45 protein-coding genes, 1 other RNA gene and 1 pseudogene (1 of these 47 running past the window's edge) are annotated in these 57,671 nt (G+C 64.0%); 28 read left to right on the forward strand and 19 right to left on the reverse strand.

The annotated features are described in order from the left end of the window. Together BEK68_RS03165 and BEK68_RS03170 are read left to right on the forward strand one after the other, a co-directional pair. Positions 1-2,721, forward strand: a pseudogene (locus BEK68_RS03165) (DUF2339 domain-containing protein); the annotation flags it as partial. Beyond that, complete coding sequence (locus BEK68_RS03170; protein WP_012435104.1) at positions 2,718-4,040, forward strand: DUF3999 domain-containing protein; 1,323 nt, start codon at positions 2,718-2,720, stop codon at positions 4,038-4,040. The pseudogene BEK68_RS03165 and the gene BEK68_RS03170, both read left to right, overlap by 4 nt. Positions 4,041-4,102: 62 nt before the next feature. Here the strand turns inward: BEK68_RS03170 and BEK68_RS03175 are convergent, their stop codons facing one another. The 10 genes from BEK68_RS03175 to BEK68_RS03220 all read right to left on the reverse strand — a co-directional run bounded on the left by BEK68_RS03175 (position 4,103) and on the right by BEK68_RS03220 (position 13,455). Then, positions 4,103-4,486 carry an MAPEG family protein gene (locus BEK68_RS03175; RefSeq protein ID WP_012435105.1) on the reverse strand — a complete coding sequence of 128 codons (384 nt, stop codon included), beginning with the start codon at positions 4,484-4,486 and terminating at the stop codon, positions 4,103-4,105. A gap of 87 nt (positions 4,487-4,573) precedes the next feature. Beyond that, positions 4,574-4,795, reverse strand: a complete 222-nt coding sequence (locus tag BEK68_RS03180; protein ID WP_012435106.1) for an RNA-binding S4 domain-containing protein — start codon at positions 4,793-4,795, stop codon at positions 4,574-4,576. Between the two features lie 26 nt (positions 4,796-4,821). Then, the gene (locus BEK68_RS03185) at positions 4,822-5,385 is read right to left on the reverse strand and encodes a YceI family protein (RefSeq protein ID WP_012435107.1); all 564 of its coding nucleotides are present in this window, start codon (positions 5,383-5,385) and stop codon (positions 4,822-4,824) included. Positions 5,386-5,429: 44 nt separating this feature from the next. Next, positions 5,430-7,160: a glutamine--tRNA ligase/YqeY domain fusion protein gene (locus tag BEK68_RS03190; RefSeq protein ID WP_012435108.1), complete on the reverse strand. Its 1,731-nt coding sequence runs from the start codon at positions 7,158-7,160 to the stop codon at positions 5,430-5,432. A 62-nt stretch (positions 7,161-7,222) separates the two neighbouring features. After that, entirely contained in the window at positions 7,223-8,245 is a 1,023-nt protein-coding gene (locus tag BEK68_RS03195; RefSeq protein ID WP_249262890.1) for a lipase secretion chaperone, read from the reverse strand. A gap of 60 nt (positions 8,246-8,305) precedes the next feature. After that, entirely contained in the window at positions 8,306-9,304 is a 999-nt protein-coding gene (locus tag BEK68_RS03200) for a lipase family alpha/beta hydrolase (protein ID WP_012435110.1), read from the reverse strand. A 190-nt stretch (positions 9,305-9,494) separates the two neighbouring features. Continuing rightward, positions 9,495-10,997 (reverse strand): tripartite tricarboxylate transporter permease, encoded by a 1,503-nt coding sequence (locus BEK68_RS03205; RefSeq protein ID WP_004629402.1) that lies wholly within the window; start codon positions 10,995-10,997, stop codon positions 9,495-9,497. A gap of 19 nt (positions 10,998-11,016) precedes the next feature. After that, positions 11,017-11,439 carry a tripartite tricarboxylate transporter TctB family protein gene (locus BEK68_RS03210; RefSeq protein ID WP_249262895.1) on the reverse strand — a complete coding sequence of 141 codons (423 nt, stop codon included), beginning with the start codon at positions 11,437-11,439 and terminating at the stop codon, positions 11,017-11,019. 297 nt (positions 11,440-11,736) lie between these two features. Next, a complete protein-coding gene (locus BEK68_RS03215) occupies positions 11,737-12,189 on the reverse strand; it encodes a DUF2214 family protein (protein ID WP_012435112.1) in 453 nt (150 codons plus the stop codon). A gap of 45 nt (positions 12,190-12,234) precedes the next feature. Then, on the reverse strand, positions 12,235-13,455 hold the full coding sequence (locus BEK68_RS03220) for a CaiB/BaiF CoA transferase family protein (RefSeq protein ID WP_012435113.1): 1,221 nt from the start codon (positions 13,453-13,455) through the stop codon (positions 12,235-12,237). Between the two features lie 182 nt (positions 13,456-13,637). On the opposite strand from BEK68_RS03220, the gene alaS reads away from it, so the two are divergent. The 4 genes from alaS to BEK68_RS03240 all read left to right on the forward strand — a co-directional run bounded on the left by alaS (position 13,638) and on the right by BEK68_RS03240 (position 21,235). Further along, entirely contained in the window at positions 13,638-16,280 is a 2,643-nt protein-coding gene (alaS, locus tag BEK68_RS03225) for an alanine--tRNA ligase (RefSeq protein ID WP_024541755.1), read from the forward strand. Positions 16,281-16,733: 453 nt separating this feature from the next. After that, positions 16,734-17,849: a purine-nucleoside phosphorylase gene (locus BEK68_RS03230; RefSeq protein ID WP_012435115.1), complete on the forward strand. Its 1,116-nt coding sequence runs from the start codon at positions 16,734-16,736 to the stop codon at positions 17,847-17,849. After that, positions 17,846-18,895 (forward strand): purine-nucleoside phosphorylase, encoded by a 1,050-nt coding sequence (locus tag BEK68_RS03235; protein WP_012435116.1) that lies wholly within the window; start codon positions 17,846-17,848, stop codon positions 18,893-18,895. Before BEK68_RS03230 ends, BEK68_RS03235 begins: the two co-directional genes overlap by 4 nt. Before the next feature lie 231 nt (positions 18,896-19,126). Next, a complete protein-coding gene (locus BEK68_RS03240; RefSeq protein WP_012435117.1) occupies positions 19,127-21,235 on the forward strand; it encodes a TonB-dependent siderophore receptor in 2,109 nt (702 codons plus the stop codon). Between the two features lie 6 nt (positions 21,236-21,241). On the opposite strand, the gene BEK68_RS03245 is transcribed toward BEK68_RS03240, so the two are convergent. The 3 genes from BEK68_RS03245 to BEK68_RS03255 all read right to left on the reverse strand — a co-directional run bounded on the left by BEK68_RS03245 (position 21,242) and on the right by BEK68_RS03255 (position 24,389). Next, positions 21,242-22,000, reverse strand: coding sequence for a slipin family protein (locus BEK68_RS03245; RefSeq protein WP_004629386.1), 759 nt, complete (start codon positions 21,998-22,000; stop codon positions 21,242-21,244). An 11-nt stretch (positions 22,001-22,011) separates the two neighbouring features. After that, positions 22,012-23,406 (reverse strand): NfeD family protein, encoded by a 1,395-nt coding sequence (locus tag BEK68_RS03250; protein WP_012435118.1) that lies wholly within the window; start codon positions 23,404-23,406, stop codon positions 22,012-22,014. A gap of 74 nt (positions 23,407-23,480) precedes the next feature. Continuing rightward, positions 23,481-24,389 carry a LysR family transcriptional regulator gene (locus BEK68_RS03255; RefSeq protein ID WP_012435119.1) on the reverse strand — a complete coding sequence of 303 codons (909 nt, stop codon included), beginning with the start codon at positions 24,387-24,389 and terminating at the stop codon, positions 23,481-23,483. A 102-nt stretch (positions 24,390-24,491) separates the two neighbouring features. Between BEK68_RS03255 and BEK68_RS03260 the strand changes: the two genes are divergently transcribed. The 6 genes from BEK68_RS03260 to BEK68_RS03285 all read left to right on the forward strand — a co-directional run bounded on the left by BEK68_RS03260 (position 24,492) and on the right by BEK68_RS03285 (position 28,763). Continuing rightward, positions 24,492-25,706 carry a YbfB/YjiJ family MFS transporter gene (locus BEK68_RS03260; RefSeq protein ID WP_012435120.1) on the forward strand — a complete coding sequence of 405 codons (1,215 nt, stop codon included), beginning with the start codon at positions 24,492-24,494 and terminating at the stop codon, positions 25,704-25,706. A gap of 75 nt (positions 25,707-25,781) precedes the next feature. Continuing rightward, entirely contained in the window at positions 25,782-26,567 is a 786-nt protein-coding gene (locus BEK68_RS03265; protein ID WP_012435121.1) for a class II aldolase/adducin family protein, read from the forward strand. A gap of 55 nt (positions 26,568-26,622) precedes the next feature. After that, positions 26,623-26,811, forward strand: a complete 189-nt coding sequence (locus BEK68_RS03270; protein ID WP_004629375.1) for a 4-oxalocrotonate tautomerase — start codon at positions 26,623-26,625, stop codon at positions 26,809-26,811. 34 nt (positions 26,812-26,845) lie between these two features. Further along, on the forward strand, positions 26,846-27,892 hold the full coding sequence (locus BEK68_RS03275) for a threonine aldolase family protein (protein WP_012435122.1): 1,047 nt from the start codon (positions 26,846-26,848) through the stop codon (positions 27,890-27,892). 14 nt (positions 27,893-27,906) lie between these two features. Next, positions 27,907-28,488: an NUDIX hydrolase gene (locus BEK68_RS03280; RefSeq protein ID WP_004629372.1), complete on the forward strand. Its 582-nt coding sequence runs from the start codon at positions 27,907-27,909 to the stop codon at positions 28,486-28,488. A gap of 47 nt (positions 28,489-28,535) precedes the next feature. After that, positions 28,536-28,763, forward strand: coding sequence for a sulfurtransferase TusA family protein (locus BEK68_RS03285; RefSeq protein ID WP_004629370.1), 228 nt, complete (start codon positions 28,536-28,538; stop codon positions 28,761-28,763). A 94-nt stretch (positions 28,764-28,857) separates the two neighbouring features. On the opposite strand, the gene BEK68_RS03290 is transcribed toward BEK68_RS03285, so the two are convergent. After that, positions 28,858-29,490, reverse strand: coding sequence for a LysE family translocator (locus tag BEK68_RS03290; protein WP_012761539.1), 633 nt, complete (start codon positions 29,488-29,490; stop codon positions 28,858-28,860). Between the two features lie 288 nt (positions 29,491-29,778). Here BEK68_RS03290 and BEK68_RS03295 point away from each other — a divergent pair, with 288 nt between their 5' ends. The 7 genes from BEK68_RS03295 (at position 29,779) to BEK68_RS26080 (ending at position 40,405) form a co-directional block, all read left to right on the forward strand. Then, on the forward strand, positions 29,779-32,235 hold the full coding sequence (locus BEK68_RS03295; RefSeq protein WP_012435124.1) for an ExeM/NucH family extracellular endonuclease: 2,457 nt from the start codon (positions 29,779-29,781) through the stop codon (positions 32,233-32,235). 190 nt (positions 32,236-32,425) lie between these two features. Next, positions 32,426-34,882 carry an ATP-binding protein gene (locus tag BEK68_RS03300; protein ID WP_012435125.1) on the forward strand — a complete coding sequence of 819 codons (2,457 nt, stop codon included), beginning with the start codon at positions 32,426-32,428 and terminating at the stop codon, positions 34,880-34,882. 338 nt (positions 34,883-35,220) lie between these two features. Continuing rightward, the gene (locus BEK68_RS03305; protein ID WP_012435127.1) at positions 35,221-35,805 is read left to right on the forward strand and encodes a fimbrial protein; all 585 of its coding nucleotides are present in this window, start codon (positions 35,221-35,223) and stop codon (positions 35,803-35,805) included. A gap of 45 nt (positions 35,806-35,850) precedes the next feature. Continuing rightward, positions 35,851-36,636, forward strand: coding sequence for a fimbrial biogenesis chaperone (locus tag BEK68_RS03310; protein ID WP_249262892.1), 786 nt, complete (start codon positions 35,851-35,853; stop codon positions 36,634-36,636). A gap of 117 nt (positions 36,637-36,753) precedes the next feature. After that, the gene (locus BEK68_RS03315; RefSeq protein WP_012435129.1) at positions 36,754-39,312 is read left to right on the forward strand and encodes a fimbria/pilus outer membrane usher protein; all 2,559 of its coding nucleotides are present in this window, start codon (positions 36,754-36,756) and stop codon (positions 39,310-39,312) included. A gap of 131 nt (positions 39,313-39,443) precedes the next feature. Next, positions 39,444-39,779, forward strand: coding sequence for a hypothetical protein (locus BEK68_RS26075; RefSeq protein ID WP_249262893.1), 336 nt, complete (start codon positions 39,444-39,446; stop codon positions 39,777-39,779). Next, positions 39,776-40,405 (forward strand): fimbrial protein, encoded by a 630-nt coding sequence (locus tag BEK68_RS26080; RefSeq protein WP_012435131.1) that lies wholly within the window; start codon positions 39,776-39,778, stop codon positions 40,403-40,405. The genes BEK68_RS26075 and BEK68_RS26080 overlap by 4 nt, the downstream gene beginning before the upstream one ends. A gap of 141 nt (positions 40,406-40,546) precedes the next feature. Here the strand turns inward: BEK68_RS26080 and ssrA are convergent. The 4 genes from ssrA to ubiG all read right to left on the reverse strand — a co-directional run bounded on the left by ssrA (position 40,547) and on the right by ubiG (position 46,240). Further along, positions 40,547-40,904, reverse strand: a transfer-messenger RNA (tmRNA) gene (gene ssrA, locus BEK68_RS03325). Between the two features lie 32 nt (positions 40,905-40,936). Beyond that, a complete protein-coding gene (locus tag BEK68_RS03330; RefSeq protein ID WP_012435132.1) occupies positions 40,937-44,719 on the reverse strand; it encodes a DUF748 domain-containing protein in 3,783 nt (1,260 codons plus the stop codon). A 118-nt stretch (positions 44,720-44,837) separates the two neighbouring features. After that, on the reverse strand, positions 44,838-45,527 hold the full coding sequence (locus BEK68_RS03335; RefSeq protein WP_012435133.1) for an HAD family hydrolase: 690 nt from the start codon (positions 45,525-45,527) through the stop codon (positions 44,838-44,840). Continuing rightward, positions 45,524-46,240, reverse strand: a complete 717-nt coding sequence (gene ubiG, locus BEK68_RS03340) for a bifunctional 2-polyprenyl-6-hydroxyphenol methylase/3-demethylubiquinol 3-O-methyltransferase UbiG (protein WP_024542248.1) — start codon at positions 46,238-46,240, stop codon at positions 45,524-45,526. Before ubiG ends, BEK68_RS03335 begins: the two co-directional genes overlap by 4 nt. Positions 46,241-46,400: 160 nt before the next feature. Here ubiG and BEK68_RS03345 point away from each other — a divergent pair, with 160 nt between their 5' ends. Beyond that, the gene (locus BEK68_RS03345; RefSeq protein ID WP_012435135.1) at positions 46,401-46,892 is read left to right on the forward strand and encodes a glycine zipper 2TM domain-containing protein; all 492 of its coding nucleotides are present in this window, start codon (positions 46,401-46,403) and stop codon (positions 46,890-46,892) included. Positions 46,893-47,075: 183 nt separating this feature from the next. Here the strand turns inward: BEK68_RS03345 and ompA are convergent, their stop codons facing one another. Beyond that, positions 47,076-47,732 carry an outer membrane protein OmpA gene (ompA, locus tag BEK68_RS03350; protein WP_004629211.1) on the reverse strand — a complete coding sequence of 219 codons (657 nt, stop codon included), beginning with the start codon at positions 47,730-47,732 and terminating at the stop codon, positions 47,076-47,078. 431 nt (positions 47,733-48,163) lie between these two features. On the opposite strand from ompA, the gene gyrA reads away from it, so the two are divergent. From gyrA to cmk, 8 genes are all read left to right on the forward strand, one after another. Beyond that, positions 48,164-50,833 carry a DNA gyrase subunit A gene (gyrA, locus tag BEK68_RS03355; RefSeq protein ID WP_012435136.1) on the forward strand — a complete coding sequence of 890 codons (2,670 nt, stop codon included), beginning with the start codon at positions 48,164-48,166 and terminating at the stop codon, positions 50,831-50,833. Between the two features lie 128 nt (positions 50,834-50,961). Further along, positions 50,962-51,522 carry a DUF2059 domain-containing protein gene (locus tag BEK68_RS03360; RefSeq protein WP_004629209.1) on the forward strand — a complete coding sequence of 187 codons (561 nt, stop codon included), beginning with the start codon at positions 50,962-50,964 and terminating at the stop codon, positions 51,520-51,522. 113 nt (positions 51,523-51,635) lie between these two features. Next, positions 51,636-52,772 carry a 3-phosphoserine/phosphohydroxythreonine transaminase gene (gene serC / locus BEK68_RS03365; protein ID WP_012435137.1) on the forward strand — a complete coding sequence of 379 codons (1,137 nt, stop codon included), beginning with the start codon at positions 51,636-51,638 and terminating at the stop codon, positions 52,770-52,772. Between the two features lie 87 nt (positions 52,773-52,859). After that, positions 52,860-53,975, forward strand: coding sequence for a prephenate dehydratase (gene pheA, locus BEK68_RS03370; RefSeq protein ID WP_004629206.1), 1,116 nt, complete (start codon positions 52,860-52,862; stop codon positions 53,973-53,975). Positions 53,976-54,027: 52 nt separating this feature from the next. Continuing rightward, complete coding sequence (gene hisC, locus BEK68_RS03375) at positions 54,028-55,152, forward strand: histidinol-phosphate transaminase (protein ID WP_012435138.1); 1,125 nt, start codon at positions 54,028-54,030, stop codon at positions 55,150-55,152. A 98-nt stretch (positions 55,153-55,250) separates the two neighbouring features. Continuing rightward, positions 55,251-56,159, forward strand: coding sequence for a prephenate dehydrogenase (locus BEK68_RS03380; RefSeq protein ID WP_012435139.1), 909 nt, complete (start codon positions 55,251-55,253; stop codon positions 56,157-56,159). Positions 56,160-56,185: 26 nt separating this feature from the next. Next, positions 56,186-57,490, forward strand: coding sequence for a 3-phosphoshikimate 1-carboxyvinyltransferase (gene aroA / locus BEK68_RS03385; protein WP_012435140.1), 1,305 nt, complete (start codon positions 56,186-56,188; stop codon positions 57,488-57,490). A 27-nt stretch (positions 57,491-57,517) separates the two neighbouring features. Then, positions 57,518-57,671: the beginning of a (d)CMP kinase gene (gene cmk, locus BEK68_RS03390; protein ID WP_004629197.1), read on the forward strand. 542 nt of this gene lie beyond the right edge of the window; only the first 154 of its 696 coding nucleotides appear in the window; its start codon is at positions 57,518-57,520; the stop codon falls past the right edge of the window.

Below are 57,671 nucleotides of genomic sequence, written 5' to 3' on the forward strand. Positions count from 1 at the left end.
CCAATCCGCCCGACGGCACGGGCACAACCGGCGCGGGGCAGGGCCATGCGGCCGCGCAGGCAGCCGTGTCGCCGCCGCCCGCGACGCTGCAGGAGCGTGTGGCGCGGCTTGAGCATGAGGTTTCGCTCCTGCGTCGGCAACTGGCTGAAATCAGGGGTGGAACGTTTGCAGCGCCTGCCGATATGGAGGCTTCTGCCGTTGAATCGCCGCCGACCGCGACAGAGGCGTTGCCAGCGGTGGAGGCACTTGCCGCGCCTGTGCCGGCGCCGCAGGTGGCGGTTACGCAGCCGACGCCTCAACCTGTTCCTCAGCCCGTGCCCGTCTTGGCACCGCACGAGCCCGATTGGGTCGAGCGCGCCGTGGGCGCTGCCCGCGACTGGCTGCTGGGCGGCAACAGCGTGGTGCGGGTCGGCATTCTGGTCCTGTTTTTTCGGCGTGGCGTTCCTGCTCAAGTACGCGGCGGACAATAGCCTGCTGCCGGTTGAGTTCCGGCTGGCGGGTGTGGCGGTCGGGGCGATCGTGCTGCTCGGCATCGGTTGGCGCCTGCGCGAAAAGCGTCCGGGCTATGCGCTCGTGCTGCAGGGCGGCGGGGTCGGCGTGCTTTATCTGACGGTGTTTGCTGCGACGCGCGTGGTGCCGTTGCTCAGCCCTGGGATGGCGTTTCCGCTGCTGGTGCTGATCTGCGCGCTGGCCGCCGGGCTGGCGGTCAAGCAGAACGCGCCGGCGCTTGCCTTTACCGGCAGCGCGGGCGGATTCCTGGCGCCGATTCTGATCTCGACTGGACAGGGCAGCCACGTGGCGCTGTTCAGCTATTACGCACTGCTCAACGCAGGCATCTTCGCCATTGCGTGGTTCCGGGCGTGGCGGGCGCTGAATCTGCTCGGCTTTGTCTTTACGTTCGGCATTGCCACGGCGTGGGGCGTGCTGCGCTATCAGCCATCGTTGCTGGCGAGCACCGAGCCGTTCCTGATCCTCTTCTTCCTGATGTATGTGGGCATTGCGCTGCTGACCGCGCTGCGCCGCCATGTCAGCCTCACCAACTACGTTGACGGCACGCTGGTGTTCGGCACGCCGCTGGTGGCAATGGGTTTGCAGACTGGGCTGGTGCACCACATTCCGTTTGCGATGGCGTGGAGCGCCACCGCGCTGGCCGCGTTCTATCTGGGGATTGCGGGCTGGCTGGCGCGGAGGCGTGCCAGCCTTGGCCTGCTGTACGAGGCGATGTTCGCGCTGGGCGTGATCTTCATCACGCTGGCGATCCCGCTGGCTTTCGATGGGCGCACCACCAGTGCGGTCTGGGCGCTGGAAGGGGCCGCTGTGGTGTGGCTGGGCGTGCGCCAGCAGCGGCGGCTGGCGTTGGCGGCAGGCGTGCTCCTGCAACTTGCGGCGGGCGCCGCCTTCGCCGTGGATGCCGTGTTCGATTGGGCGCCGCAGAGCGGCTGGGCCGTGCTCAACAGCCGCTATATCGGCGGGGTATTGATTGCGCTGGCGGGCGTCTTCAGCGGCTGGCGTCTGCATGGCAAGGCGGAGGTGCGTGCTTGGCTGAAGGCGGCGCCGGTGCTCGGGATTGTCGCGTCGGTGTGGGGCTTGCTGTGGTGGCTCGGCAGCGGCAGCAACGAGATTGATCGCTGGGCCTGGCGCATCGCCAGCAAGACCGTCGACCGGCCGGACATTCCGCTGTATGCCGCCTTTGCCGTGCTGACGGCGTGGGCTGCACACGGCCTGCGCCGCAAGCTCGATTGGGCACTGGCCGAGTGGCCTGCGCTGGCGTTGTCGCCGGTGCTGGCGCTGATTTCGCTGGCTGCGATCGAACACTGGGTGCCCTCTCCGCTGGCCGGGTGGGGCGGGCTGGTGTGGATTGCGGCCGTGGTGCTGGCCTTCGTGCTGCTGCGCCGCCAGGAACGCGACGTGAAAGACCGCATCCTCGCGCCGCTGCATACCGTGCTGTTCTGGCTGATCTGCGGCGTACTGGCGACGGAAGGCTACTGGCGCCTCGATGCCTACGTTCCCGAGGGCACCTGGAGTTTTGCCGCCTGGGCTTATGCCTATGGCGCGTTGCTGGCCCTGCTGGCGGGCGCCGGATGGCGCATTCGCTGGCCGATCGCCCGGTTCGAGCGCGCCTACCTGCTGTGGGGTGCCGCGCCGCTGGCTGCCCTGCTGTGGCTATGGAGCCTGGCGAGCGCCGCCAGCGAAGGCAATGCCGCGCCGCTGTTCTACCTGCCGATTCTCAATCCGCTGGACGTGGCGCAACTGCTGGTTTTCCTTGCCATCGCGCTGTGGATGCGCCGCGTGGCGCTGCGCAAGCTCGTGCCTGAGCCGATGGTCATCGGCTACGCCATCGGCGCGACGCTGTTCATCTGGGCCAACGCGGTGCTGCTGCGCACGCTGCACCACTGGACGCATATTCCGTACACGCTGGACGATCTGGGGGCCTCGATGCTGGTGCAGGCGTCGCTGTCGATGTTCTGGACGGTGCTGGCGTTGGCGGTGATGGTGTTTGCCACGCGGCGCGCCAGCCGGGCGCTGTGGTTCACCGGCGGAGCGCTGCTGGGCGTGACGGTGGTCAAGCTGTTCCTGTTCGACCTGTCACGCGTCACGGGTGTGGAGCGCATCGTGTCGTTTATCGGGATTGGCGTGCTGCTGTTGTTGATCGGCTATCTGTCGCCGTTGCCGCCAAAGCCCAAAACCAGCGCCGGAGCTGAAACCGGGGAGGTTCTGTGAAGAAGGTTGCTCTTGCGATGGCTGCGGCGTCGCTGTTGTCTGCGCCGGCCTGGGCCGAACGCTTTGCGTTGACGGGTACGCCCGGCGCCTCGTACTACGCTGTGACGCTGAGCGAAGACGTCTATGCCCATGCGCGCGAGGCCAATCTGGCCGACCTGCGCATCCTCAATGGCGACGGCGAGCCCGTGCCCTTCACCGTCGACATCCCGCGCGATCCGGCGCCGCAGGCGCGCACGCTGCACGACGTGCACTGGTTTGCCACGCCCATCGACGATGCGCAGAAGCCCGGTGCCGCCGGTGTCGTGCTCGGCACCGACGGCGTGCTGCGTGCGACGGGTGCGCAGCTGTCGCAAGCGTCTGTCCGCGCGTGGGTGGTCGACCTCAGCCAGCTTCGTGACACGGTGACGGCGCTGATCGTTGCGCTGCCCGGCGCCGAATTTCAGAGCGGTGTGAGCGTGCAGGCCAGCGATGACTTGCAGCACTGGAGCCCGGTTGCCCAGGCCACGCTGTTCCGCCTGTCCAATCAGGGCAGCACGCTGGTGCAGGATCGCATCGAGTTCACCGGGCTGCGTGCGAAATATCTGCGCCTGACGTGGCAAGGCAAACCGCCTGTGCCGGATGCCGTGCGTGCAGAGCTGGCTGCCGGTGTGCCGGTGGCACTGGCGGATAGCGCCATTCAGTGGCGCCCGGGTCTGGCGCCGGTGCAAACGCCCGCCGCAGGCGATTACCAGTTCGATACCGGCGGCGTGTTCCCGGTCGAGCGTGTGAAGATCCGTCTGCCGCAAGCCAACACCGTCGCACAGGCAACGTTCTATGCGCGGGCCGATGCCCAGGCGCCCTGGCGGCCGGTCACATCTGCCCGCCTGTTCCGGCTGGCTGGGGCCGACGGGAAGGGCGAGCAGGAGAGCGCGGCCATCACGGTGCCCGCCACGGGTGAGCGCTACTGGCGTTTGCAGGTCGACACGCGCGGCGGTGGCCTGGGCGCTGGTGCGCCGCAACTGGCGATCGGCTGGCGGCCGGCCACGGTCACGTATGCGGCGCGCGGTAACGTGCCGTTCATGCTGGCGGTGGCGGAAGTGGCGCGCGGCAACCCGGTCGCACGCGCGGATCTGCTGGCGGGTGCGTCGCCCGCCATCGCCCAGGCACAGCTTGGCGCGATGAGCGATTCGCCTGCCGACGCGCTGACAGCCGAGCCACCCGGTGGCCGCCAGCGCCAGTGGGTGCTGTGGGGCGCGCTGTTGGCCGCGGTAGCGGTGCTGGGCGGGATGGCTTGGCGGTTGTTCCGCGCGCCGTCGGTGCCACCGGATGCTTCGACGTAATCTGCATTGCCCAAAGAAAACGGCGCCACCTGGGCGCCGTTTCTTCCTGGCGGAGCGGATGTTCAGTGCGCAAAGGCCGGTTGCACGAACAGCGCAACGCACAAGGCAAAGCCCGCAAACCACATCAGCGAACGCAGCGGTGCCCAGTTGGCGAGATAGCACACCGTGTACAGCACGCGCACCACGATAAATGCGATGGCCAGCAGGTTGATGCGGTCGATGACGCCGCCGCCCAGGATGGCCACCAGCACGGCCACCGCAAAGAGCGGAAACGCTTCAAAGTGATTCTGCTGTGCGGCGGCGGCACGGGCCGCTACGCCGGTCTGCTGTGCAAGCCACCCGCGCGGGTTGCGGTTGTCGTACCGCGGGCCTTTGGCTTTGGCGATGCCGACGCACACGATCGGCAACACCGCTGCCACCAGAACGCACCAGAGGGCGATCGGCATGGTCAGTCTCCTGGAAATGGATGGTGTGATGGTGCCGCACCGTAGCACAAGGTGCGTTTTCAAACACCAGAGGCGCTAGTCGATGGGTTAGTCGATTCCCTGCACGGCAATGCGCACGTCACCGAGCATGACGACCTGGCCGGCGCGAATCTTGGCGGTCTTGCGCAGTTCCGGCTGGCCGTCGACCGTGACCGCACCATCGGCGACAACAGCCTTGCCAGCGCCGCCGCTGTCGACCACGCCGGTGAGCTTGAGCAGCTTGTGCAGCTCGATGTATTCGGTGGTCAGGGCGAAATCGATATTGGGCATGAACGGATTGCGGGGTGATTGCGAGTTTATTGAGGCGTGGCTTCCACGCTGATGTCGATGTCGACGCGGTCGCCCACATCGGGCAGGAAACGCGTCATGCCGAAGGCGCTGCGGGCAATGGCGAGGTGGAAATCGCCGCCGCAGACGTGGCGCGTGCTGCCGGGCATCTTTTCGTCGCCGCAACTGAAGCGCCGCGCCTCTAGCCGCACAGGCTGCGTTACACCGTGCAGCGTCAGCTGGGCCTCGACGGCGACAAGCTTGCCGCTTTCCACGACAAAGCGGTCGCTGCGCAGGCGGATGACCGGAAACTTCGCAGCGTCGAGAAACTGCTCCGATTTCAGCACGCCATCCAGCACGCGCAGGCGCGTGTTGATGGAGTCGGCGTCGACGGTGAAATCGAAGCCGCCCTGGTGGGTGGCTTCATCGAAGTTGATGGCGCCGTCGATCTTGTCGAAGCGGCCGCGCATCGTGCTGCGATCGAAATGCGATGCGCCGAAGTAGACCGACGTGTGCGCCAGGTCTGGCGCAAATGACGCGGCGAGGGCGGGGGTGGTGAACAACCCCGCCAGCAATACGATCCATGTACGCATGATGCCTCCGATATCAGAGGCCCATGGCGCGCATGGGCCTGTGCTTACTTGCCCCAGCTGTCCTTCAGGCCGACCACGCGGTTGAACACGGGCTTGCCCGGCTGCGAGTCGATGCGGTCTGCCACGAAGTAGCCATGGCGCTCGAACTGGAAGCGGTCTTCCGCCTTGGCCGTAGCCAGCGTCGGCTCCAGGAAGGCCTTGACGATCTTCTTGGAGTTCGGGTTGAGCGCATCCAGGAAGTTCTTGTCGCCCGAATCCGGCTGCGGGTCGCTGAACAGGCGGTCGTACAGGCGCACTTCAGCTTCCAGCGCATGTGCGGCGCTCACCCAGTGGATGTTGCCCTTCACCTTCACGCTGTCAGCACCCGGCGTGCCACTCTTCGTGTCCGGGATGATGTTGGCGTGCACGGCGGTGATGTTGCCGGCGGCATCCTTGTCGCAGCCGGTGCATTCGATCACATAGCCGTAGCGCAGGCGCACCTTGTTGCCCGGGAAGAGGCGGAAGTAGCCCTTGGGCGGCGTCTCGGTAAAGTCCTCGCGCTCGATCCACAGCTCACGCGTGAGCGGGAATTCGCGGCGGCCGAGTTCGGGTTGCTTCGGGTGCACGGGTGCGGAGCACGGCTCGTTGAAATCGGCCGGCACGTTGTCGAGCACCAGCTTGACCGGGTCCAGCACGGCCACCGAGCGCGGCGCACGCGCGTCGAGGTCGTCACGCACGGCGCCTTCCAGGATGCTCATGTCGATCCAGCTGTCGGCCTTCGACACACCCACGCGTTCGCAGAACAGCTGGATCGATTCGGGCGTGTAGCCACGGCGGCGGATGCCAACGAGCGTCGGCATGCGCGGGTCGTCCCAGCCGTCGACGCGCTTTTCCGTCACCAGTTGCAGCAGCTTGCGCTTGCTGGTGATGGCGTAGGTCAGGTGCAGGCGCGCGAATTCGTATTGATGCGGCAGCGGGGCGGCCAGCACGCCGGCATCACGCAGGTGGTCGAGCACCCAGTCATACAGCGGGCGGTTGTTCTCGAACTCCAGCGTGCAGAGCGAATGCGTGATGTTCTCCAGCGCATCGGAAATGCAATGCGTGAAGTCGTACATCGGGTAGATGCACCACGCGTCGCCGGTGCGGTGGTGATGCGCATGGCGGATGCGGTACAGCACCGGGTCGCGCATCACGATGTTCGGCGCGGCCATGTCGATCTTGGCGCGCAGCACGTGCTCGCCGTCCTTGTACTTGCCGGCGCGCATGTCGCGGAACAGCGCCAGGTTTTCGTCCACCGAGCGGTCACGGAACGGCGACAGTGTGCCCGGGCGGGTGAAATCGCCCCGGTTGGCGGCGATCTGCTCGGCGCTCTGGCTGTCGACGTAGGCCACGCCGCGCTGGATAAGCACCTCGGCAAAGCCGTAGAGCTGCTCGAAGTAGTCGCTGGCGTAGTAGAGGTGTTCGCCGCCGGCATCGCTCCACGAATAGCCGAGCCAGTGCACGGCGTCGATGATGGAATCGACGTATTCGGTGTCTTCCTTGACGGGGTTCGTGTCGTCGAAGCGCAGGTGGCAGCGGCCGTTGTAATCGCGGGCCATGCCGAAGTTCACCCAGATGCTCTTGGCGTGACCGATGTGCAGGTAACCGTTGGGTTCCGGCGGAAAGCGCGTGACCACCGGCGGAATCGGCTGGCCAGTGGCGTCCTTGCGATCGGCGTAGGTGCCTTGCGCGAGGTCGGCGTCAATGATCTGGCGCAGGAAGTTGGACGTCGGGGCGGTGGCGTTGTCTTGGCTCATGGGAGTGCGTGATTCGGCAATCCCGGGATTTTACCGTGCCCGGCGCTCCGCGCCCCGGGACGCTATCTACGCTGGGCCAGGCCATCGAGCGCCTGTGCGCGCAACAGCTCATGCGAGGCGGTGAAGGTCTGTTGGCGCAGTTGTGCGATTTGCGCGGCTCGATCGGCGTCCGACAGGCCGGCAAAGGCGTTGATGCGATCGCGTTCACGGGTGTAGGCGTCGTAGCGGTTGTGCCAGTCGGCTTCCTCGCGGTTGCCCTGGATCAGGCGGTCGGCTACCAAGTTGTCCACCCCCCGGGCCGACAGGCGCTGGCGCATCTCGGCTTCGCTCATGCCCTGCTTTGTCCAGGTTTCCATGTCGGCGGCGAGCTTGAGCGGGGCGGAGGCGTCGCGGCGCGCCTGTTGGACCGAGGCCGGCAGGCTGGCATCGATGGCGGCGATCCTGGCCGCGCGCTGTTCCTGCGTGAGCGACGGGTCGGCCATTACGGCGACGCGGTCGATGGCGGCGGCGTCCATTGCGTCGTCATCGCCGTACCAGGCTTGGGCGACGTCTGCGCCCAGGTATTGGCGGCGCAGCGCGGAGCGGTCGCTCAACTGCTGGCGGAGCGTGGCGATTAACTCCGGGCGCTGCTGGACCTGTTCGAGGCTCGGCTTGTTGCGGCTGGTGGCGCCGCTTTGAGCCGCCGCCTTGCGATAGGCCAGGTAGCGCTGGAGCAGCGATTGCGCCTCCGCCAGCGCCGGCGTGATCAGCTTGGCGCGCAGATGCGCCTCCGCCATCGACACCCGCTGGGCTTCGGGCAGCGACGCGGGCACGTCGAGGAAGTAGTCCAACACCGCGCGATTGGCGGCTTCGACGATGAGGTGGCCGCGCGCATCCACCTGGAGCCCGTCCGGCGCCTGTGTGTCGGCCAGCTCGGGTGCCGGCGCGCCCGTCGTCGACGGTTCGCCGCCCGCACTGCCGATGAATGCCCCCTTGGCTGCCTGCGGCTGCGAAGCCACAGGCGTGTCAGGTGCGTCCGACGTGTGCCACCAGTAGACCCCGCCCGCGACCGATACCGCCACCAGTACGGCAACAACAAACGTCATAGGTTGTATCGATGGCGACAGGGGCTTCATCGTGGCAATCGGCGTTAGGCAATTCGAGGGTCAGAGGCCTGCAGTCTTCAGTCGATTGGCCTGCGTGCGGATCACCGCAACCGGGTCGGCCGCGCTCCAACCGATCAGACCGAGCAGCTGGTTGACCTCATCCAGGTGATTCCACGCGTAATCCGTCGACAAGACCTGGCCGAACTTCGCGCTGCACACGGAGACGAGCCCATCGTTCGTCCCCGAGCCACGCGCCTGCATGACGCCGCCGCTGAAGACCAGCACCGGATCAAACAGGTCGAGGAGGTTGGTGGCGGTGGAGCGGCCTGTCCAGGAATACAGCTTTTGCACGTTACCGTTGCGCTCGTCGGTGGCGCTGCCGGTGTTGCACCCGCTGGCCAGGCCCGCACTCGGGAATGCCTTGTTGAAATCGGCCGCGCCCGACGTCGACAGGATATGCAGCGCCGCAAAGCCGTTCTGCGGATTGCTGTTGCCGTTGAACCAGCCGAGCACCGAGCCGAATACGTCGGCACCGAGGTTCACGAGCGCCTGGAACGGGGCCGGTGTCGATTCCACAAAGTCCGCAAACTCCGACCCTTTGTGGGGCGTGCCAATGGTGGTGACGGAGGCCACGAGGTTCGGCACCACTGCCGCCGCATAGCGCGAGGTCAGGCCGCCCTGGCTGTGACCAATGAGGTTGACCTTGGCGGCGCCCGTGGCGGCAAGCACGCTGCGGATCTGACTGACGAGCTGTTCTCCGCGCACGGTTTCATCGTTGAAGGCGGACACATCGGCCACGTAGACGTTAGCCCCATTGGCGCGCAGGTCTTCGGGGATCTGGTACCAGTAATCGACCACGCCGAGAAACTTGCTGGTGCCCGACAGGCCATGCACCAACACGATCGGATACTTCGTCGCGGCATAGGTGCTGGCGGCCTGCGCCGGCGCGACGGCACCCAAGCTGAGGGCGGATGCGGCCAAGACGGCGGCTGCAGCGTGCGTGCGCAGGAAGCTGCGCGCTGATCCATACACAGCATGGAGCAGGGAAGTCTGTGACATTCGGTTGTCTCCTGGACATTGGATGGGTGGTCGACCTCTTTGGGCCGATCGCCCTCCGTTATCCGAAGCGCCGTGTCCGACGTCAACTGAAGTGGAGGTCTGGCTCTAATGCTGCGCCGCCGCGTGCGCAAATAAAAACCGGAGGGCGGGCCTCCGGCTTCGTAGGGTGCGATGCAGCAACGTCGCTTTCTTACTCTTCTTGAAACGCTTCCTCGCGCTTTCTGTTGATGACGGGCAGCGCCACCAGCAAAACCAGGATGCCCGCTGCAATCAGCAGCCCCATCGACAGCGGCCGCGTAACGAAAGTGGAGAAATCCCCGCGCGAGAGCAGCAGCGCGCGGCGGAAGTTCTCTTCCATCATCGGCCCAAGCACGAAGCCGAGCAGCATGGGCGCCGGTTCGCAGCGCAGCTTGACGAACATGTAGCCGATCAAGCCGAAGAGCGCGGTCTGGAAGATATCGAACGTCGTGTTCGACACCGAATACACGCCGATGCAGCAGAACACCAGGATGGCCGGATACAGAAAGCGATACGGCACTTTCAACAGGCGCACCCACACGCCGATCATTGGCAGGTTCAACACGATCAGCATCAGGTTGCCGATCCACATCGAGGCGATGAGGCCCCAGAACAGCGCCGGGTTGCTCGTCATCACCTGCGGGCCGGGCTGGATGTTGTGGATGGTCATCGCGCCGACCATCAGCGCCATCACGGCGTTGGGCGGAATGCCGAGCGTGAGCAGCGGAATGAACGACGTCTGCGCTGCGGCGTTGTTGGCCGATTCGGGGCCGGCCACGCCCTCGATGGCGCCCTTGCCGAATTCGCTCGAATACTTCGAGGTCTTCTTCTCCAGCGAGTACGACGCGAACGATGCCAGCGTCGCGCCGCCGCCCGGCAGGATGCCCAGGAGCGAGCCCAGCGCCGTGCCGCGCAGTACGGCCGGGATCATGCGCTTGAAATCTTCGCGGCTGGGCCAGAGGTTACGCACGTGCTCGACAAAGGTTTCACGATGCTCCTTCTGTTCGAGGTTGGCGATGATCTCGGCAAAGCCAAACACGCCCATCGCCACCGACACGAAGTTCAGCCCGTCGGCCAGTTCCGGCACGTCGAACGAATAACGCGCGGTGCCCGAGTTAACATCGGTGCCGACCAGGCCCAGCAGCAGGCCCAGGACGATCATCGCAATCGCCTTGATGAGCGAGCCCGACGCCAGCACCACCGCGCCGATCAGCCCCAGCACCATCAGCGAGAAATACTCCGCCGGCCCGAAGTTGAACGCGAATTCCGACAGCGGCGTGGCAAATGCCGCCAGGACCAGCGTGGCCACGCAGCCTGCGAAGAACGAGCCCAAGCCCGCGGTGGCGAGCGCCACGCCCGCGCGCCCGCGCCGCGCCATCTGGTAGCCATCGATGGTGGTCACCACCGAAGATGATTCGCCCGGCAGATTGACGAGGATGGCCGTGGTGGAACCGCCGTACTGCGCACCGTAGTAGATGCCGGCCAGCATGATCAGCGCGGCCACCGGCGGCAGCGCGTACGTGGCCGGCAGCAGCATCGCAATCGTGGCGATGGGGCCCAGGCCCGGCAGCACGCCGATCAGCGTACCGAGCACGCAGCCGATGAACGCGTAGATCAGGTTCTGGATGGAAAGCGCGGTCGAAAAGCCGAGCGCGAGGTTGGCAAAGAGGTCCATGGTGTCGTGTGCCTCGCGCTCAATTGCCGATGAAGGCGGGCCACACCGGGAACTGCAGCTTGAGCCCATAGACAAACGCCGCGAGGCTCATCACCACCATCACGATGGCGGTACCGGCCGCACCCTTGAGCGTGAACTCGTGGCTGGCCATGCTGGAGACCAGCACGAGCACCACAAGCGAGAGCACCAGCCCAAGCGGTTGCAGCAGCAGCCCGAACAGCACCACGGAGCCGAGAACCCACAGCAGCGTTTTGACGTCCCAACGCGGAATGCGGTCGACCACGCCCTTGCTCGACAGCGATTGCACGACCACCACCACGCCCAGCAGCACAAGCACCACGCCCAGCCAGAACGGGAAGTAGCCCGGGCCCATGCTGCTGGCGGTGCCCATGCGGTAGCTGCGCGCCAGAATGGCAAACGCCGCACCGGCGACGATGAACATGACGCCGGATGCAAAGTCCTGGTGACTGCGGATCACCGGACGACCTCGTGGATCGTTCTGCAAGTCTGGTCTCCTCGGGATGGCGTGCCGCGCGGGTTAGGCGGGCCGCCTTATGCCTGGTAAGGCGACCAAGTTTGCACGCTAAGCAGACCGGCTTTCAAGCAGCTTGCGGAGGGGAGGGCATGCCGCTTCATGAGCCGGCGCGGCGCCCCGGGCAAACGGTTCAGGGTTTGTCCCTAGCGTTGCCCTGAGCAACATTGGGGCCGCACCACGCGGGTTGCGCGTCCCCCGGTGCAATTACATGCCGATACCGCGCGCCATCAGCACGGCCGCCAGCGGAATGAAGATGATCAGGTGCGACTCGACCATGACCCAGCGGCGCGTCTTGGCAATCTCCGACGGCGTGGGCACGAAGTCGGGCAGCGTCTTGCCCTGCTTCTTCCAGCGCAGGATGTTGATGGTCGGAACAATCGACATCAGCCCCACGAGAATGAACAGGCCCACCTTGACGTGGAATACCGGGTTGTGGACATAGAACGCGTAGCCCTTGGCGCCGTAGAACACGCGCAGCAACCCCGTGATCAGCACCGCGAGTGCAGCAAAGCCGAACACGGCGTCATAACGTGCCAGGCGCTTGCGGATCTCGGGCGTCATGTCCGGGCGCAGCACCACGGCCTCGGCGGTGAGAAAAACGATCAGCGTGAAGATCGAGATGTAATGCAGGTAAGCCAGCAACGCATCAAGCCACATGTTGACCTCATCAGGGTGGGGAAGGGTTGGCGTGGATTGCAGGGCTCAGATCACGCCGCGCGCGCGCAGCGTTTCGATCTGCTCCCTGTTCAGGTTCAGCACGTCGCGCAGCACAGCCTCGGTGTGTTCGCCCAGCAGCGGCGGGTGGCTCGCGGCCTTGGGCGGCGTGGCGCTCATCTTGACGGGGCTGCCGACAAGCTTGACGGTGCCGGCGCTGGGGTGAGGCAGGTCGACGCGCAGGCCGCGCGCCTGCACCTGCTCGTTGTTGAACACCTCGTCGAGCGAATTGATCGGGCCGCACGGCACACCGGCGGCTTCGAGCTTGTCGATCCATTCGCCTTTGCTCAAGCGCTTGACCATCTCGGCCAGGATCGGCACCAGCACGTCCCGGTTGGCCACGCGCTGCGGGTTGGTGGCAAAGCGCGGGTCGTCGGCCAGCTCGGGCATGCCGCCCGCATCCACAAAGCGCCGGAACTGCCCGTCGTTGCCGACTGCCACGATGATCCAGCCGTTGGCCGCCTGGAACGTCTGATACGGCACGATGTTCGGATGCGCATTGCCCCAGCGCTTGGGCGCCTGGCCGCTGGCGAGGTAGTTGGTGTTCATGTTGGCCAGCATGGCGACCTGCACGTCGAGCAACGCCATGTCGATGTACTGGCCTTCGCCCGTGCGGTCCCGGTGCGCGAGCGCGGCGAGCACGGCCACGGTGGCGTACATGCCGGTCATCAAATCCGAGATGGCCACGCCGGCCTTTTGCGGGCCGCCGCCGGGCAGGTCGTCGCGCTCGCCGGTCAGGCTCATGAAGCCGCCCATGCCTTGCACGATGAAGTCATAGCCGGCGCGGGCGGCGTAAGGACCGGTCTGGCCGAAGCCCGTGATGGAGCAGTAGACGACGTCTGGCTTCACGGCCTTGATCGATGCGTAGTCGAGCCCGTATTTCGCGAGCTGGCCGACCTTGTAGTTCTCGAGCACCACATCGGCGTGCGCGGCGAGCTGGCGGACGATGTCCTGGCCCTCGGGCGTGCTGATGTCGACCGTGATCGAGCGCTTGTTGCGGTTGGCGGCCAGGTAGTAGGCGGCCTCGGCGGTGTCCTGGCCGGCTTCGTCCTTGAGCCACGGCGGGCCCCAGGTGCGCGTGTCGTCGCCGGCGCCCGGACGCTCCACCTTGATGACGTCGGCGCCGAAATCGGCGAGGTTCTGTGCGCACCAGGGGCCGGCAAGTACGCGGGTCAGGTCGAGAACACGGAGATGGCTCAGAGCGCCCATGGATTGACGAATCGACACGATTGGAACGGGTGCACTCTACACCACGCTCCGGGGTACCCCCAGCCCCATGCGACGAATGGGCGCTAACACATTAGCAACCCCGTATAATCAATGGTTTGCACTGATCCAAGATGCGCCGGGCGGTTGCCCCAGGCGCCATGCTGACTCCGGCACCCCGCGACATGAAAGCCTCCGATATCCGCCAAAAATTCCTGACGTTCTTTGAGGGCAAGGGCCACACCGTGGTGCGCTCTTCGCCGCTGGTGCCGGGCAACGACCCGACGCTGCTGTTCACCAACTCCGGCATGGTGCAGTTCAAGGACGTCTTCCTCGGTACCGACAAGCGCCCGTACGTGCGTGCGGCCTCCGTGCAGCGCTGCCTGCGCGCCGGCGGCAAGCACAACGACCTGGAAAACGTCGGCTATACGGCGCGCCACCACACGTTCTTCGAAATGCTTGGCAACTGGTCGTTCGGCGACTACTTCAAGCGCGACGCACTCGTGTGGGCGTGGGAGCTGCTGACGCAGGAATACAAGCTGCCGGCCGAGAAGCTGTGGGCCACGGTCTACCAGACCGACGACGAGGCTTACGACATCTGGACCAAGGTCATCGGCTTGCCGCCCGAGCGCGTCGTGCGCATTGGCGACAACAAGGGCGCGCCATACGCCTCCGACAACTTCTGGCAGATGGCCGAAACCGGCCCGTGCGGCCCGTGCTCGGAAATCTTCTACGACCATGGCCCCGACGTCTGGGGCGGCCCCCCGGGAAGCCCGGAAGCCGACGGCGACCGCTACATCGAAATCTGGAACAACGTGTTCATGCAGTTCGATCGCCAGCTCGATCCGGCGACCGGCGAATACACGCTGACCCCGCTGCCCGCACCGTGCGTCGACACCGGCATGGGCATGGAACGCCTGGCTGCCATCCTGCAGCACGTGCACAGCAACTACGAGATCGACCTGTTCCAGGCGCTCATCGCTGCCGCCGCGCGCGAGACGAACACCAAGGATCTGGCCAACAACTCGCTGCGCGTGATTGCCGACCACATCCGCGCATGCTCGTTCCTGATCGTCGACGGCGTGATCCCGGGCAATGAGGGCCGTGGCTATGTGCTGCGCCGGATCATCCGCCGCGCCATCCGCCACGGTTACAAGCTCGGCTGCCGCGCAGCGTTCTTCCACAAGCTCGTGGACGACCTCGTCGCGCAGATGGGCGAGGCCTATCCGGAGTTGCGCGAGGCGCGCGACCGTGTGGTCGAAGTGCTGCGTACGGAAGAGGCGCGCTTCTTCGAGACCATCGAGCACGGCATGTCGATCCTCGACGCCGCGCTGGGCGAGCTGAAGACCTCGGGTGCCAAGATGCTCGACGGCGAACTGGCCTTCAAGCTGCACGACACCTACGGTTTCCCGCTGGACCTGACGCAAGACGTCTGCCGCGAGAACGACGTGATCGTCGACGAAGCGGCCTTTGACGCCGCCATGAACCGCCAGCGCGAGCAGGCACGCGCGGCCGGCAAGTTCAAGATGGCCGCCGGCACGCTCGACTACACCGGGGACAAGACAACGTTCCACGGCTACGAGCAGCTCGTGCGCGAAACCGCGCGGGTGACGGCGCTGTTTGTGGATGGCGCATCGGTGCAGGAAATGCACCCGGGCCAGACCGGCGTGGTGGTGCTGGACCACACCCCGTTCTATGCGGAATCGGGCGGCCAGGTTGGCGACCAGGGCACGCTCAAGGCTGCGACCGTCTGGTTTGATGTGGTCGACACGCTCAAGGTGCAGCCGGACGTGTTCGGCCACCACGGCGAGCTGCGCACCGGCGTGCTGAAGGTTGGCGATGCCGTGGCGGCGGAGGTGGACGCAGTGCGCCGCGCGCGCACCATGCGCAACCACTCGGCCACCCACCTGATGCACAAGGCCCTGCGCGAAGTGCTGGGCAGCCACGTGCAGCAGAAGGGCTCGCTGGTGGATGCAGAAAAAACCCGCTTCGACTTCTCGCACAACGCACCGATGACGCCGCTGCAGATTCGCGAAGTGGAAGCGCGTGTCAACGCAGAAATTTTTGCCAACGCCGCGACGAACGCCCAGCTCATGGGCTTTGACGACGCAGTCAAGAATGGCGCAATGGCCCTCTTCGGCGAGAAGTACGGCGACGAAGTGCGCGTGCTGTCGATCGGTTCGTCGAAGGAACTGTGTGGCGGCACGCACGTGGCGCGCACGGGCGACATCGGCCTGTTCAAGATCGTGAGCGAGTCGGGCGTGGCGGCGGGGATTCGCCGTGTGGAAGCCATCACTGGCGACAACGTGCTGCATTACCTGCAGACGCTCGATACACGCATCAACGAAGCGGCTGCCGCGCTGCGTGCGCAGCCGTCGGAACTGACGTCGCGCATCGTGCAGGTGCAGGACCAGGTCAAGACGCTCGAGAAGGAACTGGAGCGCCTGAAGTCGAAGCTGGCCGCCAGCCAGGGCGACGAACTTGTGAGCCAGGCCGTGGACGTTGCCGGCATCAAGGTGCTGGCTGCCAAGCTGGACGGCGCCGATGCCAAGACGCTGCGCGAGACCATGGACAAGCTCAAGGACAAACTGCAGACCGCAGCCATCGTGCTGGGCAGCGTGAGCGACGGCAAGGTTGCGCTGATTGCGGGCGTGACGGCTGACGCCACGGCCAAGGTCAAGGCGGGCGAGCTGGTCAACTTTGTCGCCCAGCAAGTCGGCGGCAAGGGCGGCGGCCGCCCGGACATGGCCCAGGCCGGCGGCACGGAGCCGGACAACCTGCCGCAGGCGCTGGCCGGCGTGGCAGCGTGGGTGCAGCAGAAGGTTTGATGTAACGCGTTCGACAAGAATGCGCTAGACGGCGCGCGCTCCCGGCAACGGGGCGCGCGCCGTTTTGTTTGGAGGCGATCAGGGCGGTGGCGTGGTGTCCAGCAGGAAGACGCGCAGGCGCTCATTTCGGTCGCCATGGCGGCGCCCGACCAGAACTGGGTCCACTCGGAGAACCTGAGCGGCGCCTCACAAACCTGAGCAACGGATTTCCGTGGGGCAGGCCGCGCGACTTTCGGGGCACAGCGCGCCCTCCGTTGGGGCTTGTCTGCGCCATGAGAACAAGCGGGGAATGTCGCCCGGCTGGAGACAGGCCCAGCCATGGCCTATACCGGAACACGTTGCCGATTGCGTAGAGATTGTGTGCCCCCTGGCAGGCAATTTGCATCGGTGGCGCGCGCTGTTCCCCACAGCGCGGGTTGATCCCATCCCTATCCCCAAAATCCGAGGAGAACCATGAGCGTCCTATCTGACAAGGTTGACGCCCCGCCACCGCAGCCGCCGCACCGGCTGCTCGGGCGCAAAGGCAAACGATTGGCCCATGCCGTCGCGGTTGGCGCATTGCTGGCGGCGGGCGTTGGCGCGTCGACGCAGCCGGGTGCGCAACTCGCACCGGAGTCGCACGCGCGCAAGGTCAAGGTGCTCATCATCAGCATGTTCGCGCCCGAGGCGCAGCCGTGGATCGACAAGCTTGGCCTCACGCAAGACGTGCCGGTGCCGGGCCTGTCCATCGACTATCCGAACGTGCATTGCAACGCCAGCGACGTCTGCCAGCTCACCACGGGCATGGGCAAGGCGAATGCCGCGTCGTCGGTCTCGGCGCTGATCTACAGCGGCAAGTTCGATCTGCAGCGCACGTACTTCCTTGTGGCTGGCATTGCGGGGATCGATCCTTCGCAGGGCACGCTCGGCAGCGCTGCGTGGGCGCGCTTCCTCGTCGACAGCGACATTGCGTGGGAGATCGATGCGCGCGAGGTGCCCGCCAACTGGCCCGGCGGCTTCATCGGCATCAACACGCAGGGCCCCGGACAGAAGCCGCCGCTGGATTACAAGACCGAAGTCTTTCGCGTGAACGAGGCGCTGCTGCAGAAGGCGCTGGCGCTCTCCAAGGGCGCGGTGTTGGACGACAACGCCACCGCGCGCGCCTATCGCGCCAACTACCCGAGTGCACCGGCCAACCAGCCGCCTTCCGTCGTGCAATGCGACACCGCTGCCGGCAACACATACTGGCACGGCGCCAAGCTGGGCGAGCGCGAAGCAGCCTGGGTCAAGCTGCTGACGGACGGGCAGGGCACGTACTGCACCACGCAGCAGGAAGACAACGCCACGTTCGAGGCGCTCACGCGCGGCTCCAAGGCAGGCCTGCTCGACCTGCAGCGTGTGGCCGTGCTGCGCACCGCGTCCAACTTCGATAGGCCGTATCCGGGGCAGACGCCGTACGACTCGCTGGTCAACAGCAACTCGGGCGGGTTCGTGCCGTCGCTCAACAACCTGTATCTGGCGGGCGGCCCGCTGGTCAACGAGATCGTCACGCGCTGGAGCGTGTGGAAACACGGAGTGCCCTCGCCATGATCGATTCCCGACTCAAGATGCCCATGCCGCGTTTGCGTGCGATCGCGAAGCTCTGCGCCGTCGGTGCCGCAGCGCTGACCTTGAACAGCTGCGCGTATGACGGAGTGAAAGTCATCGTCATCAACATGTTCCAGGGCGAAGCCCAACCCTTTATCGACCGTTACGATCTGAAGGAGAAGGTCTATATCTCCGGCCTGTCGCCCGATGCGCCGAACATGCTGTGCAACTACGACGGCATCTGCCAGGTCACCACGGGCATGGGGTATGCGAATGCGGCGTCGACGATTTCTGCGTTGCTCTATCGCAGCAAGCTGGACCTCTCGCACACCTACTTTGTGATTGCCGGCATTGCGGGCATCGATCCGGGGCAGGGGACGGTGGGCTCGGCGGCGTGGGCGCGGTATGCGGTCGATTACGGTCTCTCGCACGAGATCGATGCGCGCGAGATGCCGGCCGGCTGGCCGTACGGCTACTTCGGCATCGGCACCAAGGGCCCCGGCCAGAAGCCGCCGATGGACTACCGCACCGAGGTGTTCCAGCTCAACGAGACGCTGCTGCAGAAGGCGTACACGCTGTCGAAATCGGCGACGCTGGAAGACAGCCCAGAGGCCATCGCCTTCCGCAAAAACTATGCGTATGCGCCGGCCAACCAGCCACCCGCCGTCATCCAATGCGACGTGGCCTCCGCCGATACCTGGTGGGCCGGCCGCAACTTGGGCCAGCGCGCGCGTGATTGGGTGAAGACGATGACCGACAACAAGGGCACCTACTGCACGACGGCGCAAGAAGACAACGCCACGCTGGAAGTCCTGACGCGCGGCGCCCGTGCCGGCAAGGTCGACTTCAGCCGCGTGGCCCTGCTGCGTGCCGGGTCCGACTTCGACCGGCCGTACGACGGCCAGAGCGCCTCCGACGGGCTCATCAACTTTGCGCAGCAGGGTGGTTTCGTGCCGGCCACGCACAATCTCGTCAATGCGGCCAAGCCGTTGTTGGACGACATCGTGCAACACTGGCCCCAGTGGAAACAGGGGGTGCCGGCGAATTAACACTTGCTGACATCACATTTCAATCTATATAATACGAATCATTCTCATTTGATGGAAGGCTAGGGCGAATGCTCAACCGCTGACCATCGCTCCAGCCGGGCGAGCCAGCGGGTTTCCACCTGCCAGCCAACGGATCGACGCGCCGCGTGATGTTTTGCGGCGCGTTTTCTCTTCTCTCAGCGCATTTCCGCGCGTCCGGTTTCGCCAATCCTGATCGACCCTTTGCCCGCGATGAACCGTCATCTCGCGGCTCGCGCCTTCTCGTGCGCGCTGGCCGCCATTCCTCTTGCCGTTTCCACATTGGCGCATGCCGAAGCCGGCCAGCCGGCCACAGGTGGTGCCACGGTCGACCTGAACGAGACGACCGTCACGGCAGGCAGCCAGCGGGGCTTTGCAGCCAGCACGGCGCAGGTCGGAGCGTTCCGCGGCATGGTGTTGCGCGACATTCCTGCCACCGTGAACGTGGTCACGCGCGAGGCGCTTGATGCGCAGCAGGACACGTCGCTGTACGACGCGCTGCGCAATACGGCGGGCGTGACGCGCCAGCAGCTTTCAGGCGAAACGTTCGACAACCTCGCCATCCGCGGCGTGACGCTGGAGAACCGCACCAATTTCCGCTTCAACGGCTCGATGCCGATGGCTGCACTCACGGCGATCCCGCTGGAAGACAAGGAACGCGTGGAGGTGCTGAAAGGCGTGTCAGCGCTGTATTACGGCTACACGACGCCGGGCGGCGTGGTGAATTTCGTGACCAAGCGGGCGGGCAATACGCCGGTGACCACGCTCGGCATGCAGTTCGACAGCAACGGCACCGCTGTGGGCACGCTCGACGTCGGGCGCCGCTTCGGTGAAGACAATCAGTACGGCATTCGCTTCAACGCCGCGGGTGGCTCGTTGCAGTCGCCTACCAGCGGCATTGACGGCACGCGCCAGCTCGCCGCCGTGGCCTTCGACTGGAAGGTCAACAGCCGCCTGAGCCTGAAAGCCGACGTGGAATATTCGCGCAAGGTCATCACCGAACAGTCGGTGGTGACGCTGCCCGCCGCCAAAAACGGGATCATTACCTTGCCGGCCATGCCCGACCCGAGCAAACGCATTTCGCCGGGCTGGGCCGACTTTGATGGCAACAACACCAACGCGCTGCTGCGTGCCGATTACGCGCTCGCCGATGCGTGGCTGCTGACGGTGGAAGGCGGCATGTCGGAGACGGCACGCACGCGGGCGTTCTCCGAATTCAAGCTGACCAACGCGCTGACGGGCGCCGGCACGCTGTCCGGCCAGCGCCAGAACGGTCGCTGGAATACCAGCCACCTGCGGGCCGACGTTTCCGGTACCGAGAAGACGGGTTGGATCACGCATGACCTGACCTTCGGCGTTGCGCGTTCCGACATGCGCCAGGCGGCGGTGTACTCCGACCGCTTTTCCGGCACGCAGAATCTGTACAACCCGGTCGACCTTGGCTGGCTGCCGACCACCGGCACCGGCTTTACCGCCGAGCAGCGCGCGGTTGATACGGGCGTCTACGCGCTGGATCGCATGACGCTGTCGGAGCACTGGCAAGTCATCTTGGGCCTGCGCTACACGCGCTATACCAGCGAGCAGGCGCCCAACCGCTACGAGGCCAGCAAGACCACGCCGCTGGGGGCCGTCATCTACAAGTTCACGCCGGCGCTGTCGGCGTATGCGTCGTACGCGCAGGGCTTGGAAGCCGGCGCGCGGCCTCCGAACACGGCCGCCAACGCCAACGTGGCCATGCCGCCTGCGCTGTCCGAGCAGAAGGAAGTGGGCGTGCGCTACGAAACGCCGGCCGGCACGCAACTCGCCGCTGCCGTGTACGACATCGACCGCGCTGCGAGTTACACCAACGACGCGAACATCTTCGTGCAGGACGGCCGCGAGCGGATTCGGGGTATCGAGCTGACCGCGCAGGGCCGCGTCACCCAGGATTTGTCGCTGCTGGCCTCGGCCGGCTGGACGGACGCGAAGTTCCGCGGCGTCGGCAACGGCCTCGACGGAAAAACGCCGGAAAACACGCCGCGCAGCACTGCCAGCGTCTTTGCCGAATACACGTTGCCGATGCTGCGTGCTGTCTCGTTCAACGCGGGCGCCTACTACCTTGGCCCACGACCTGTGAACGACGCCAACCAGGCAGAGCTTGGCGGCACGACGCTTTTCAGTGCAGGCGTGCGCTATGTGACGCGGATTTCGGGCAAGCGCGCGACGCTGCAATTCAATGTCGACAACCTGACCGACAAGCGCTACTGGGCGGGCGCCGGCAACAACCGTCTGTCGATGGGGGCGCCGCGGCTGTTCAAGCTCGGCATGAAGATCGATCTGTGATGCGGGTCAGCCGCCGGCGGCTTTCTTTACCGCGCCCAGCACTTCCATCGGCAGCGGGAAGACAATCGTCGAGCTTCTGTCGCCCGCAATCTGCGTGAGCGTCTGGAGATAGCGCAACTGGATCGCCTCGGGCTGCTGGGCCAGCATGCGTGCAGCTTCGAGCAGCTTTTCCGATGCCTGCAGTTCGCCTTCTGCGTGGATGACCTTGGCGCGGCGTTCGCGCTCGGCCTCGGCCTGGCGGGCGATGGCGCGGATCATCGATTCGTTCAGGTCGACGTGTTTGATCTCCACGTTCGCGATCTTGATGCCCCACGGGTCGGTCTGGATGTCGAGCACCTTCTGGATGTCGAGGTTGAGCTTTTCGCGCTCGGCCAGCATCTCGTCCAGCTCGTGTTTGCCCAGGATGGCCCGCAGCGTCGTCTGGGCGAGCTGGCTGGTCGCTTCCAGATAGTTGGCCACCTGGATGATGGCGCGCTCCGGATCGACCACCCGGAAGTACACCACCGCATTGACCTTGACCGACACGTTGTCGTGCGAGATCACATCCTGCGGCGGCACGTCCATCACCACCGTGCGCAGATCCACGCGCACCATTTGCTGGATCGCCGGCACGATCAGCACCAGCCCCGGCCCCTTCACGCGCCAGAAGCGGCCCAGCAGAAACACCACGCCGCGCTCGTATTCGCGCAGCACCCGGAACGACGAGATGACCAGCAGCACGGCCAGGAAGATCAGGCCGCCTGCGCTGAAGAAGCCGTAAAGCATTTTTCTTCTCCTTATGAAGACGCGGCGAGGGGGGCAACGGGTTCCACCATCAGTGTCAGCCCACGCCGGGCGATCACACGCACCTGATCGCCACGCGCGATGCCACCATCGCAGCGCACGCGCCAGCGCTCGCCATGGATGCGCGCCCAGCCGTCGCTGTCGGCATCGGCGTCCGGTGTATCGACGTCCACTACTTCGCCTGTCATGCCGATGAGCGTATCGCCGCCGGTCACGATCGGCCGCCGTCGCGCACGCACCGCCAGGCTGGAGAGCGCTAGAACAACGGTCAGGCTTACGAAGGCCAGTCCGATGATGAGCGGAAGCGGCACGCCAAAGCCCGGCGTTTGCGTATCGATCAGCATCACCGCACCCAGCACGAACGCAACGATGCCGCCCACGCCGAGCGCGCCGAACGTCGGCAGGAATGCTTCAGCCACCATACAGCCGAGGCCAAGTGCAATGAGGGCGAGCCCCGCGTAGTTGATCGGGAGCATCTGCAGCCCGTAGAGCGCCACCACGATGCACACGGCGCCGAGGATGCCGGGCACGACCATGCCAGGGGTCGAGAATTCGAAGATCAGTGCATACACGCCCACCGTCAGCAGTAGCAGCGCCAGGCTTGGGTCGGTAATGACGCCGAGGAAGTGATTGCGCCAGTCGGGCTCCAGCGTGACGATGGTTGCCTCGGCTGTACGCAGCGTGACGTCGCCGGCGGACGTGCGCACCGCGCGGCCGTCGACTTGCTTGAGCAGATCAGGAAGGCTTGCGGCAACAAGGTCGACCACGTGCTGGCTGGCGGCTTCGGTCGCGTCGAGGCTCACGGCCTCACGCACGGCGCGCTCGGCCCATTCCGCGTTGCGACCGCGCAGTTGCGCCAGCCCGCGGATGTACGCCGCCGCGTCGTGCATCTGCTTGCGGGCGAGGGTGTCTTCGTTGCTGGAAGAGGCGCTTGGCGCGCTGGCCGGCTTGGCGCCGTCGCCGGGGCTCGGGGCGTGGCCGCCCATGCCGATTGCCACGGGAGACGCCGCACCCAGGTTCGTGGCGGGCGCCATCGCCGCAACGTGGCAGGCGTAGAGAATGTAGGTGCCAGCGCTCGCTGCCCGCGCGCCGCCGGGCGCCACGTAACCTGCCACCGGCACGGGCGACGCAAGGATGGCCTGAATGATCTGGCGCATCGACGCATCGAGGCCGCCGGGCGTATCCATTTGCAGTACGACAAGCTGCGCACCTCGGTCGCGCGCCTGTTGCAGGCCGCGGATCACGTAGGCCGCGCTGGCTGGCCCGATGGCACCGTTGACCGGCAACACCACGACCGGCGCCGCTGCCACGGCAAGGCTGGTCCAGACTGCGGCGATGACCGCTGCCAACCATCCCGTCCAACGCCGCATCCGCAACGACGGTCGCATTCGCGCCTCCGTCCGTGATTGCCGCGCTTTTGCCCGATCAGACCGGCGGCACGGTCCCAGCATCCGCTTTCAGTTTAGGCGGCAATGGCTTCCCGCGCGGTTTTGCTTGCCGCTGCTTGGGGCTCGCTCAGCACCTGCACGAGCGCCTGCAGGGCGGGTCCGGCCATGTCGCGGTGCCAGGCAAGCAGCGTGTCGACACGGCCCGGCTTGCCTAGCGTGTGGATGCTGATTTCTGGCGCATTCGTATATAGCTCGAGCACCGAGCGAGGCACCAGCGCCACACCAATGCCGGCGGCCGCGCACGCGATGATGGCGTGGTACGAGCCAAGCTCCAGCACGCGGGACGGCACCACGCCGTCTGCGGCGAACCAGTCTTCGATCAATTGCCGATAGGCGCAGCCAGGTTCGAACGCGAGCATGCCGGCAGTCTGCACGTCCGCCGCGCGGCGGATCGGTGGATGGGCGCGGTGGGCAATCAGCACCAGCTCTTCGGCAAATGCCGGCAGCGTGGTCATGGCGGCGCGCGTGTTGTTCAGGCACGCCGTTTCGGCAACGAACGCGCAATCGACTTCAAAGTTCGATAGCGCCTGAAGAGAGTGGCGCGTGGTCATCGTCACCAGTTCGAGCTGTACGCGCGGCCAGCGTTGATGCAGCGTGGCCAGCAGGGCAGGAAGGCGGCTGGCCGCCGTGCTTTCCATCGAGGCGATGCGCAGGCGCCCGTGCGGCTCGCTCGGCTGCACGGCCTGGCGGGCCTCGGCGGCCAGACGGAGGATGTCGTCGGCGTAGGTCAGCAGGGTCTGTCCGGCGGGCGTCAGCACCATGCGCTTGCTTTCGCGCACGAACAGCTGCACGCCGAGTGACGCTTCGAGCTGGCGGATGCGTGTCGTCACATTCGACTGCACGCGATTCAACTGCTGGGCCGCCCGCGTGACGCCGCCTTCCCGCACGACCGTCCGGAAGATCTCTAGCGAGGACAGATCCATGATGTATCTCAAATGCTAATGGGTTCGTTCAATATAATTCATTTTTCAGGATGAGCGGCCTTGCGTACGATGAAGTGCCGATTTCCCCATCCGGGCCCTTCCATGGAGCACACGCTGTCGTCCACCCCAGCCTTGTCCGCCGCGCATTCCCAGCGGGCCGCCGCCTGGCGCGTAGCGGTTGCGGGCATGGTTGCGCTGTCCGTGGCGATGGGCATCGGCCGCTTCGCCTTCACGCCGATCTTGCCGATGATGCTTCACGACGGCAGCTTGACGCTGGCGCAGGGCAGTTGGCTGGCCACCGGCAATTACCTGGGCTATTTCGTGGGCGCGCTGGCCTGCATGGCGGTGCGCGGCGATGCAGCGCGCCTCATCCGCACCGGTCTGGTTGCGACGGTGCTGCTGACCGCCGGAATGGGCGTGTTGCAAGGGCAGCCTGCGTGGCTTCTGCTGCGCTTTGCGGCCGGTATGGCCAGCGCGCTGGTGTTCGTCTTTACGGCGGGCTGGTGCCTGCATCGGCTGACCGAACTGGGCCACGCGGCGCTCGGCGGCATCATTTTCTGCGGGCCCGGTCTCGGCATCGCCATTCCGGGCCTGGCGGCCAGCGGCATGGTTGCGCTGGGGTGGCACGCAACGTCGGCATGGATTGCGTTTGGCGTGCTGTCGGCGCTGCTTTCGGCGGCGGTGTGGTCGACCATTCGGCCCGAGGCGCCGGCGCATGCCGCTCCGGCGCCCGCCGCGTCCGGCAAGGCACCCGGCCTGGATGCGCCCACCAGCGCGCTCACGATTGCCTACGGTCTGGCCGGGTTCGGCTACATCATCACCGCCACGTTCCTGCCGGTGATCGCCCGCAAGGTGCTGCCTGCAGGTTCGCTCTGGCCCGATCTGTTCTGGCCGATGTTCGGTGCGGGCGTGGCCCTTGGCGCATTCCTTTCAACCCGGATCAGCCTGGCGCGCGACAACCGTTCGCTGCTGGCCACGGCCTACGGCATGCAAGCGGTTGCCGTGACCATCAGCATCGTCTGGCCGACAGTGGCGGGGCTTGCACTTTCGAGCACGCTGCTCGGCCTGCCATTCACGGCGATCACGCTGTTCGCCATGCGCGAGGCGCGCCGGCTCTGGCCGCATGCCGTGCCGCGTCTGATGGGGCTCATGACGGCCGCGTATGGCATCGGCCAGATCGCCGGGCCGCCGCTGGCGAACCGGCTGTTTGCGGCTACGGGCGGCTTCAATGCATCGCTGGCCGTGGCAGCCGTGTCGCTCATGGCCGGCGTGGTCATCTTTCTTGTGGTCAAGCGCGTGGCCCCGGCGCGTGCGTGATGCGCGGCATGTGAAGGCGCCCACCACGCGGTCGACGCGCCCGTTCTAGAATGCCTCCTCCATTGGAGGAGCCTCATGTCTTTTGCCTTGCGCCCCGATGCCGTTGTGCCCGGCGGCGAGATCAGCCAAGCCGAGCGCGCTGTGCGGGTCGACCTTGCCGCCGCGTACCGACTGGCCGCGCTCAACGGTTGGGACGATCTGGTCTACACCCATCTGTCTGCGTCCGTGCCGGGCGAGCCTGATCACTTCCTGATCAACGCTTTCGGCCTCGCGTTCGACGAGATCACCGCATCCAACCTGGTCAAGATCAATGGCCGCGGCCAGCTCGTCGGCGTCTGGCCCGATGCGGCCACGCATCCCTCCGTTAACGTGACCGGTTTCGCATTGCACGCAGCCGTGCACGCCGCCCGGCCCGACGCGCAGTGCGTGATCCATCTGCATAACACGGCGGGCATTGCCGTGTCTGCGCAGAAGCACGGGCTGTTGCCGCTGTCTCAGCATGCGCTGCGGTTTCACCGGCGCATCGCGTATCACGATTACGAAGGCCTTGCGTTCACGCCGGAAGAGGGCAGCCGCCTTACCGCATCGTTGGGCAACCGTTTCGCCATGTTGCTGCGCAATCACGGAACGCTGACCATCGGCCGTACCGTGGCCGAGGCGCACGTGCTGATGGCCACGCTCATCAAGGCATGCGAGATCCAGATTCACGCGCTTGCGGGCGGCGAGGTCGTCGCGCCGGCGCCGGAAGTGGCAGAGCGTTCGGCAGAGCAGCTCGAAGATGGCGGCGCCATCGAAGGCGTGATCGAGTGGCCGGCGCTGTTGCGCAAACTGGATAAAATCGACGCTTCGTATCGCGACTGACGCGACTGATACAACCGCCGCGACTATCAGAGCGACGCACCAAACAGGAGACACCATGCCGACTTTCCATATCGAGATGTTCGAGGGCCGCAGCGTTGAGCAGAAGCGCAAGCTCGTCGAAGAGGTGACGCGCGTCACCTGCGAATCGCTGGGCTGCGCCCCGGGCGCCGTCGACATCATCATCACTGACATCAAGCGCGAGAACTGGGCTACCGGCGGTGTGCTGTGGTCCGAGCAGAAGTAACCCATTCTTTTCCACACACATTTGCCGGCCCGCCATGCAGCCCAAGCAGCATTTCGCCTCAGACAACTACGCGGGCTTCTGCCCGGAGTCGCTGAAGTATTTCCTGGAGGCCAACGGCAGCGGCCATGAGCCGGCCTATGGCGATGATTTGTGGACGCAGCGCGTGTGCGACCGCATTCGCGACCTGTTCGAGACGGATTGCGAAGTCTTCTTTGTCTTCAACGGCACGGCCGCCAATTCGCTGGCGCTTTCGTCGCTATGCCAGTCGTATCACTCCGTGATCTGCCACGAGCTGGCGCACATCGAAACCGACGAATGCGGCGGCCCGGAGTTCTTCTCCAACGGCTCCAAGCTGCTGACCGCCAAGGGCGAGAACGGCAAGCTCACGCCGGATGCGGTCGAAGCGCTCGTCACGCGGCGCTCCGATATCCACTACCCGAAACCGAAAGTGGTTTCGCTGACGCAATCGACCGAAGTCGGCACCGTCTATACCGTGGACGAGGTCCGCGCGATTGCCGCGATTGCCAAGCGTCGCCAGTTGCGCGTGCATATGGACGGCGCGCGTTTTGCGAATGCGGTGGCGTCGCTCGGCGTGCATCCGTCGGAGATTACCTGGCGCGCCGGCGTGGATGTGCTGTGCTTTGGCGGCACGAAGAACGGTCTGCCGGTCGGCGAGGCCGTGGTCTTCTTCGATCGCCGCCTGGCGGAAGACTTTGCATATCGCGTCAAGCAGGCCGGGCAGTTGGCGTCGAAGATGCGTTTCATCTCGGCGCCGTGGCTGGGTCTGCTCGAGAACGATGTGTGGCTGCGCAACGCGCGTCACGGCAATGCGATGGCGCAACTGCTGCATGCGCGCATTGCCGATGTGCCGGGCGTGCGCATCATGTTCCCGACCGAATCGAACGCCGTGTTCGCCGAGCTTCCGGTGCCGGCCATCGAGGCGTTGCGCGCACGCGGCTGGCGCTTCTACACGTTCATTGGTGCGGGCGGCTGCCGCCTGATGTGCTCGTGGGACGTGCAACCGGAGACGGTGGAAGCCTTTGCCGCCGATATTCGCGCAGCCTGCGCGCAGGCCGTTTAATCCATCTGACTGCCATGAGCTTCGACTACCGTTTCTGTCCGCAATGCGCCACGCCGCTCGTCGAGCAGCACAATGCCGGTCGCCTGCGCATCGCGTGCCCGGGGCAGGACTGCGGCTTCGTGCATTGGAACAATCCGTTGCCCGTCCTGGCGGCGGTTGTCGAATATCGCGGGCAGATGTTCCTGGCGCGCAATGCACTGTGGCCGGAGGGCATGTTCGCGCTCGTCACGGGCTTTCTCGAACGCGACGAGACGCCCGAAGAGGGCATCGCCCGTGAGCTGAAGGAAGAGACGAACCTCGACGCTCAATCGATCTCGCTGATCGGCGTGTATGAGTTCATCCGCAAGAACGAACTGATCATCGCGTACCACGTGGTGGCCGATGGCGAGATCGCGCTGTCGGAAGAGTTGGTTGAATACCGCCTGAAGCCGTTCGAGAAAGTCCGCCCCTGGACGGCCGGCACTGGTTATGCCGTCGCCGATTTCCTGACCGCGCGCGGGCTGCCCGTCAGCTACATCGACATCCGTACCGGCGAACCGGCCGAGCCGCCGCCGCGCCAGTGGCAACCCACACGGCTCGTTACAATCCCGGAATGACTGATGCGAGCGGCACTGCGCCGCTTGCCCGTACCACTGAGGAAGACATGGAGTTTCAAAAGGAAATCGACGCGCGCGGCCTGAATTGCCCGCTGCCCATTCTGCGCACGAAGAAGGCGCTTGCCGACATGCAAAGCGGCGACGTGCTCAAGATTCTTGCCACCGACCCCGGCGCCACGCGGGACTTCCAGGCCTTCGCCAAGCAGACCGGCAACGAACTGCTGGAGCACAGCGAGCACGACAAGGTGTTCACGTTCTATATGCGCCGTCGCTGATCTGGCAGCGCGTTCAAAGAAAACGGGGCGATCCGGTTTGGCTGGATCGCCCCGTTTTCATTTGGCGGCAGGTCTTTTGATCGACTGCGTGCGGCTACTTGCGCGCTTCCATCGCCATGCGCAGCGCCAGGCTCGTCAGCACGGTGCCCATCAGGTAGCGCTGAACCGACAGCCAGCTCGGCTTGCGCGAGAGAAACGCGGCGATGCTGCCCGCCGTCGCGGCAATCATCGAATTGACGGTCACGCTCACGCAGATCTGCGTGAGCCCCAGGCAGACCGACTGCACCAGCACGCTGCCGTGCGCCGGCTCGATGAACTGCGGCAGCAGCGACAGATAGAGCACTGCGACCTTCGGATTGAGCAGGCTGGTCAGCAAGCCCATCGTGTAAAGCTTGCGCGGGCTGTCCACCGGTAGTTCACGCACCTGGAACGGTGCCCGGCCGCCCGGCCGCACCGCCTGCCAGGCGAGGTACAGCAGATAGATCGCACCGCCAAAGCGCAGCGCATCGTAGGCAAACGGCACGGCCATCAGCAAGGCGGTGATGCCGAATGCGGCGCACAGCATGTAGAAAACGAAGCCCGTGGCGATGCCCGCCAGCGACACCAGCCCGGCGTTGCGCCCCTGGCAGATCGAACGCGAGATTAGGTAGATCATGTTCGGGCCCGGCGTCAGCACCATGCCGAGCGCAACCAAGGCAAAGGTGAGCAGATTGGTGAGGGTAGGCATGGCGAAATCGCTGTCTGCGGAAAGGGCGAAGAGCTTGCAGGCTAGCACTGGCCGCGATTCGGCCAACAGGTACAGAAATCCATAAATTTTCGCGATTCTGTATCGGTCCCACGTAGACAACACGCCGACTGCAGCGTCGACGCTTGTTTCATTTTTTGGTGAGCGCGGGCTGCGAGGAAGGAACGGCTTACAGAATGCTGAACGATCGGTGACGGCACGCCATGCGTGCGTCATCGGCGTTGCTGAGGGTATGCCGAAATCCTTTTATTCCCCAACTCCCCCGTCCCCATGCGCCTGCATTTCCTTCTTGCCGCCGTGCTGTCCGTGGCGTTGCCTGCTCAAGCCGAGCTTCTCATCAGCGAGTACGTAGAAGGCAGCTCGAACAACAAGGCCATCGAAATCTACAACCCGGACGGCGCCGAAGCCGATCTGTCGGTCTACAAGATCGAGCAGTACAACAATGGCGCCAGCACGCCCACCGCGTCGTTTGCGCTCTCGGGCAAGCTGGCGCCAGGCGCCGTCCATGTGATGGCCCACAGCACACTGGCCAGCGTGCTCGGCAGCCGCGTCAACCAGACCGCGGCGTTCTCCTTCAACGGCGACGATGCGCTGAGACTGACGCGCTCCGGCGTTGTTGTCGACCGCATCGGCCAGGTTGGCTATCAACCGCCGTCCGGCTTCTGGGGTACAGCCAGCGCCGGCACCAAGGACCACACGCTGCGCCGCCAAGGCACGGTGAAGGCGGGCGACACGGACAGCACAGCTGCCTTCAATCCATCCCTTCAGTGGGATGCCTTCAATATCGACGACTTCTCCGACCTTGGCCTGTACAACGGGCAGGGCACCGTCACGCCACCACCCGCCGTTGCGATGTGCGGCGCGCCGGCAACGCACCTTGCCGATGTGCAGGGCGCCGGGGCCACTTCGCCGCTGGTCGGCCTGAACGTCGAGATCGAAGCCGTCGTGACCGCCGACTATAGTGGCGCCACCGGCTTTAACGGCTTCTTCGTGCAACAACCCGACGCGCAGCGCCGCCGGTTGTCTGGCGTGTCGGAAGGCCTGTTCGTCTATGCGCCCGGCGTCAGCGCCCGCGCTGGTGACCTCGTCCACCTGGTCGGCAAGGTGGACGAGAGGTACGGCCAGACGCAACTGACGCTGGCCACCGGCGGCATCGCAAGCTGTGCCAGCGGCAACCGCGTGACGCCGGTCGACGTGACATTGCCCGTGGCCGATGCCAAGGCGTTGTCGGCGTATGAAGGGATGCTCGTGCGCCTGCCGCAGACGCTGACGGTGAGCGAAACGTACGAGCTTGGGCGCTACGGCAGCGTCCTGCTCAGCAACGGACGCCTGCCACTGCCGACAAACGTGGCTCCGCCCGCGCATGGCGCAGCCGCGCAGGCCGCGGCCAATGCGCTGAACCGCATCGTGCTCGACGATGGCTCCAATCAGCAGAATCCCGCCAGCGTGCGCTATCCAGCGCCCGGCTTGTCGGCAACCAACCCCGTGCGTGCGGGCTATACGGTGAGCGGTGTACAAGGCGTGCTGGAAATGCGCTACAACGCCTGGCGCCTGCAGCCCGTGCCGGGCGCGGCTGCACCGGTTTTCAATGCCGCCGCGAACCCGCGTGCCGGTGCACCTGTGCGCCACGCGCAGGCGGATGTGCGCGTGGCTTCGTTCAACGTACTGAACTACTTCAACGGAGACGGCAAAGGCGCCGGCTTTGACGATCCGGCCAATCGAGGTGCCAAGACACAGGCCGAGTTCGAACGCCAGGAAGCCAAGATCGTCGCCGCCATCCGCGCCCTCAATGCCGACGTGGTCGGCCTGATGGAAATCGAGAACGACGGCTACGGCGACCTCAGCGCCATCCGCCGCCTGACAAGCCAGCTCGGGGCCGACTGGCGCTATGTCGATCCTGGCGTGCCGAAGCTCGGCGGTGACGCGATCACGGTAGCCATCGTCTACAACAGCCGCACCGTGGAGCCCGTGGGGGCGCCGGCCACGCTGGCGATCGACAACAGGAACCGCCAGCCGCTGGCGCGCAGCTTCCGGCGCATTGGCGACACGCAGAACTTCACCGTGGTCGTCAATCACCTGAAGTCCAAGGGCTGTTCTGGTGCGACCGGCAAGGACGCCGACCAGGGCGACGGCCAGAGCTGCTGGAACCCAACCCGCGTACGTGCTGCCGGCCTGATCGCCGACTGGCTGGCGACCTCACCGACCGGCGTGGCCGATGTGGGCCAGCTCCTCATTGGTGATCTCAACAGCTATGCCAAGGAAGACCCCGTCGTGCTGTTCGCCCAGAAGGGGTATGCCGACATGGTGGCGAAGTTCGTCGGCAAGGATGCGTACAGCTATGTCTACGGCGGCGAATCCGGCTACATCGATCACGCGCTCGCCACCCCTGGCTTGGCAGAGCGCGTGCGTGCCGTACATGAGTGGCATATCAATGCCGACGAGCCGATCGCGCTCGAATACGCGTTCGGCCACAAGAGCGCAGAGCAACAACAAACGTTCTACGCACCGGACGCGTACCGCTCGTCGGATCATGACCCGGTGCTGGTCGACCTCGCCCTCAATACGCAGACCGCAGGTGGCGGCACGAGCCCGGAAGGCGATGCGGCGGCGGGTGCGGCTACGGGCAGCACAGGGGTGGGGGGTGCCGGTGCGGTGGACCCGATTCTCGGGCTCGTACTGGCCGCCGCTGCGGTAGCCTTGGCGCGGCGTCGTGCGTGTCGGTCTTGAGCGTCTGCGCTCTTCCTCGGGCGACGCGCGGCAGCTCCATCGCCAGTCGAATCGCATCCATGCGTTCGTTGACCGTTCGACACAGCCTTAAGGTCGTTTCCGGCCATCCGGCTCGGGACTGAATTAAGCTTCTGAATTGGCGCGATCAGCAACATCGCGAACCCGACGCGCCGAGGCAATCGATTCCGATATGGGGACGGGGGGAGATGTGAGCAATGTAGCCGCGGCGGTCCGCGCGCTGATCTTAGGCTTCTGGCTCGGCTTGATGTCCGGCGGCAGCAATGCGGCCCCAACTTCGCTGTTCACCCCCGAAGAGGATGCTTGGATCGCCGCGCATCCGATCGTGCGCACCTGCGTGGATGCGCACTGGCGTCCGTTCGAGTTTGTCAAAGCCGGCAAGGTGGTCGGCATGGTTCCATCGTTCCTCGATGCGGTTGCCCATGTGAGTGGGCTGCGTTTCGACTATGTGGACGGTGCGTGCTGGAACGGCTCGCTGGCTGCACTGAAGCTCGGGCAGGTGGACATGCTCCCCGACTGGAGCAAGGACGAAGCCGTGGCACCCTACCGGGACGGTTACATCGCGAGCACGCCGTACTATGTCGGGACAATCGCAATCGTTACGGCGGAACAGGAAAACCTGTTCGCCAGTTTCTCGCAATTGTCCGGCAAGCGGCTTGCGATCAAGGGCGGCGGTGGTCTTGAACTGGCCATCCGCCGCAGCTCCGTCCCCGTGAAGTTGGTAACGTTTCAAAACGAGTCCGACGCGTTGCAGGCGGTTGTGGACGGCGATGCCGACGCCGCACTCGGAACAGACGCTTCGATCGTTCCGCAACTGCACCGGCAGTTCAAGGGCCAACTGTTCCTTTCGGGCAGCCTCTGGGACCGGCCCTATGCGTTGACGATGGTCACGCGCGGTGACAACCCCGTGCTCGCGTCGATTCTCGATAAATCGCTGACCGCCATTTCGGCGTCGGAGGCCGACGCTATCCGGCAGCGGTGGCAGGAAACGACCGACTACGGCGCGCCGTCGCTGGCGTCGATCCTGCATTACCGCTGGCGCCAGGTCGCTCTCGTTGCGATCATTGTTCTGGCGTTTGCGGTGTTGGCCTATGTGCTATGGCGTGCGCGTGTGGCCGCCGTTCGCAGTGAGCGTGAAAAGGCGATGTTCCTCGCATTCATCAGCCACGAAATCCGGACGCCGATGCACACGATTCTTGCGTCGCTGGAACTGTTGCAGCGCTCGCAATTGACCGGCCAGCAAGCCAGTCGTGCGGATGCCGCTGTCTCGGCGTCGGAAACGCTCTTGGCCCTGCTTGACGATGTCCTGGAATACTCCCGTCTCGAATCTCGCAGCGTGACACTCGTGCTTCAGCCTACGGCGATCGGGCCGTGGGCCGAGCAGGCTCTGGACATGGTCCGTTGGCGCTCCGATGAGAAAAAGCTGGCGTTGTCGCTCGATCTTGCCTGCGCGCCGGATTTCAGCGTGGACATCGATGCCATGCGCGTGCGGCAGATCGTTTTGAACCTGTTGGTGAACGCGATCAAATTCACCACGGTCGGCAAGGTTGTCCTCCGCGTCGACTATCTGCCCGGAAAGCGGCGCGGCAGCGGAACGCTCGTGCTCGAGGTCAGAGACACGGGCATGGGCATTCCGCCCGAGCGCCAGCGGAACATTTTCGAACCGTATGCACGCGTGGAAAGCCCGGGCAATCGCGGTGCCAGCGGAACAGGGCTGGGCTTGTCGATCTGCCACGAACTCGTGGAGTTGATGGGAGGCGTGATCACCGTCAGCAGCAGCCCCGAGGTCGGCACGGTGTTCACTGTCATGTTGCCGGCACGGGAGGCGCGCGCAGCGATGGCGTTGCCAAAGGCTGCGGCAGCAGCGGGGGCGTCTGCGCCCCACGCAATATCGCCTCCTCGGGCGGCAAAGGCGCCGTCGCCGGAATCGGAGGAGGGGCCGCTGGTCTTGGTGGTCGATGACCACGAGGCGGTGCAGCACGCGATCCAGCACCAGCTGGACGCACTGGCCTGTCGGTCTGCCATTGCCGGCACAGGCGAGGCCGCGCTCGAACAGTTTGCGTCAGCGTCGTTTGACATGGTGCTGCTCGATTGCAACCTGCCAGGCATCGACGGATATACCGTCGCGCAACGCATGCGCGAAATCGAGCGCCAGCGCGCAGGCGAGCGTACACCGATTGTCGCCATCTCCGCCGCGACAGACGACGCGCACCGTATTCGGTGCTTCGACAGCGGCATGGACGGTGTTCTGGGCAAGCCATTGCGCCTTGCCGCATTGCGGGAGCTGATCGAACTGTGGTGCGCCCACGGCGATTCCGCCCGCAACGCGGAGCCTATGGAGCACGACCTGGCGCCGTCGTCGGACGTGCTCGCGATTTATCGACAGACCATGAAGACCGATCTTGAGATGCTTAGCCAGGGCATCGCACGTCGGGATATCGAGCAGGCACGTCGAGCCGCTCATCGAATTTCCGGCGCTGCGGCCGTTGTGGAAGATTTGCCGACGCGCAACTTGGCCAGAGAACTGGAACGACGTCTTTCGGACTCGTTCAGCGACATCAATGCGGAGATCCAGGCGCTCCTCGTTGCACTCCAATCCTTGCACGGAGCAGAGGCCCCCGACGCCTGATTCATTCGCTCAGGGCCCCGTGTCGGCCTGATCGCGCTCCGCCGGCATACGCGCTGTCGACCCCACCTGCGGCGGCCTGCGCCTCGTGTTGTCCCAATCCTCCATCTCGGCAGCCTCATCGACGTAACCCTGCATTTACAACGAGAAAGCCTCTTCACGTAGCGGGCGCCGATCTGAATCGCGCAGACCAAATGCGTCAATTCAGGGTGCTTTTCAGAGCAGTCTGATATGGCGCGGGCGCCTCGCTTGGAATACTTGCGCCTGCCTCATTCGATAGGCATTTCTTCTCGACCAAGTCCCGGCACCTTTCTGCTGCGGTCTCATTTAAGGGTAAGTCAATGAAAGCAAAACTGTTCCTGGCGGGCTTCGCCATGTCTGCACTGTCCTCCGTCGCGATGGCCCAGACCGTCAACAAGGTAGATGGCGTTATCAACTTCCAGGGCGCGATTCTGAACGACACGTGCAAGGTGTCCTCGGTCACGGGTGACGCAGGCACCATCAACGTGAACATGGGCAACATCGCTGCTGACGATATCGGCACGGTTGCTGCACCCAAGCGTCTGACGAACGGCGCCGGCTCGGCCAACTTTGACGTGGTGTGCAAGAAGGGCGCCAAGGTCAGCATGAAGTTCGCAGGCAAGGTTGCTGAACTGAGCGCCGACAAGAAGACGCTGCGCGTGAACAACGGCAACACCGCCGACGGCTTCGCGCAAGGTGTCGACATTGCTGTGTACGAAGGCACGGGCGCGAGCGCAAACGCATTCGACCTGAGCAACGGCGATCTGCTGGCACAGACGGAGGTGCCGGCAGCAGGCGGTTCCCTGAACGTGCGCTTTGCCGCCGCTTACGTGGCTGCCGACCCGGCCAAGGTCAAGCCTGGTATCGCGAACGCAAGTCTGCCGTTCACGCTGAGCTACGAGTAAGCCAAGCGCCAGCCACCCAGGGCTGGCTTCAATCGGCAGCGGCGCTTGTCCGCTGCCACCTCTTTCTTCAAGGCAATTCCGGATATGAAAGCAAAACGATTCGCCGTTGGCGCGGCGTTGGCGTGCGCGTTGGCTGCGTCCGCGAGTCACGCCAGTATTTCCTTAGGTACTACGCGGGTGATCTTTGATGGCAAGAACAAGGAAAGCTCCGTGGTCGTCATCAACGATGGCGCCGATGCACTGATCCAGTCGTGGCTGGATCCGCTCGATGACGTTGCCCATACGCAACTGCCGTTTGCTATTACACCGCCGTTAGCCAAGGTCGGGGCCAAGCAGCAGCAACTGTTGCGCGTACTGTATGAAGGCGTGGGCATGCCCGCCGACCGAGAGTCCGCCTTCTGGCTGAACGTGCAGGAAATCCCACAAGCAGCGAGCAAAGACAACGTGCTGCAACTCGCTGTGCGCCAGCGCATCAAGGTGTTCTATCGGCCCGTTGGTTTGGGCGGTGATCCTCTCAAAGCGGCCACCAGTCTGCAATGGCAACTGAATCAAGACGCCGGTAAGGCAATGCTGCGGCTGACCAACCCGAGCCTCTATCACGTGACCGTAGTGGACGCCAAGCTCCACACCGGAAACAAGGATGAACCGGTCGTTGACGCCAAGATGATCGCGCCAGGTTCCACGGTGGCCTTGCCCGTCAATGTGCCGGCCGGGCACACCGGCGCACCGGAGCTGCGCTACGAAGTCATCAATGACTTCGGCGGACGCGAAAGCTACCGCGTCACCCTGCAAGGCAATCAGCCGAGCGCGCCGGTATCCGCCGGTAACTGATCGACCTAGTCGAGTTCTTCTATCCAGCCTGCAGTGGTTGGATTAGCCCGCGCCCCTTCGAAGCGGAGCTTGCCCATGTGACACCCCTGATTCTCAAGGCCCAAAGCGAGCATTGCGATGTCTAAACGCCCGACCACCAAACCGGTCCCCAGAAAGATTGATGGAAAAGCCTTCGCTGCTCGTCCCCGAGCAAACCCGCTTTACTTGGCTTTGTGTCTGGCGGTTTTCAATAGTGCGCGCGCGGCGGAGGGGGAAACCCTTGTCGCACAGGCTGCCCCGACGCTGCTTGCTTTCAATACGAACTTTTTGCATGGCCAGGGCCGTCCGGCAGATCTGAGCGCCGTACTTTCTTCCGGAAACAGCGTGCCGCCCGGCACGTACCGTGTCGAGGTGCAGGTCAATGGAAACTTGGTGGGGCGGCGCGACGTCGACTTCCATCAAGAGGGTGGCAAGGGCAAGGTGCGTCCATGCCTCACCGCGCAGATGCTCCAGGACTTTGGCGTCGACCTGACTGCCATTACTCCAGCCCTTGATCTCAATAGCCAAGCGTGTCTGGATTTGCCGCAGCTAATGGACCAAGCGGTCGTCGACTTCGACGCTGGCCGGCTGCAACTGAACCTGAGCATTCCCCAGGCGTTTCTGTCGCGCGCTGCACGTGGCTATGTGGATCCGGCCTTGTGGGACGAGGGCGTCACCGCTGGCTACGTCAACTACCAGTTCAGCGGAAACTACGGCCACGGCCGCGTTGGCAATGACAGCAGCAGCTATTATCTTGGCCTGCAGAATGGCGTGAATATTGGCCGTTGGCGTCTGCGCAACGAATCTGCGTTGAGCGGAAGCAATGATGGCCAGACCCGCTTCAAAAGCAATCGCACGTTGTTGCAACGCGACGTCGACGCCATCAAGGGGCAACTGACGCTTGGCGAGCAATACTCCGACGCGACGCTATTCGACAGCGTACGCTTCCGCGGTGTGCAGGTCAGTTCGGACGACGCGATGCTGCCGGATAGCGAGCGCGGCTATGCACCGGTGGTGCGTGGGCAGGCTGCGACGAATGCTGTCGTGGAGGTTCGCCAGAGCGGCTACGTGCTATATCGCGCCAACGTGCCGCCGGGGCCATTCCAACTGACCGATATTTTCCCGACCGGCTCAAACGGCGACCTTGAAATCACCGTGATCGAAGCCGATGGCACCAGGCGCGTTACTCACCAAGCCTTTTCGAGCTTGCCCCTGATGCTCCGCAAGGGGCGATTGAAGTATGCATTTGCGGCCGGGAAGTACGATGGGGATCAAACGGCCTCACCTAAGCTCGTGGCCGGATCGCTTGTTTATGGCTTCACGGACAACAGCACCGTGGCGGGCGGCTTCCAAGCGTCGCGGGATTTCCAGGCCCTCAACATGGGCGTTGGTACCAACACACCGATCGGTGCGCTGTCGCTAGACATCACGCAATCGAGCAGCCGCGTGCAGGGCAAGCGCGATACCGGCCAAAGTGTGCGTGTCCTGTATGCCAAGACTTTCACGCGGACGAACACCAACTTCACGCTGGCGGCATATCGGTATTCCACGTCGGGCTATCGCACGTTTAGCGATCACGTCAACGACCTCGGCAACGCGGGCGTGCAAGCTGGTCGTAGTCGCTCGCGCATCGACTTGACGACCAGTCAGGACTTGGGTGGGCCGCAACGTGAATATGGCAGCGTCTATCTGAACATCAGCCAGCAGACGTATTGGAATCAGCCGGGCTCCAGCCGCAGCATTAGCGTCGGCTATGGCAACACCTGGAAGCGACTCAGCTACAACTTGAGCCTGAGCCAGACCAAAGACAGTCGATTTGGCAACAACGGCAGCAATACGCAGGTCATGCTGACGATGTCGATCCCGCTTGGAGGCAAGCTGCACTCCCAGCGCGCATACACCAACGTCAGCAACGACAGCAACGGCGGCACGAATATTCAGAGCGGCCTGAGCGGTTTCGCCAGCGAAAAAACGTCTTACGCCATGCAAGCCGGTTATACCAACGGCGGGCGAGGTGCAACGGGCGGTGCCAGCATTACGCACGAGGCCGATGCAGGCCAGCTCTCGGCCAACGTCAACGTCGCCAATGACTACCAATCGGCCAGCATCGGGGCCATGGGCGCGGTCGTGGTCCATGGCGGCGGTGTCAACCTGAGCCGCACGGTTGGCGACACCTTCGCTTTGATGAAGATGGAGGGCCTTCGGGGTGTCGATGTTCGCACCGAGGCAGGCACCTCAGTCGGTCGCAACGGATATGCCGTCGTGTCCTATGCGCAGCCGTACCGCCTGAATGCACTGCGCCCCGACACGCATAACCTCGGTGCCGACATTGAACTGACAGACACCGTTAAACAGGTGGTGCCGCGTCGTGGCGCCATTGTGCAGGCGACCTTCAAGGGTTACAGCGGCCAGCGTGCGCAGTTCACCTTCCAGCAGGCAGACGGCAAGCCCGTACCGTTTGGCGCCAGCGTGGAAGACGCCCAAACCGGCAGGCAGTTGGGCATTGCAGACCCGAACGGCAGTGCCTTTGTGCTGCTTGGCCAGGAACAAGGCACCTTGTCGGTGAAATGGAAAGAAGGCCAATGCCAGGCACCCTATGCGTTGCCGAAAGCAGAAGCTGGCCGGAACTACCAGCGGCAGACGTTGCGTTGTAGATAGCCACCGGGCTCTCGAATCCTCCGCGGCCATGGATACATGGTCCATCGCATATAAGCAAAACTTGGAAAGAATCGTCGATGCAAAAAAATCTATACCGCCTCGAGTCGGATCATCTTCTCCGCGGTTTCTGTATGACCGCGTTTTTCTTGGCGGCTCTGCTCTCCTCGCCAGCTGACGCCGCAAACTGCACAATTCGGCAAGGCGCCGTCGTCAAGCAACTCGCGTTTCAAATACCTTCAAGCTTTACCGTACCGCGCGATGCACCCATCGGTACCGTGATCTATGAAAGCGCACCTATAACGAACAGTGCACAAGACACACTGTCCTTCACCTGTACTGCCGCCTTCCGCTGGGGTTTGGTGAATTCGGTCGGAGGGATTCCGCCTGCCGCTACCAAAGTCGATATGCCGATCGGAAATACCGGACTGGCGTGGGGCCTGGTCTACAAGCGCGAGAGCCTGGAATGACTGCAGAACAGCTAGCTGCAATTTCACTGGCATCCTCAAAGGCAGCGGGCCCCTACACATTCTTGGGCACGTCCTTCTCGTTAAGGATCAAAAAGATTGGCCCAGTTGCGCCGGGCGCTGCCGTTGAGGCGGGGCTCCTGGGGTATGCCAACATAAATAACGAGTTCAACGCCTTTATCGTTCGAACGTCCACAAAGGCAAGCGTTACAGCCCAGAGTTGCAAGACGCCAGATGTCATCGTGCAGATGGGAGATCGGAATCGTGTCGGACAATTCAAAGGTGTTGGCACTTCGTTGGCGCCTGTCAATTTTTCGATCAATCTGAACGAGTGCCCCTCGGGCATCAGCAAGGTTTCTTATCTACTGAAGCCCAACACCCAAATCTTGGATGCCGCGCAGTCGGTCGTCGCGCTCGACGCTGAATCGGTAGCCAAGGGCGTCGGCCTGCAGGTTCTTAACCAGAACGGAGAGCCGGCGGTGTTGAACGAGAAGGTCGCCTTCAGCGAGTACGACAAGGCTGGTGGAAGTTTCAGTATCTCGCTAAAAGCAGCCTATCGGCAAACCGCTCCAGTCGTTGGAGCAGGCACAGCGAATAGCTCGCTGACTTTTGTGATGAGCTACGAGTAGCTTGGTGTGCAGGCGGCTTCATCAAGCATGGCAGCCGGTGCGAGTTCAGTGATCGGCGTACTTGGTGTACCAGCAAAAAACCCCGCAGAGCCAAGCCCAGCGGGGTTTTTTGCCAAACGTTGAAGCCGTTTGAAAGATGTTTGGTGGAGCCGGCGGGAATCGAACCCGCGTCCGCAAGCCCTCCACAGAGAGTTCTACATACTTAGTTCTGTCATTTGATTTAACCGCCGCATCGCGGACGAACACGCTCTACGACGGCGATTCACTAAGTTTTCGTCTCTAGGCCCGTGACTCACCTAAAGCTTATCTGACGTAAATGACCTCGCTAGTCTTTCGACCCTAGCCCGTCAGCGAGCCAGTGCGAGGACGGCGGCCCTTAGGCTGCCAGTGCGTAACGTTCGTCGTTAGCAGTTATTGCATTCCCATTGATTAACGAGGTGACGGGTCCTCGGTATGCCCTCCGCTGCTTCGCAACCCACGTCGAAACCAGGTCGGCCCCAGTAAGGAAGTGTCGATTATCCCATAGATGGGCTACTTCAGCGAGAAATCAACCCGCGTCGTCTTGCCCTTGTCCTTGATGCCTTCTGCGTTGAGCTTGGGGGCGACAACAAAGAGGCGCCCCGGATCCACGCGTTCAGCAAGTGCAACATGCACCGCATTCGCCCGACGCTGCGCGAGCTCACGCAAATCCGCATCCGTCACTTGCACGTTGGTTTCCATTAGCTTGCGCATCTCGTCGGGCGGCAAGGATTTGGCCAGCCCGATCACGTTGCGCGGTTTCGGGAATTTGGCGGCTTTGTATGCGCGTTCAAGGTACTTGTTCTCCTCTTCCGGCTTGACGGTGGTATCTGCCTCAGCAGCGTCGCCGGCGTCCTTGAGTTTCTGCTCGCGAATCTGACGGTTCACGGCTTCCCGGCGCAGGCCGTCGCGGTCGAATTCCGGATCGACGCGGCCGATGATGTCGACCTTCAGCGCCGGGCGGTCCTTCAGCGCAGTGCCGAGCTTGTCGAGCTTGGCCAAGGACGCCTGGCCGATGTTCGACGTGCCGGGGTCGAACTCGATGTAGCCGAGTTCTTCGCCGCCGCTGCCGCCAAACGCGCTGGCCAGCAGCGAGAACGGCGCCGTCACGGCGCGCGCGATGAGGTTGACGAATGCACGCAGGATGACGCCGCCGATGCTGAACTGTGGGTCATCGAGCGAGCCCGATACCGGCACGCGCACGTCGATCTCGCCGCGCGAATTCTTCAGCAGCGCCACTGCCAGCCGCACCGGCAGATTGGTCGCGTCCTTACTTTCTACGCGGTCGCCGAAGGTGAGCTGGTCGATGAAGATGTGGTTGTCGGCGGTCAACTTGCCCTGGTCGAGCAGGTAGTGCAGATCCATCGTCAGCTTGCCCTTGGTGATCGGGTAGCCGGCGTACTTGGCGGAGTAGGGCGTGAGGTTGGTCAGTTCCACGCCGTCGGCCTTGGCCGTCAGGTCGACAAAGGCCATGGGAGCGAGCGGGTTCACCTTGCCGTGGATGTCCACCGGTGCCGTGCTGTCGACACTGCCGCGCAGCGTCACATCTGCGGGTGTCTGGTTGGCCGCCGTGCTGATCGTACCGATCGAGCCTCCGATGGCGGTCAGGTTGGCGGTGTAGTTCGGCTTGACGAAGTTGTCGGTGAAGCGGATGTTGCCGTCCTGCAGCGTGATGGCGTCAACGCGCAGGTCGGCGCCGCCGGCTTTGGGCGTGGGGCCCGTGGCTGTGACGGTGACGGCCGATGCGGGTGCCGCAGTCGGAGCCGAAGCCGTCACGGGCGCGGCTGCCGGGGCGGAAGCCGCTGCGGCCGATGCCGATGCAGGTTCGCTTTGCGTCAGCGAGCGTCGCTCCTCGGTCGGCTGCACGCGGATGTCCTGCAGGTTCAGGCGCCCATTCGGGTTGATGATGATCCGCGCGTAGAACGTCGACAGCGCCATCGCTCCCACCCGCACGCGCGGCGTAGTGCCGTCGTAGTTGGCCTGGATGCGGTTGAGCGCGAGCGAGCGCCAGCGCAGGAAGTCATCCGAACTCACGCGGTCTTGCAGGCGGACGTTGCCCAGTGTCGCGTTGCCCTGGTAGTTCACCGTCAGCGCCTTGCCCTGGTTGAGCACGAGGCGCCCGTCCATCGATAGCAGCGCGCTGGTGATGGCCGCGTTCAACGACTTGTCCAGATACGGATCGAAGCCTGCCAGCGACAGGTTCTGCGAGTTCACGCGCAGGTCGGCCTTGAGCGGCTGCGGCACGACCTCGCCGCGCACATCGAGCTTGCCCTTGGCACCCAGCCCTGCGCCAATCTGCACGCTGACCGGTTTGCCGAGATCGGAGGAGGCGTTCTGCACGACCACGTTCAGCGGCTCGACACGCACCTTGACCGGGCGCGAGTTCGATTGGTCTTCAAAGCCGACAGCGCTGTTGTCCAGCTTCAGCGTTTGTACGGTCACTGCCCAGGGTTTTTCGGCCGGCGCGTTCGACTTTGCGCTGGACTTGGCCGGCGCTGTCGACTTGCCCGCCACCGATTGCGGACCATCGAGCAGCGTCAACGTGGTTGTGCCGTCCTTCTTGCGCAACGCATCGATCTGCAGGCCATCGGCGCGCACTTCGTTCAGGGCGATGGTGCGGGCGCTCAGGTCAAAGCGCTTCACCTCTGCGCGCAGCAGCTTGGCTCGCAGCGCGGTGTCCTTGCCCGTGGCCGGCGCCAGTGACAGGTCGGCCAGGCTTGCGGTCAGCGGTTCCGCGCGCACGTTGAATTTGTCCGGCCCGAATTCGAGCGCCACCTTGCCGTCGGCCGATAGCGCACCGCTCTGCAATTGCGGTGCGCCCGCCTGGCGCAGATACGGGCTGATGCCGACCAGCTTCACGCCGTCCAGCTTCAGTTCCAGCTCGCCGGTGTTCTTCTCCAGCGATGTGTTGCCTTTGACATTGAGCGTGCCGCCTTGCGCCAGCTTGGCGCCCACATCGAGCGAGGTCGGACCGCCCAACGTACGCACGCGAATGTCGCCGTGGAGGTCTTCCAGTATCAGGTCGGCAGCCGGCTGCGTGGTCGCGTCACGCCAGTGGACGGTGCTGTTGGTCAGTTGCAGCTTGTTGACCGCCACATCCAACGGTTTCGGCTTGGCGGTGGTCGCGGCCTCGGCCGTGGCAGCTTTCGCTTCGGCAGGTGCCGGCTTGCCGGCGAGTTGCGCGAAATTGATCGCTCCATCCGCACCGCGCGTGGCGTTAACGCGCACGCCATCCAGCGTCAGCGCATCGAGGTGGAACACGTTGTCGAGCGGGCGCACGTCGGCAAGCGTTGCGCGCACCTGCTTGGCGGCCACCAGTGGCGCTTTCCTGGCGTCGACCACTTCGAGGTTGTCGAGGCCGGTCGTGCCATGCACGCGCAGCACTGGTGTGCCGCTCTTGGGCTTCTGGAAGTCGATCGTCAGGTCGGTCGTCAGCTTGCCTTGTGGAACCGCCACCGGCAGCGGGCCGGGTACGTAGCCGAGATAGCGGGGCAGATCCAGTCCGTCGATCTTGACGTTGAGGTTCGATTCGAGCGAATCGGCAAACGGCTTTGTCTTGCCCGCGAAATGCAGCGGCGCGCCGTCGATGCGGGCAACCAGCAAAGGCTGCACGAAGATGTCCACGTCTGCCGGCAGGCTCGCCACGAAAGGCACGCCGATCTGCAAGCCCTCCACCTTGTGTTGCCCGCCGAGCGGCTGGTCGACAAAGTCGATGGCGCCGTTGGTCAACTGCAGATTGGCAAAGACGAAACGTGCCGGCTCGTTCGACTTGGGCTTGGGCGCGGTTTCCGGCTGGCTTAGCTTGTCGACGATGTCGGAGAAGTTGAAACGCTGTTCGGCGGTGCGCACGATACGCACGTGCGGCGCATCGATGCTGAGTTCTTCAATCACGGGCGCGCGGCGGAAGATCGAACTCCACGACGCGTTCACATGCAGATGGCCGACATCGACGAACGGCGTCTTGCCGTCGCGCTCGGCAATGTGGAGCTGGTCGACATCAAGCCGCAGCGTGTATGGGTTGATGCTGATCTTGCCGACCGAAACCGGCCGTTCCAGGAGCTGGCTGAGCTGCGTTTGCGCCAGGTGGTGCAGCAACGGCGGGCCGCCGAATGCACCCAGTAGCCCGAACATCACCAGAAAGATCAGCACGCCGATCCCGATGCGCTTGGTGCGACGCGACGTGCCGACCTGCGCCGCGCGTTGCCAGCCGGCCGTACCGCGCAGGCGATCAAGCCGTGCGCGCCAGCCGGCGGTATTCGATTGCAGATCGGGGCGCGAATCGGGGGAGGAGCTCATGCTGGTGTCGGTCCGGCCACGGCGTGGCCTACTTCGTCAGTCGATTGACCGCCACGTCCCGACGGGAGGCAGCGGTCCTGAAAGGTGTGGCGCCCGGGCATTCACCTGGGCATTGTGGTCAAGCGCGTTGCGACTCGAGCAGCAGCGGAATCAGCTCGGCCGCGCTGGCGATCAGCGCATCGGCGCGCCATTCCGCTGGCGATGGCCCATTACCACAATAGCCGTAACTGGCCGCAATGGTAGGCATGCCGGCAGCGCGGCCGGCTTCGATATCGCGCAGGTCATCGCCCACGTAGACGATCTGTCGTGCGTCGATGCCGATGGATTCGGCCGCATGCAGCAGTGGGGCGGGGTGGGGCTTGGCGTGCGGCGTCGTGTCGCCCGCAACGACGCACGCCGGCGGCACCGGCAACGGCAACCGTGCAACCAGCGGTACCGTCAGGCGGCCCGACTTGTTGGTGACGATCCCCCAGGGGACGCCCGCCCTCCCCAGTTCGACCAGCACTTCGGCCATGCCCGGAAACAGCTGCGTACGCACACAGATTTCCGCCTCGTAGTTGGCGAGAAACGCCAGCCGTAGCGACTCGAACTCCGCATCCCCTGGCCTAACACCGAAGGCCACGCCGATCAGTCCGCGGGCACCATGCGAGGCGACCGGGCGCAGCGCTTCGTAGTCCACCGGTTCGAGGCCACGATCAGTGCGCACCTTGTTGGCCGCGGCGGCCAGATCGGGGGCCGTGTCCGCAAGTGTGCCGTCCAGGTCGAACAGCACCGCGCCCAGCGGATCGGGAAACTGGCGCGCCGTCATGCCTCGGCCGGACGGCGCGTTGCCATCAAATAGTTGACGCTGGCGTCCTGCGTGAGGGCATAGCGGCCGGTGATCGGGTTGTATTCGAGCCCGCACATCTCTTGAGCCTGGAGCCCGGCCCCCCGTACGAACGCGCTCAGCTCCGACGGGCGAATGAACTTGGCGTAGTCATGCGTGCCGCGCGGCAGCATGTTGAGCACGTATTCCGCGCCAATGACCGCCAGCAGATAGGCCTTGGCGTTCCGGTGGATGGTCGAGAAAAACACGTATCCGCCCGGTTTTACCAGCGTCGCGCACGCACGCACAACAGACGCCGGATCGGGCACATGTTCGAGCATCTCCATGCAAGTAACGACATCGAAGCTGGCCGGCTCGCGTGCGGCCAAGGCTTCTGCGGCAATCTCCTCGTAATCGACGGTAACGCCCGCCTCGAGACTATGCAGGTCGGCGACACGCAGCGCTTTGCGGGACAGGTCGATGCCTTTGACGTCGGCGCCGGCACGCGCCATGCTCTCTGAAAGGATGCCGCCGCCGCAGCCCACGTCGACGATGCGTTTGCCGGCCAGCGGGGCGATCGACTGAATCCAGCCGAGGCGCAGCGGATTGATTTCGTGCAGGGGTTTGAACTCGCTGTTCGGATCCCACCAGCGGTGGGCGAGTTCGCTGAATTTTTCGAGTTCGCCGGGATCGGCGTTCGCGTGAGTGGTCGTCATGTTGCGCTGCGCCATGGCATATCGGCTAGGTGAGGAAATGTACCAAAAAGCGTCGCCCCAACCAAATCAAGGGGTTTGCGAAAAGGTTTCACATTGAAACAGAGGTGAACAAACGCGCATGCTTTTCCTCAAACTGTCACCTTCGTTCAAGGAGAGATCAATGAAATCCAAACAAATTCTGATTGGGCTGGGTGTTGCGGGCCTGACGGTGCTGGCAGGCTGCGCTGCGCCGGGTTACGGGGGTGGCTATAACGGTGGGTACGCTCAACAGCCTCCGGCCTATGGCGGCCAACCGCAGCAAACGGGGGCCCTCTATGGCCGCGTGGAATCGATCCAGCCGATGCAGGCCCCGGCAAATAGCCCGGGCATTTTAGGCACGATCATCGGCGGTGTGGCCGGCGGTATTCTGGGTCACCAAGTTGGCGGCGGTACGGGCAACACAGTCGCAACCATTGGCGGCGCAGCACTGGGTGCCTATGCTGGCAACCAAGTCGAACAGCGCGCAGGAGCGGGCGGCCAAACCGTGTACCGCATCACTGTCCGCCTCGATGATGGCCGCGTCGCGACCGTCACGCAACGAAACCCGAACAATCTGCGCGTGGGCGATCGCGCCATGGTTGCTAACGACCAGGCGACACCTTCCTATCAATAAGAAGGGCGGTCATGAAAAAGGGGCATCGGGTGCCCCAAACAGAAAAAGCGATGGCGCATTTTGCGTCATCGTTTTTTTTGGCGCCTATTTCCGCAGCGGCCTCGGGGAAGGCGTCCGGCGACGCAGATGTACAGGCGAAAAAAAGCCCAGCGACAGCTGGGCTTTTTTCCGGTGTGAACCGAATTACTGAGCCTTGCGGGTGCCGACCACTTCGACGTCCACGCGGCGGTTCGGTTGCTGGCAGGCGATTTGTGCCTTGCGAGCGCCCTTGCACGACTTCGGATCAACCTTCAGCTGACGCTTGCCCTTGCCTTCCGTGTAGACACGGTTGGCTTCGATGCCCTTGCTGACCAGGTAGCCCTTGACGGCTTCAGCACGACGGACCGACAGGCGGTCGTTGTACTTGTCCGAACCGAACGAGTCGGTGTGGCCAACGGCGATCACGACTTCCAGGTTGATACCATTCAGCTTCGAGACCAGGTCGTCCAGCTTGGCCTTGCCTTCCGGCTTCAGCACAGCCTTGTCGAAATCGAACAGGGTGTCAGCAGCGAACGTAACCTTTTCGCTCGACACAACCGGAGCAGCCGGAGCAGCCGGAGCAGCGGTCGGAGCAGCAGCCGGAGCCAGAGCGCCGTCGCACTGAGCGTTGGCGGTTGCCGGCGTCCAGAAGCCATTGCGCCAGCACAGTTCGTTCGTGCCGTTCTTCCAGACCCACTCGCTCGTGCCGTTACCCCAGTTGTCGTTGACGGCCTTCTTTTCGTAGGGCACCGACTGAGCGTAAGCGGACGCAGCCATGGCTACCGCAGCTGCAGCGAACGCGAGCTTGGCAAATTTTTTCATATTTCTCCTCTCAGGATGAGATCACCGCAGAAGACTGCGAGCAGATGGGACGAAAACAAGTCATACATTCTTCGGAGTATAACATTCTCGGTGTGGTGAAGGCTCCACTTCGAACAATGTCTGCCTCTTCGCTGGGGGATTGTGCCACAAGCACGCACTCCTAAAAAGCAAATATAAGCGATTCGAACGGGGCGCCATGGCCTTGTGGTGTGTACGCAACAAGGCAGGAAATGCCTCGCAAACCCTTATGGGGACTGGCTCCCCGGTTTTGCCCCCGCTCGCAGGGAACGTGCCCGGGGTTGACGATGCGTCGCTCGCGCGTATGAGGGAAGGGGGCTTGCGGCATGGTAAAATGTTCTGTTATTCGCGCAACCGCAGCGTCCTGCAGTGCGCATTGCTGTGCTCACTAGGGACCTCCCACCGTTCGCCCAATGGATCAATTCGCCAAAGAGACACTCCCGGTATCGCTCGAAGAAGAAATGCGCAGCTCGTATCTCGCTTACGCCATGAGCGTAATCGTGGGCCGCGCGCTTCCAGATGTGCGGGATGGTCTCAAGCCGGTGCATCGCCGTGCGCTTTACTCGATGCACGAGCTGAACAACGACTGGAATCGCCCCTATAAGAAGTCTGCCCGTATTGTCGGGGATGTGATCGGTAAGTATCACCCCCACGGCGACACTGCTGTATACGACACCATCGTGCGGATGGCGCAGAACTTCTCGCTGCGCTACATGCTGGTCGACGGCCAAGGCAACTTCGGCTCCGTCGATGGCGACAACGCCGCGGCGATGCGTTACACCGAAATCCGCCTGTCGAAGATTGCCCACGAACTGCTGGCCGACCTCGACAAGGAAACCGTCAATTTTGAGCCGAACTACGACGGTTCCGAAACTGAACCGTCCGTTCTGCCGGCCCGCATCCCCAACTTGCTGATCAACGGTTCGTCCGGGATCGCGGTGGGTATGGCGACGAACATTCCGCCGCATAACCTGAATGAAGTCGTCGATGGCTGCCTCCACTTGCTGCGCAATCCGGAAGCGACGGTCGACGAGCTGATCGAGCTGATCCCGGCGCCGGACTTCCCAACGGCAGGCATCATCTACGGCATTTCGGGTGTCCGCGAGGGCTATCGCACCGGCCGCGGCCGTGTGGTGATGCGCGCCAAGACGCACTTCGAGGATATCGACCGCGGCCAGCGCCAGGCGATCATCGTCGACGAGCTGCCGTATCAGGTTAACAAGCGCACGCTGCTCGAGCGCATCGCCGAGCTGGTCACCGAAAAGCGCATCGAAGGCATTTCCGACATTCGCGATGAGTCGGACAAGTCCGGCATGCGCGTGGTGATCGAACTCAAGCGCGGCGAGGTGCCAGAGGTCGTGCTCAACAACCTCTATAAGAATACGCAGCTGCAGGACACGTTCGGTATGAACATGGTCGCGCTTGTCGACGGCCAGCCACGCCTGCTGAACCTGCGCCAGATGCTTGAGTGCTTCCTGCTGCACCGCCGCGAGGTGGTGACGCGTCGCACGGTATTCGACCTGCGCAAGGCACGCGAGCGCGGCCACATCCTTGAAGGTCTGGCTGTTGCACTGGCCAACATCGACGAATTCATCGCCATCATCAAGGCTGCGCCGACCCCGCCGGTTGCCAAGGCTGAGCTGATGAACCGCAGTTGGGATTCGGGCCTCGTGCGCGACATGCTCGTTCGCGCCGAGAGCGAAACCTCCGGCGGTGGCGCCGCGTATCGTCCGGAAGGTCTGCTGCCGGTGTTTGGTATGCAGGGCGACGGCTTGTACAGGCTGTCGGATACGCAAGCGCAGGAAATTCTGCAGATGCGCCTGCAACGCCTCACCGGGCTGGAGCAGGACAAGATCGTCCAGGAATACCGCGAAGTGATGGCGCAGATCGCCGATCTGTTGGACATCCTGGCTAGGCCGGAGCGCATTACCGCCATCATCGTCGAGGAACTCACCGCGATCCGCGCTGAGTTTGGCGATGAGCGTCGCTCGCAGATTGAGCACAATGCCACCGAGTTGGATACAGAAGACCTCATTACGCCGCAGGATCTGGTGGTGACGCTGTCCCACAGCGGCTACATGAAGAGTCAGCCGATTTCCGAATACCGGGCGCAAAAGCGTGGCGGCCGCGGCAAGCAAGCTGCGGCGACGAAGGAAGACGATTGGATCGACACGCTATTCGTCGCCAACACGCACGATTACATTCTCTGCTTCTCGAACCGCGGCCGTCTGTATTGGCTGAAGGTGTGGGAGGTGCCTCAGGGCAGCCGTAACTCGCGCGGGCGCCCGATCGTCAATATGTTCCCGCTGTCGCCGGGCGAGAAGATCAACGTGATCCTGCCGGTGAAGCAGTTCGACGAGCAGCACTTCGTGTTCATGGCGACCTCCAAGGGGACGGTCAAGAAGACGGCGCTGACGGAATTCTCGAACCCACGCAAGGCCGGCATCATCGCGGTCGATCTGGACGAGGGCGACTTCCTGATCGGCGCGGACATTACCGACGGCCAGCACGACGTCATGTTGTTCTCCGACGCAGGCAAGGCGGTGCGCTTCGATGAAAACGACGTGCGCCCGATGGGTCGCCAGGCACGCGGCGTTCGCGGTATGAACCTGGAAGAGACGCAGCAAGTGATTGCCATGCTGGTGGCGCCCGCGGAAACCGAGGGCGAGGGCGCTCAGTCGGTCGCCGGTAGCGTGCTGACCGCCACCGAGAACGGCTACGGTAAGCGCACACCGATCTCGGAGTACACCCGGCACGGCCGCGGCACGAAGGGCATGATCGCCATCCAGACCTCCGAGCGTAACGGCAAGGTCGTGGCCGCCGCGCTGGTGGCGCCTGAAGACGAAATCATGCTGATCACGACGGGCGGGGTGCTGATCCGCACGCGCGTGGATGAGATCCGTGAAATGGGTCGCGCCACGCAGGGCGTCACGCTCATCTCGGTGGGTGAGGGCAACAAGCTGTCCGGGCTGCAACGGGTGATGGAGTCCGACGCTGAAGGCGCGGAGAGTATCGAGGGCGCTGATGCGGCGGACGCCGCCCCGGATGCCGATGCACAGGCGGATGACAGCAGCGAGACATAATTAGAAACATCTTTTGCTTGCCGTTGGGCGCAGTTCTGTCATGATGCCGGACCTGTGCGCGGCAAGGGCCTGGAACTTTTGCATCACACGCCCGGCCTAAACGCAACGCTTATCTCAAGGGAGCAACAATGCACAAGAGTCTCAAACTCAAACATCTGATCGTGGTGGCTGGTTTCGCTCCGCTGTTTGCGTTCGCGCAGGCTGGCGACGCTGACAAGACGGCTGCCATCAAGGACCTGCTGACGACGATGAACGTCGACGCGGCCATCAAGGGTCAGGGTGAAGTGTTGGCCAGCGGCGCTAAGCAGGAAGCCCCGCTGGTGCTGGAGCAGGCACTGGTCGAGAACAAGACTCTGAACGACAAGCAGAAGCAAGCCGCTGTCGACAAGCTGAAGAAGAACGGCGCCGTGCAGCGCATGACCGACGGCGCTGGCAAGGACTTCGACACGGAAGCCTTCCGCAAGGACGCCCTGCAAGCCCACTATGACTCGCTGGGCAAGTACTACTCGACCCAGGAAATCAAGGATCTGACCACGTTCCTGAAAACGCCGAGCGGCCAGAAGTTCATGGCTAACCAAGGCAAGGCCATGCAGGAAGTGTGGGGCAACGTGATGCAGAAGTACGGTCCGCAAGTCGGCAAGAAGATGCGCGACATGGCTGACAAGGAAGTTGCCGCTGCTGCGAAGTAATTGACCGGCATAGGCAGACGATCGGGGCACAATCCCCCTCGGGCTGTCAGTTGGTAGATAATGGCTGCTCGGGTTTGCGCCCAGACAGCCATTTTTCTTTTGCCCTTCGTCCTATGAACCAAGCGGATCGAGCCCTCCAAGCCAGCCAGGCGCGTGTGTACAACTTTTCGGCAGGGCCGGCAGTGCTGCCGCTCGAGGTGCTGGAACAGGCGAAGGAGGAGATGGTGTCCTGGCACGGCAGCGGCATGAGCGTGATGGAAATGAGCCATCGCGGGCGGGAATTTGAAAACATTCTGGCGGCAGCGTTCAGCGATTTGCGGCAGTTGCTGGCCGTGCCGGACAACTACGAAATTCTCTTCCTGCAAGGCGGCGCCATCGCCGAGAACGCCATCGTTCCGCTGAACCTGATGCGTCGGCTCTCGGCCGATGCTCCGAAGGCTGACTACGTCGTCACCGGTACGTGGTCGGTCAAGTCGCAGCAGGAGGCGCGCAAGTACGGCGAGGTGAACATCGCCGCCACCAGCGAGACCGAGCGCTTCCACAAGATCCCGGATGTGTCGAGCTGGAAGCTGTCCTCGGACGCGGCCTACGTGCACCTGTGCACGAACGAGACCATTGTCGGCGTTGAATATCAGGAGACGCCTGACGTCGGTCAGGCGCACGGGCGAGTGGTGGTGTCTGATGTGTCGAGCCACATCCTTTCGCGGCCGATCGACTGGAACGGCTACCAGGTCCTGTACGGCGGCGCGCAGAAAAACATCGGCCCTGCCGGCCTGACGATTGCCATCGTCCGCAAGGACCTTCTGGGTCATGCGCACCCTCTGTGCCCGTCGGCATTCAACTGGCGCCTCGTGGCCGAGAACGGCTCGATGTACAACACGCCGCCCACTTACGCCATCTACATCGCGGGGCTTGTGTTCCAGTGGATCAAGCGCCAAGGTGGCGTGGAAGCGCTGGAGACGCGCAACATCATCAAGTCGAAGATGCTGTACGACTTCATCGACGCCAGCAGCTTCTACCGCAATGAAATCCATCCAACGTGCCGGTCGCGCATGAACGTGCCGTTCTTCCTCAACGACGAGTCCCGCAGCGAGGCGTTCCTCGCGCAGGCGCGCGAGCGGGGGCTGGTGCAGCTCAAGGGCCACAAGTCCGTGGGCGGCATGCGGGCGAGCATCTACAACGCGATGCCGCTGGAGGGTGTTGAGGCGCTGGTCGACTTCATGCGCGAGTTTGAAAGAGTGTCCGCGTAAGGCTGACCCTCAATCACGGCAGAACATTGCGTGAAGCGCCCGCTTCGCGCGGCAATTTGCAATCCGTTGCCGAACCCGATTCCTACAATGACCAGTCAGTCAGACGATACGAAGCAAAACAAGGACGCCGCGTTGGCGGCCGAGCTTGCGCCGTTGCGCACGCAGATCGACGCCATCGACAACCAGCTGCTTTCGCTGCTTTCCGACCGCGCCAAGGTGGCGCAGGAAGTGGGCGAGGTGAAGAAGCGCTATTCGTCGCCGGCGTTCCGGCCGGACCGCGAGCTGCAGGTCATCCGGAAGATGCAGTCGGGCAATCAAGGGCCGCTGCACGACGAGAGCATCGCCGCCATCTGGCGTGAGGTGATGTCGGCTTGCCGCGGCCTGGAGCAGGCGCTGCGCATCGGCTACCTCGGCCCGGCGGGCACGTTCTCGGAGCAGGCGGTGATTGCGCATTTCGGCCACGAAATCCAGCCGATGCCGTGCCCGAGCATCGACGAGGTGTTTCGTGCGGCGGAGTCCGGCACGGTCGATTGCGGCGTGGTGCCGGTTGAAAATTCGACGGAAGGCGTGGTGTCGCGCACGCTCGACCTGTTTTTGCAAACGTCGCTGAAAATCAGCGGCGAGATCGCGCTGCGGGTGCACCATAACCTGTTGCACAAGACGGGCGACATGTCGCAGGTGAAGGTGGTGCGTGCGCATGCGCAGGCGCTGGCGCAATGCCAACGGTGGTTGAACACGAATTATCCGAATCTGCCGCGCGAGGCCGTGTCGAGCAACGCAGAGGCCGCGCGCATGGCCGGTGAGGACGAAACCGTTGCCGCGCTGGCAAGCGTGCAGGCGGCCAACCGCTACGGTCTGCACGTGGTGCGTGCCAATGTGGAAGACGATCCGCACAACCGCACGCGCTTTGTCGTGATCGGCAACTACGAAACGGAGCCGAGCGGGCGTGATCAGACGTCGTTGATTTTGTCGGTGCCGAACGAGGCCGGTGCCGTGTACAAGTTGCTGGCCCCGCTGGCAGAGAACGGCGTGTCGATGTGCCGTTTCGAGTCGCGTCCGGCGCGCAGCGGCGCCTGGGAGTACTACTTCTACGTCGATGTGGAAGGCCATCAGCGTGACCCGCAAGTGGCGCGCGCGCTGGAAAAGCTGCGTCATGACGCGGCGTATTTCAAAGTGTTGGGGTCCTATCCCTCAGCACATTGAGGGATTCAAGGCGCTCTGCACGGGCAGAGCGTCGATAACGGAGGAGCACCCCATGTCTTTGCAGTTCGGCCCCGAGTATGTCCGCGCCATCGCCCCTTATGTGGCCGGCAAGCCGATTTCCGAAGTGGCACGCGAATTCGGCCTGGATGCCGCGCGCATCGTCAAGCTGGCGTCCAACGAAAACCCGCTGGGCATGCCGAAGTCAGCCAAGAACGCGATGGCCTCGGCCATTAATGAACTGGCGCGCTATCCGGATGCCAACGGCTTCAGCCTGAAGGCCGCGCTGCATGCCAAGTTTGGCGTGCCGGAAACATGGATCACGCTCGGCAACGGCAGCAATGACATCCTCGAACTGGCCGCTCGCGCGCTGGTGTCGCCTGGGCAGGCTGTGATGTATGCGCAGCACTCGTTTGCCGTGTATGCGCTGGCCGCGCAGGAGGTGGGCGCGCGTGCGATCGAGGTGCCGGCCCGCGATTACGGCCACGATCTTGACGCGATGGCCGCTGCAATCACGCCGGACACCCGCCTGATCTACATCGCCAACCCAAACAACCCGACTGGCACGTTCCTGCCGGCCGATGCGATTGCGGCGTTCCTGGCGAAGGTGCCGCCGACGGTGGTCGTCGTGCTGGACGAGGCGTACAACGAATTCCTCAAGCCGGAGCAGCAGTACGACTCCACCGCGTGGGTGCGCCAATACCCGAACCTGCTGGTGTCGCGGACGTTCTCCAAGGCGTACGGGCTGGCTGGCTTGCGTGTGGGTTATGGCATTGCGCAACCGCAGTTGACCGATCTGCTCAACCGCATCCGTCAGCCGTTCAACGTCAACAGCTTGGCGCAGGCGGCCGCGGTGGCAGCGCTCAATGATGCGGAATTCCTGTGTCAATCGGCTGAACTGAACGCTGCCGGCTACGTGCAGTTGACGGACGCGTTCGATCGGCTGGGCCTTGAATACGTGCCGTCATCGGGCAATTTTGTCTTGGTGCGTGTGGGTGACGATAACGGCGCCGGTGCGCGCGTGAACGTTGCGTTGCTCAAGCAAGGTGTGATCGTGCGCCCGGTCGGCAACTACGGCTTGCCGCAATGGCTGCGCATCAGCATCGGCTTGCCGGAAGAGAACGCCACGTTCATCGGCGCACTGGAGTCGGCGCTGGCGCGGGAAAAAGCCGCCGCGTAACTTCAGCCGCAACCGCCACAGCGCCCCGCATCAGGCATCGGGCGCCGCGTACATCGGGCTACAATGCCGCTTTGCTTTTTTTCTGGCAGGACGGTGTTGTGGCCTCTTCATTTTCCAGTTCCCGGTTGGTGATTGTTGGCGTCGGCCTGATTGGCGGTTCGCTGGCGCTGGGCTTGCGTCGTGCGGGGGTAGTCGAGCATGTTGTGGGCGTCGGGCGATCGGCTGCGTCGCTTGAGACGGCGATCCGTCTGGGCGTGATCGACGAAGCCTTGCCGATGGAAGAGGCCGTGCGCGGCGCCGACATGGTCGTGCTATGCGCGCCTGTCGCGCAGACGTTGCCGTTGCTGCTCGCCATGCAGCCGCATCTCGGGCCGGACACCATCGTTACGGATGCCGGCAGCACCAAGTCCGACGTCATCATGGCGGCCAAGACGGCGCTGGGCGATCAGGTCAGCCAGTTCGTGCCAGCGCATCCGATTGCCGGCCGTGAGTTGAATGGCGTGGAGGCGGCGCTGGCTGACCTCTATGTCGGCAAGAAGACCGTGCTGTGCCCACTGCAGGAAAACCGGCGCAGCGATGTCGCACGTGTGCAGGCCATGTGGGAAGCGGCGGGCGCGCATTGCCACATCATGTCGGCCGTGCAGCACGACGCCGTGTTCGCCGCCGTGAGCCACCTGCCGCACGTGCTGTCGTACGCGCTGGTCGCCCAGATCATCAATGCCGAAGACGGTGCGCTCAAACTCGATTTCGCCGGTGGTGGCTTCCGCGATTTCACGCGCATCGCGGCATCGTCGCCCGAAATGTGGCGTGACATCTGCCTGTCGAATCGCGAGGCGCTGCTGCGCGAGCTCACCACCTACGAAGCCGTGATCGGCCGCCTGAAGACAATGATTGCCGAGCGCGATGGCGATGCACTCGAGCGCGTGTTCCGCCGTGCCAGCGAAGCGCGTCTGGCGTGGCCGCAACGCGTGGCGCCAGGAAATGCCGCCGGCGCACAATCCGAATAACGTTTTGTTTTGAACTGAGTGGATTCATGGAACATCTCGACGTCGGCCCGCTGAAGACGGCGCGCGGCACCATCAAGCTGCCGGGCTCGAAGAGCATCTCCAACCGCGTGCTGCTGCTGGCTGCACTCGCGCAGGGCGAGACGGTGGTGCGCGACCTGCTTGACTCCGACGACACGCGCGTCATGCTCGACGCGCTTGGCAAGCTGGGCGTCTCGGTCGAAGGCCAGGGCGAGAACGCATACCGCGTCACCGGCACCGGCGGCCGCTTCCCGAACACGTCGGCCGATCTGTTCATGGGCAACGCCGGCACAGCCATCCGTCCGCTGACAGCCGCGCTGGCGCTGCAAGGTGGCGAGTACACGCTGCACGGCGTGCCGCGCATGCACGAGCGTCCGATCGGCGATCTGGTCGACGGCCTGCGCCAGGTCGGTGCGCGCATCGACTACACGGGCAATGAGGGTTATCCGCCGCTGGCGATCCACGCCGCGCCGGTCAAGATCGACGCACCGATCCGCGTGCGCGGCGATGTGTCGAGCCAGTTCCTGACGGCATTGCTGATGGCGCTGCCGCTCGTCGAGTCTGCCGGCAACGTCACCATCGAAGTGGTTGGCGAGTTGATTTCCAAGCCTTACATCGAAATCACGCTGAACCTGATGGCGCGCTTCGGCGTGCAGGTCGCGCGAGATGGCTGGTCGTCGTTCACCGTGCCGACCGGCGTGGCTTACACGGCGCCGGGAGAGATCTTTGTGGAGGGCGATGCTTCCTCCGCGTCGTACTTCCTGGCCGCTGGTGCGCTCGGCGGCGGGCCGGTGCGTGTGGAGGGCGTCGGCATGTCCAGCATCCAGGGTGATGTCCGCTTTGCCGACGCGCTGAATCGCATGGGCGCCAACGTGATGGCCGGCGGCAACTGGATCGAAGTGCGCGGCGCCGAACGCGACGACGGCAAGCTGCACGCTGTCGAGTTGGATTGCAACCACATTCCAGATGCGGCCATGACGCTGGCGGTGGCTGCGTTGTTTGCTGACGGCACGACTACCTTGACGAACATCGCAAGCTGGCGCGTCAAGGAAACCGACCGCCTGAGCGCCATGGCCACCGAACTGCGCAAGCTTGGCGCCGAGGTTGAAGAGGGCGCGGACTACATTCGCGTGACGCCTCCGTCGCAATGGACGCCGCCGGCCGGTGGCATCGACACCTACGATGACCATCGCATGGCGATGGCTTTCTCGCTGGCAGCGTTCGGCCCGGTGCCGGTCCGTATCAACGACCCGCGCTGCGTCGCCAAGACGTTCCCGGAATATTTCACGGCGTTCGGCGGCATCACCGCCTGAACCGCAATTAACTGCACGCACTTCATCATGTCCGACACCGCTGCTTCCATGCCGTACCCGGTCATCACCATCGACGGTCCGACCGCATCTGGCAAGGGCACGGTCGCTCACCAGATCGCTGATCTGCTCGGTTTTCACTTGCTTGATAGCGGGTCGCTGTACCGGTTGGTGGCGCTTGCCA

Origin of the sequence: Ralstonia pickettii (assembly GCF_001699815.1) — a bacterium.
GTDB lineage: Bacteria > Pseudomonadota > Gammaproteobacteria > Burkholderiales > Burkholderiaceae > Ralstonia > Ralstonia thomasii.

What these genes read in the sequence shown, in the direction of transcription:
- BEK68_RS03175 (WP_012435105.1), bottom strand. Translation starts at nt 4,486, where the DNA reads ATGCCGATCGCCCTCTGGTGCGTTCTGGTGGCAGCGGTGTTGCCGATC.
- BEK68_RS03180 (WP_012435106.1), bottom strand. Translation starts at nt 4,795, where the DNA reads ATGCCCAATATCGATTTCGCCCTGACCACCGAATACATCGAGCTGCAC.
- BEK68_RS03185 (WP_012435107.1), bottom strand. Translation starts at nt 5,385, where the DNA reads ATGCGTACATGGATCGTATTGCTGGCGGGGTTGTTCACCACCCCCGCC.
- BEK68_RS03190 (WP_012435108.1), bottom strand. Translation starts at nt 7,160, where the DNA reads ATGAGCCAAGACAACGCCACCGCCCCGACGTCCAACTTCCTGCGCCAG.
- BEK68_RS03195 (WP_249262890.1), bottom strand. Translation starts at nt 8,245, where the DNA reads ATGACGTTTGTTGTTGCCGTACTGGTGGCGGTATCGGTCGCGGGCGGG.
- BEK68_RS03200 (WP_012435110.1), bottom strand. Translation starts at nt 9,304, where the DNA reads ATGTCACAGACTTCCCTGCTCCATGCTGTGTATGGATCAGCGCGCAGC.
- BEK68_RS03205 (WP_004629402.1), bottom strand. Translation starts at nt 10,997, where the DNA reads ATGGACCTCTTTGCCAACCTCGCGCTCGGCTTTTCGACCGCGCTTTCC.
- BEK68_RS03210 (WP_249262895.1), bottom strand. Translation starts at nt 11,439, where the DNA reads ATGTTCATCGTCGCCGGTGCGGCGTTTGCCATTCTGGCGCGCAGCTAC.
- BEK68_RS03215 (WP_012435112.1), bottom strand. Translation starts at nt 12,189, where the DNA reads ATGTGGCTTGATGCGTTGCTGGCTTACCTGCATTACATCTCGATCTTC.
- BEK68_RS03220 (WP_012435113.1), bottom strand. Translation starts at nt 13,455, where the DNA reads ATGGGCGCTCTGAGCCATCTCCGTGTTCTCGACCTGACCCGCGTACTT.
- alaS (WP_024541755.1), top strand. Translation starts at nt 13,638, where the DNA reads ATGAAAGCCTCCGATATCCGCCAAAAATTCCTGACGTTCTTTGAGGGC.
- BEK68_RS03230 (WP_012435115.1), top strand. Translation starts at nt 16,734, where the DNA reads ATGAGCGTCCTATCTGACAAGGTTGACGCCCCGCCACCGCAGCCGCCG.
- BEK68_RS03235 (WP_012435116.1), top strand. Translation starts at nt 17,846, where the DNA reads ATGATCGATTCCCGACTCAAGATGCCCATGCCGCGTTTGCGTGCGATC.
- BEK68_RS03240 (WP_012435117.1), top strand. Translation starts at nt 19,127, where the DNA reads ATGAACCGTCATCTCGCGGCTCGCGCCTTCTCGTGCGCGCTGGCCGCC.
- BEK68_RS03245 (WP_004629386.1), bottom strand. Translation starts at nt 22,000, where the DNA reads ATGCTTTACGGCTTCTTCAGCGCAGGCGGCCTGATCTTCCTGGCCGTG.
- BEK68_RS03250 (WP_012435118.1), bottom strand. Translation starts at nt 23,406, where the DNA reads ATGCGACCGTCGTTGCGGATGCGGCGTTGGACGGGATGGTTGGCAGCG.
- BEK68_RS03255 (WP_012435119.1), bottom strand. Translation starts at nt 24,389, where the DNA reads ATGGATCTGTCCTCGCTAGAGATCTTCCGGACGGTCGTGCGGGAAGGC.
- BEK68_RS03260 (WP_012435120.1), top strand. Translation starts at nt 24,492, where the DNA reads ATGGAGCACACGCTGTCGTCCACCCCAGCCTTGTCCGCCGCGCATTCC.
- BEK68_RS03265 (WP_012435121.1), top strand. Translation starts at nt 25,782, where the DNA reads ATGTCTTTTGCCTTGCGCCCCGATGCCGTTGTGCCCGGCGGCGAGATC.
- BEK68_RS03270 (WP_004629375.1), top strand. Translation starts at nt 26,623, where the DNA reads ATGCCGACTTTCCATATCGAGATGTTCGAGGGCCGCAGCGTTGAGCAG.
- BEK68_RS03275 (WP_012435122.1), top strand. Translation starts at nt 26,846, where the DNA reads ATGCAGCCCAAGCAGCATTTCGCCTCAGACAACTACGCGGGCTTCTGC.
- BEK68_RS03280 (WP_004629372.1), top strand. Translation starts at nt 27,907, where the DNA reads ATGAGCTTCGACTACCGTTTCTGTCCGCAATGCGCCACGCCGCTCGTC.
- BEK68_RS03285 (WP_004629370.1), top strand. Translation starts at nt 28,536, where the DNA reads ATGGAGTTTCAAAAGGAAATCGACGCGCGCGGCCTGAATTGCCCGCTG.
- BEK68_RS03290 (WP_012761539.1), bottom strand. Translation starts at nt 29,490, where the DNA reads ATGCCTACCCTCACCAATCTGCTCACCTTTGCCTTGGTTGCGCTCGGC.
- BEK68_RS03295 (WP_012435124.1), top strand. Translation starts at nt 29,779, where the DNA reads ATGCGCCTGCATTTCCTTCTTGCCGCCGTGCTGTCCGTGGCGTTGCCT.
- BEK68_RS03300 (WP_012435125.1), top strand. Translation starts at nt 32,426, where the DNA reads ATGGGGACGGGGGGAGATGTGAGCAATGTAGCCGCGGCGGTCCGCGCG.
- BEK68_RS03305 (WP_012435127.1), top strand. Translation starts at nt 35,221, where the DNA reads ATGAAAGCAAAACTGTTCCTGGCGGGCTTCGCCATGTCTGCACTGTCC.
- BEK68_RS03315 (WP_012435129.1), top strand. Translation starts at nt 36,754, where the DNA reads ATGTCTAAACGCCCGACCACCAAACCGGTCCCCAGAAAGATTGATGGA.
- BEK68_RS26075 (WP_249262893.1), top strand. Translation starts at nt 39,444, where the DNA reads ATGACCGCGTTTTTCTTGGCGGCTCTGCTCTCCTCGCCAGCTGACGCC.
- BEK68_RS26080 (WP_012435131.1), top strand. Translation starts at nt 39,776, where the DNA reads ATGACTGCAGAACAGCTAGCTGCAATTTCACTGGCATCCTCAAAGGCA.
- BEK68_RS03330 (WP_012435132.1), bottom strand. Translation starts at nt 44,719, where the DNA reads ATGAGCTCCTCCCCCGATTCGCGCCCCGATCTGCAATCGAATACCGCC.
- BEK68_RS03335 (WP_012435133.1), bottom strand. Translation starts at nt 45,527, where the DNA reads ATGACGGCGCGCCAGTTTCCCGATCCGCTGGGCGCGGTGCTGTTCGAC.
- ubiG (WP_024542248.1), bottom strand. Translation starts at nt 46,240, where the DNA reads ATGACGACCACTCACGCGAACGCCGATCCCGGCGAACTCGAAAAATTC.
- BEK68_RS03345 (WP_012435135.1), top strand. Translation starts at nt 46,401, where the DNA reads ATGAAATCCAAACAAATTCTGATTGGGCTGGGTGTTGCGGGCCTGACG.
- ompA (WP_004629211.1), bottom strand. Translation starts at nt 47,732, where the DNA reads ATGAAAAAATTTGCCAAGCTCGCGTTCGCTGCAGCTGCGGTAGCCATG.
- gyrA (WP_012435136.1), top strand. Translation starts at nt 48,164, where the DNA reads ATGGATCAATTCGCCAAAGAGACACTCCCGGTATCGCTCGAAGAAGAA.
- BEK68_RS03360 (WP_004629209.1), top strand. Translation starts at nt 50,962, where the DNA reads ATGCACAAGAGTCTCAAACTCAAACATCTGATCGTGGTGGCTGGTTTC.
- serC (WP_012435137.1), top strand. Translation starts at nt 51,636, where the DNA reads ATGAACCAAGCGGATCGAGCCCTCCAAGCCAGCCAGGCGCGTGTGTAC.
- pheA (WP_004629206.1), top strand. Translation starts at nt 52,860, where the DNA reads ATGACCAGTCAGTCAGACGATACGAAGCAAAACAAGGACGCCGCGTTG.
- hisC (WP_012435138.1), top strand. Translation starts at nt 54,028, where the DNA reads ATGTCTTTGCAGTTCGGCCCCGAGTATGTCCGCGCCATCGCCCCTTAT.
- aroA (WP_012435140.1), top strand. Translation starts at nt 56,186, where the DNA reads ATGGAACATCTCGACGTCGGCCCGCTGAAGACGGCGCGCGGCACCATC.